Annotated in this window: 57 protein-coding genes and 1 pseudogene (2 of these 58 cut by a window edge); 28 read left to right on the top strand and 30 right to left on the bottom strand. The window is 39.7% G+C overall.

All coding sequences use genetic code 11. The annotated features are described in order from the left end of the window. The 3 genes from katG to HLV59_RS16430 form a co-directional block, all read right to left on the bottom strand. Positions 1-692, bottom strand: the beginning of a protein-coding gene (katG, locus tag HLV59_RS16440; RefSeq protein WP_171430390.1) for a catalase/peroxidase HPI. Its footprint begins 1,465 nt before the window's first position; the window shows 692 of its 2,157 coding nt (coding positions 1-692); its start codon is at positions 690-692; the stop codon falls past the left edge of the window. Between the two features lie 526 nt (positions 693-1,218). Continuing rightward, positions 1,219-3,513 carry a phosphoenolpyruvate--protein phosphotransferase gene (gene ptsP, locus HLV59_RS16435; protein WP_031947261.1) on the bottom strand — a complete coding sequence of 765 codons (2,295 nt, stop codon included), beginning with the start codon at positions 3,511-3,513 and terminating at the stop codon, positions 1,219-1,221. Between the two features lie 84 nt (positions 3,514-3,597). Beyond that, positions 3,598-4,083: an RNA pyrophosphohydrolase gene (locus HLV59_RS16430; RefSeq protein WP_000567255.1), complete on the bottom strand. Its 486-nt coding sequence runs from the start codon at positions 4,081-4,083 to the stop codon at positions 3,598-3,600. Between the two features lie 182 nt (positions 4,084-4,265). Between HLV59_RS16430 and HLV59_RS16425 the strand changes: the two genes are divergently transcribed. The 3 genes from HLV59_RS16425 to HLV59_RS16415 all read left to right on the top strand — a co-directional run bounded on the left by HLV59_RS16425 (position 4,266) and on the right by HLV59_RS16415 (position 7,352). Further along, on the top strand, positions 4,266-4,916 hold the full coding sequence (locus HLV59_RS16425) for an HAD family hydrolase (RefSeq protein ID WP_171430389.1): 651 nt from the start codon (positions 4,266-4,268) through the stop codon (positions 4,914-4,916). Positions 4,917-5,111: 195 nt separating this feature from the next. Beyond that, complete coding sequence (locus HLV59_RS16420; protein WP_171430388.1) at positions 5,112-6,551, top strand: DUF2252 domain-containing protein; 1,440 nt, start codon at positions 5,112-5,114, stop codon at positions 6,549-6,551. 54 nt (positions 6,552-6,605) lie between these two features. Then, entirely contained in the window at positions 6,606-7,352 is a 747-nt protein-coding gene (locus HLV59_RS16415) for a sporulation protein (RefSeq protein ID WP_171430387.1), read from the top strand. A 16-nt stretch (positions 7,353-7,368) separates the two neighbouring features. On the opposite strand, the gene HLV59_RS16410 is transcribed toward HLV59_RS16415, so the two are convergent. Continuing rightward, complete coding sequence (locus HLV59_RS16410; protein ID WP_005066023.1) at positions 7,369-8,232, bottom strand: LysR family transcriptional regulator; 864 nt, start codon at positions 8,230-8,232, stop codon at positions 7,369-7,371. Positions 8,233-8,347: 115 nt separating this feature from the next. Then, a complete protein-coding gene (locus HLV59_RS16405; protein WP_025470541.1) occupies positions 8,348-8,602 on the bottom strand; it encodes a DUF2061 domain-containing protein in 255 nt (84 codons plus the stop codon). Positions 8,603-8,839: 237 nt separating this feature from the next. Here HLV59_RS16405 and leuC point away from each other — a divergent pair, with 237 nt between their 5' ends. The 4 genes from leuC (at position 8,840) to leuB (ending at position 12,738) form a co-directional block, all read left to right on the top strand. Next, positions 8,840-10,258, top strand: coding sequence for a 3-isopropylmalate dehydratase large subunit (gene leuC / locus HLV59_RS16400; protein WP_214286583.1), 1,419 nt, complete (start codon positions 8,840-8,842; stop codon positions 10,256-10,258). An 18-nt stretch (positions 10,259-10,276) separates the two neighbouring features. After that, positions 10,277-10,924, top strand: a complete 648-nt coding sequence (leuD, locus tag HLV59_RS16395; protein ID WP_016144239.1) for a 3-isopropylmalate dehydratase small subunit — start codon at positions 10,277-10,279, stop codon at positions 10,922-10,924. Positions 10,925-11,036: 112 nt separating this feature from the next. After that, entirely contained in the window at positions 11,037-11,627 is a 591-nt protein-coding gene (locus HLV59_RS16390) for a hypothetical protein (protein WP_016144240.1), read from the top strand. Positions 11,628-11,658: 31 nt separating this feature from the next. Next, positions 11,659-12,738, top strand: coding sequence for a 3-isopropylmalate dehydrogenase (leuB, locus tag HLV59_RS16385; RefSeq protein WP_002114882.1), 1,080 nt, complete (start codon positions 11,659-11,661; stop codon positions 12,736-12,738). Between the two features lie 52 nt (positions 12,739-12,790). On the opposite strand, the gene HLV59_RS16380 is transcribed toward leuB, so the two are convergent. Then, a complete protein-coding gene (locus HLV59_RS16380; RefSeq protein WP_016144241.1) occupies positions 12,791-13,198 on the bottom strand; it encodes a hypothetical protein in 408 nt (135 codons plus the stop codon). A gap of 174 nt (positions 13,199-13,372) precedes the next feature. Between HLV59_RS16380 and HLV59_RS16375 the strand changes: the two genes are divergently transcribed. After that, complete coding sequence (locus tag HLV59_RS16375; RefSeq protein ID WP_016144242.1) at positions 13,373-13,744, top strand: lysozyme inhibitor LprI family protein; 372 nt, start codon at positions 13,373-13,375, stop codon at positions 13,742-13,744. A gap of 51 nt (positions 13,745-13,795) precedes the next feature. On the opposite strand, the gene infA is transcribed toward HLV59_RS16375, so the two are convergent. Then, complete coding sequence (gene infA, locus HLV59_RS16370) at positions 13,796-14,017, bottom strand: translation initiation factor IF-1 (RefSeq protein WP_001284370.1); 222 nt, start codon at positions 14,015-14,017, stop codon at positions 13,796-13,798. A gap of 263 nt (positions 14,018-14,280) precedes the next feature. Here infA and HLV59_RS16365 point away from each other — a divergent pair, with 263 nt between their 5' ends. Continuing rightward, positions 14,281-15,291, top strand: a complete 1,011-nt coding sequence (locus HLV59_RS16365; RefSeq protein WP_016142299.1) for an AraC family transcriptional regulator — start codon at positions 14,281-14,283, stop codon at positions 15,289-15,291. Between the two features lie 293 nt (positions 15,292-15,584). On the opposite strand, the gene truA is transcribed toward HLV59_RS16365, so the two are convergent. The 5 genes from truA to asd all read right to left on the bottom strand — a co-directional run bounded on the left by truA (position 15,585) and on the right by asd (position 21,380). Next, on the bottom strand, positions 15,585-16,382 hold the full coding sequence (gene truA / locus HLV59_RS16360; protein ID WP_031947269.1) for a tRNA pseudouridine(38-40) synthase TruA: 798 nt from the start codon (positions 16,380-16,382) through the stop codon (positions 15,585-15,587). 14 nt (positions 16,383-16,396) lie between these two features. Continuing rightward, positions 16,397-17,368 (bottom strand): asparaginase, encoded by a 972-nt coding sequence (locus tag HLV59_RS16355; RefSeq protein WP_171430386.1) that lies wholly within the window; start codon positions 17,366-17,368, stop codon positions 16,397-16,399. 58 nt (positions 17,369-17,426) lie between these two features. Then, positions 17,427-18,692 (bottom strand): hypothetical protein, encoded by a 1,266-nt coding sequence (locus HLV59_RS16350; RefSeq protein ID WP_216606737.1) that lies wholly within the window; start codon positions 18,690-18,692, stop codon positions 17,427-17,429. A 59-nt stretch (positions 18,693-18,751) separates the two neighbouring features. After that, positions 18,752-20,113: a type IV pilus assembly protein FimV gene (locus HLV59_RS16345; protein ID WP_171430385.1), complete on the bottom strand. Its 1,362-nt coding sequence runs from the start codon at positions 20,111-20,113 to the stop codon at positions 18,752-18,754. Positions 20,114-20,261: 148 nt separating this feature from the next. After that, a complete protein-coding gene (gene asd, locus HLV59_RS16340) occupies positions 20,262-21,380 on the bottom strand; it encodes an aspartate-semialdehyde dehydrogenase (protein WP_016142294.1) in 1,119 nt (372 codons plus the stop codon). Positions 21,381-21,567: 187 nt separating this feature from the next. Here asd and HLV59_RS16335 point away from each other — a divergent pair, with 187 nt between their 5' ends. Both HLV59_RS16335 and gltP read left to right on the top strand, forming a co-directional pair. After that, a complete protein-coding gene (locus tag HLV59_RS16335) occupies positions 21,568-22,677 on the top strand; it encodes an endonuclease/exonuclease/phosphatase family protein (protein ID WP_031947274.1) in 1,110 nt (369 codons plus the stop codon). Positions 22,678-23,376: 699 nt separating this feature from the next. Further along, entirely contained in the window at positions 23,377-24,663 is a 1,287-nt protein-coding gene (gene gltP / locus HLV59_RS16330) for a glutamate/aspartate:proton symporter GltP (RefSeq protein WP_016144248.1), read from the top strand. Positions 24,664-24,718: 55 nt separating this feature from the next. On the opposite strand, the gene HLV59_RS16325 is transcribed toward gltP, so the two are convergent. From HLV59_RS16325 to HLV59_RS16310, 4 genes are all read right to left on the bottom strand, one after another. Then, the gene (locus HLV59_RS16325; RefSeq protein ID WP_171430384.1) at positions 24,719-25,819 is read right to left on the bottom strand and encodes a glycosyltransferase family 4 protein; all 1,101 of its coding nucleotides are present in this window, start codon (positions 25,817-25,819) and stop codon (positions 24,719-24,721) included. A gap of 234 nt (positions 25,820-26,053) precedes the next feature. Continuing rightward, positions 26,054-26,989: an LpxL/LpxP family Kdo(2)-lipid IV(A) lauroyl/palmitoleoyl acyltransferase gene (lpxL, locus tag HLV59_RS16320; RefSeq protein WP_057106855.1), complete on the bottom strand. Its 936-nt coding sequence runs from the start codon at positions 26,987-26,989 to the stop codon at positions 26,054-26,056. A 113-nt stretch (positions 26,990-27,102) separates the two neighbouring features. After that, positions 27,103-27,735, bottom strand: coding sequence for a LysE family translocator (locus HLV59_RS16315; protein ID WP_171430383.1), 633 nt, complete (start codon positions 27,733-27,735; stop codon positions 27,103-27,105). 227 nt (positions 27,736-27,962) lie between these two features. Next, positions 27,963-29,873 carry an ATP-binding cassette domain-containing protein gene (locus HLV59_RS16310; RefSeq protein ID WP_002114959.1) on the bottom strand — a complete coding sequence of 637 codons (1,911 nt, stop codon included), beginning with the start codon at positions 29,871-29,873 and terminating at the stop codon, positions 27,963-27,965. Positions 29,874-29,905: 32 nt separating this feature from the next. On the opposite strand from HLV59_RS16310, the gene HLV59_RS16305 reads away from it, so the two are divergent. Continuing rightward, on the top strand, positions 29,906-30,151 hold the full coding sequence (locus HLV59_RS16305) for a SlyX family protein (protein ID WP_002115104.1): 246 nt from the start codon (positions 29,906-29,908) through the stop codon (positions 30,149-30,151). Between the two features lie 54 nt (positions 30,152-30,205). Here HLV59_RS16305 and HLV59_RS16300 read toward each other — a convergent pair whose 3' ends face one another. Then, positions 30,206-31,216: a zinc-binding alcohol dehydrogenase family protein gene (locus HLV59_RS16300; protein ID WP_171430382.1), complete on the bottom strand. Its 1,011-nt coding sequence runs from the start codon at positions 31,214-31,216 to the stop codon at positions 30,206-30,208. A 99-nt stretch (positions 31,217-31,315) separates the two neighbouring features. Here HLV59_RS16300 and HLV59_RS16295 point away from each other — a divergent pair, with 99 nt between their 5' ends. From HLV59_RS16295 to HLV59_RS16250, 10 genes are all read left to right on the top strand, one after another. Next, positions 31,316-31,693, top strand: a complete 378-nt coding sequence (locus tag HLV59_RS16295; protein WP_016144254.1) for a winged helix-turn-helix transcriptional regulator — start codon at positions 31,316-31,318, stop codon at positions 31,691-31,693. A gap of 148 nt (positions 31,694-31,841) precedes the next feature. Then, on the top strand, positions 31,842-32,291 hold the full coding sequence (locus HLV59_RS16290; RefSeq protein WP_004842579.1) for a hypothetical protein: 450 nt from the start codon (positions 31,842-31,844) through the stop codon (positions 32,289-32,291). A gap of 35 nt (positions 32,292-32,326) precedes the next feature. Then, positions 32,327-34,963, top strand: coding sequence for a type I DNA topoisomerase (gene topA / locus HLV59_RS16285; RefSeq protein ID WP_171430381.1), 2,637 nt, complete (start codon positions 32,327-32,329; stop codon positions 34,961-34,963). Positions 34,964-35,051: 88 nt separating this feature from the next. Then, entirely contained in the window at positions 35,052-35,810 is a 759-nt protein-coding gene (locus HLV59_RS16280; RefSeq protein WP_125699073.1) for a hypothetical protein, read from the top strand. Positions 35,811-35,936: 126 nt separating this feature from the next. Continuing rightward, positions 35,937-36,518 carry an HdeD family acid-resistance protein gene (locus HLV59_RS16275; RefSeq protein ID WP_079748234.1) on the top strand — a complete coding sequence of 194 codons (582 nt, stop codon included), beginning with the start codon at positions 35,937-35,939 and terminating at the stop codon, positions 36,516-36,518. Between the two features lie 114 nt (positions 36,519-36,632). Beyond that, complete coding sequence (locus HLV59_RS16270; RefSeq protein WP_171430380.1) at positions 36,633-38,612, top strand: ATP-dependent helicase; 1,980 nt, start codon at positions 36,633-36,635, stop codon at positions 38,610-38,612. A 73-nt stretch (positions 38,613-38,685) separates the two neighbouring features. Further along, complete coding sequence (locus tag HLV59_RS16265; RefSeq protein ID WP_171430379.1) at positions 38,686-38,925, top strand: RNA recognition motif domain-containing protein; 240 nt, start codon at positions 38,686-38,688, stop codon at positions 38,923-38,925. Between the two features lie 9 nt (positions 38,926-38,934). Continuing rightward, positions 38,935-39,297 (top strand): ASCH domain-containing protein, encoded by a 363-nt coding sequence (locus HLV59_RS16260; RefSeq protein WP_062849569.1) that lies wholly within the window; start codon positions 38,935-38,937, stop codon positions 39,295-39,297. A gap of 80 nt (positions 39,298-39,377) precedes the next feature. Further along, on the top strand, positions 39,378-39,881 hold the full coding sequence (locus tag HLV59_RS16255) for a DUF6586 family protein (RefSeq protein WP_005066079.1): 504 nt from the start codon (positions 39,378-39,380) through the stop codon (positions 39,879-39,881). A gap of 112 nt (positions 39,882-39,993) precedes the next feature. Further along, complete coding sequence (locus HLV59_RS16250) at positions 39,994-40,272, top strand: hypothetical protein (RefSeq protein WP_002114792.1); 279 nt, start codon at positions 39,994-39,996, stop codon at positions 40,270-40,272. Positions 40,273-40,307: 35 nt separating this feature from the next. On the opposite strand, the gene HLV59_RS16245 is transcribed toward HLV59_RS16250, so the two are convergent. The 4 genes from HLV59_RS16245 to HLV59_RS16230 all read right to left on the bottom strand — a co-directional run bounded on the left by HLV59_RS16245 (position 40,308) and on the right by HLV59_RS16230 (position 44,186). Then, the gene (locus HLV59_RS16245; protein WP_016144261.1) at positions 40,308-42,017 is read right to left on the bottom strand and encodes a cation:proton antiporter; all 1,710 of its coding nucleotides are present in this window, start codon (positions 42,015-42,017) and stop codon (positions 40,308-40,310) included. Positions 42,018-42,165: 148 nt separating this feature from the next. Beyond that, complete coding sequence (gene rpmG / locus HLV59_RS16240; RefSeq protein WP_001205031.1) at positions 42,166-42,321, bottom strand: 50S ribosomal protein L33; 156 nt, start codon at positions 42,319-42,321, stop codon at positions 42,166-42,168. 12 nt (positions 42,322-42,333) lie between these two features. Then, positions 42,334-42,570, bottom strand: coding sequence for a 50S ribosomal protein L28 (gene rpmB, locus HLV59_RS16235; protein ID WP_000048256.1), 237 nt, complete (start codon positions 42,568-42,570; stop codon positions 42,334-42,336). A 167-nt stretch (positions 42,571-42,737) separates the two neighbouring features. Next, complete coding sequence (locus HLV59_RS16230; RefSeq protein WP_002115149.1) at positions 42,738-44,186, bottom strand: coniferyl aldehyde dehydrogenase; 1,449 nt, start codon at positions 44,184-44,186, stop codon at positions 42,738-42,740. A 112-nt stretch (positions 44,187-44,298) separates the two neighbouring features. On the opposite strand from HLV59_RS16230, the gene HLV59_RS16225 reads away from it, so the two are divergent. From HLV59_RS16225 to HLV59_RS16205, 5 genes are all read left to right on the top strand, one after another. Continuing rightward, on the top strand, positions 44,299-44,991 hold the full coding sequence (locus HLV59_RS16225; protein ID WP_016144262.1) for a TetR/AcrR family transcriptional regulator: 693 nt from the start codon (positions 44,299-44,301) through the stop codon (positions 44,989-44,991). 74 nt (positions 44,992-45,065) lie between these two features. Beyond that, positions 45,066-45,929 (top strand): formyltetrahydrofolate deformylase, encoded by an 864-nt coding sequence (purU, locus tag HLV59_RS16220; protein ID WP_016144263.1) that lies wholly within the window; start codon positions 45,066-45,068, stop codon positions 45,927-45,929. A gap of 380 nt (positions 45,930-46,309) precedes the next feature. After that, positions 46,310-47,065: an energy transducer TonB gene (locus tag HLV59_RS16215; RefSeq protein ID WP_016144264.1), complete on the top strand. Its 756-nt coding sequence runs from the start codon at positions 46,310-46,312 to the stop codon at positions 47,063-47,065. Between the two features lie 43 nt (positions 47,066-47,108). Next, complete coding sequence (locus HLV59_RS16210) at positions 47,109-47,729, top strand: MotA/TolQ/ExbB proton channel family protein (protein ID WP_001011664.1); 621 nt, start codon at positions 47,109-47,111, stop codon at positions 47,727-47,729. After that, complete coding sequence (locus tag HLV59_RS16205; protein WP_000885432.1) at positions 47,729-48,133, top strand: ExbD/TolR family protein; 405 nt, start codon at positions 47,729-47,731, stop codon at positions 48,131-48,133. Before HLV59_RS16210 ends, HLV59_RS16205 begins: the two co-directional genes overlap by 1 nt. 57 nt (positions 48,134-48,190) lie before the next feature. On the opposite strand, the gene msrA is transcribed toward HLV59_RS16205, so the two are convergent. The 7 genes and pseudogenes from msrA to lgt form a co-directional block, all read right to left on the bottom strand. Then, positions 48,191-48,715 (bottom strand): peptide-methionine (S)-S-oxide reductase MsrA, encoded by a 525-nt coding sequence (gene msrA / locus HLV59_RS16200; protein ID WP_031947289.1) that lies wholly within the window; start codon positions 48,713-48,715, stop codon positions 48,191-48,193. 100 nt (positions 48,716-48,815) lie between these two features. Continuing rightward, the gene (locus HLV59_RS16195; RefSeq protein ID WP_171430378.1) at positions 48,816-49,871 is read right to left on the bottom strand and encodes a DUF4105 domain-containing protein; all 1,056 of its coding nucleotides are present in this window, start codon (positions 49,869-49,871) and stop codon (positions 48,816-48,818) included. 14 nt (positions 49,872-49,885) lie between these two features. Then, on the bottom strand, positions 49,886-50,395 hold the full coding sequence (locus HLV59_RS16190; protein ID WP_003654807.1) for a dihydrofolate reductase: 510 nt from the start codon (positions 50,393-50,395) through the stop codon (positions 49,886-49,888). Between the two features lie 44 nt (positions 50,396-50,439). Continuing rightward, positions 50,440-51,282 (bottom strand): thymidylate synthase, encoded by an 843-nt coding sequence (thyA, locus tag HLV59_RS16185; protein WP_031947292.1) that lies wholly within the window; start codon positions 51,280-51,282, stop codon positions 50,440-50,442. A 176-nt stretch (positions 51,283-51,458) separates the two neighbouring features. After that, positions 51,459-51,813 (bottom strand): annotated as a pseudogene (locus HLV59_RS16180) (hypothetical protein); the annotation flags it as partial. Between the two features lie 9 nt (positions 51,814-51,822). After that, entirely contained in the window at positions 51,823-52,182 is a 360-nt protein-coding gene (locus HLV59_RS16175; RefSeq protein ID WP_031947294.1) for a hypothetical protein, read from the bottom strand. A 79-nt stretch (positions 52,183-52,261) separates the two neighbouring features. Next, positions 52,262-53,080 (bottom strand): prolipoprotein diacylglyceryl transferase, encoded by an 819-nt coding sequence (gene lgt / locus HLV59_RS16170; protein WP_031947295.1) that lies wholly within the window; start codon positions 53,078-53,080, stop codon positions 52,262-52,264. 93 nt (positions 53,081-53,173) lie between these two features. Between lgt and HLV59_RS16165 the strand changes: the two genes are divergently transcribed. Next, a complete protein-coding gene (locus HLV59_RS16165; RefSeq protein WP_031947296.1) occupies positions 53,174-53,953 on the top strand; it encodes an NRDE family protein in 780 nt (259 codons plus the stop codon). 45 nt (positions 53,954-53,998) lie between these two features. Here the strand turns inward: HLV59_RS16165 and HLV59_RS16160 are convergent, their stop codons facing one another. Beyond that, complete coding sequence (locus HLV59_RS16160; protein ID WP_171430377.1) at positions 53,999-56,332, bottom strand: PhoX family protein; 2,334 nt, start codon at positions 56,330-56,332, stop codon at positions 53,999-54,001. Between the two features lie 203 nt (positions 56,333-56,535). Continuing rightward, positions 56,536-57,671, bottom strand: partial view of a PhoX family protein gene (locus HLV59_RS16155; protein ID WP_171430376.1) — the 3' portion only. 817 nt of this gene lie beyond the right edge of the window; only the last 1,136 of its 1,953 coding nucleotides appear in the window; its start codon lies off the right edge, out of view; the stop codon is at positions 56,536-56,538.

Genomic DNA, 57,671 nt, shown 5'->3' with positions numbered 1-57,671 from the left:
GGATCACCGCTGGCTTGTGGACCTTCAGGGTTTACATAAATTAGACCCATTTCAGTTGCAGCGAGATTACTGCCTTCCAAAGCTTCTGAGTTACGATGAGCTAACCATTCTTTCTCGTCGCCCCAGTTTACGTCATTGTCTGGTTCCCAAACATCTTCACGCCCTGCACCAAAACCAAAAGTACGGAAGCCTGAAGATTCAAGTGCGATGTTTCCAGCAAGAATAAATAAATCTGCCCATGATATTTTTTGACCGTATTTTTGTTTAACTGGCCAGAGTAGGCGGCGTGCTTTATCTAAACTCGCATTGTCTGGCCAACTATTTAATGGTGCAAAACGTTGTTGACCACGACCAGCGCCACCACGGCCGTCACCCATACGATATGTACCAGCAGCATGCCAAGCTAAACGAATAAATAGGCCTGTATAACTTCCCCAATCGGCTGGCCACCAATCTTGAGAATCGGTTAACACATTTTTGATATCAGCTTTGAGTGCATAATAGTCGAGTTTTTTAAATTCTTTACGGTAATCAAAATCTTTGCTGAGTGGATTAGAACGTTCTGAATGTTGATTGAGTAGGTCGACGCGTAGTTGTTTTGGCCACCAATGTAAACTAGGCGTGCCACCACCGACCGTTACTTCTGGTTTTGATTTATGGCCTGAAAAAGGACATTTTGATTCGTCTGACATGGTTAATTCTCTCTGGGTAATAATTATTGAGCTCTTAGTAAAAATGTTAGGGCTCATTTTCCTGGACTTCTGGTTTAAAAACTCATGTTTATTAAATAAAGAAATGAGTGAACAAATGGTGATAGAAACCGTTTAAAAGTCTTTTCACTGAAATGCCAGCCCATTATTTTTTATTTAATAATGCATCAGATTCCTTTAGTTGTTATTCCTCCAATTTACTGTATGAAGGTTAAAAAACAAGAGGAAAAATAAGATGAAACTTGTAAATAACGATGCATAGAATTACCTCTTCAATTGTTGGAACAACGTAAGATCTTTTAATAACGCTCTTTAAATATACTAGAAGTAGGTGTCTTATTTTTCAAATGGATTAAATTGTCAATATTGATTTAAAAAACCGATTGAAGGTTTGTTTGAAAGATTGAGATGGAAGCAATAGTGAAAAGAAATTTTTTATATTTAGTTGTAGTAGAAAATATTTCAAAATAAATAAAGGAGAGCATTGCTCTCCTTTATTTTTCATATATTAAACATTTACGATTCGATTTGATTTAACCATATCGGCTAGACCATGAGTTTTAAAATAGTACTCAAGCCAGCTTTTCACAATGAGTGGATTATTCATTTTCATGACATCATCCAGTAATTTTTGTGCATCTGTCATAGGGACATGACAAATTGCTTTTCGTACTCGCAAAATGTTACTCGAACTCATTGAAAGGGTATTAAAGCCCATCGCCATGAGCAAAATTGCCGATAATGGGTCACCCGCCATTTCACCACAAATACTGATTGGTTTTTTGTATTCATGACATTCTTTAACTAAGCGAGCTAGCGCACGTAGAATGGATGGATGGAAGTGTGAGTAAACGTTGGCCACATGCGGATTATTACGGTCAACCGCAAGTAAATACTGTGTTAAGTCATTTGAACCGACCGAGAAGAAATCGACGAGTTCAGCAAACTCATCAATTTGTAGCAGTACGCTCGGCACCTCAACCATAATGCCAATTTTCGGCTTGGTAATTTTAACTTGCTCTTCTTCTTGCACCGCAATCCAGTCACGTTCAAGCAAATAAAGTACTTCTTCGACTTCACTGACTGTAGTGACCATTGGCAATAAAATATGCAGATTATTTAAACCAATACTGGCTTTGAGCATGGCGCGAATTTGTGAAGAAAAAATCTCAGGATGATCAAGCGTGAAACGAATACCACGCCAGCCTAATGCTGAGTTTTCTTCTTCGATACTGAAATACGGTAAGTCTTTATCGGCACCAATATCGAGAGTTCGCATTACCACAGGTTTGTTGGCGAAGTGGCTCAACTGTTGACGGTAGATTGCACGTTGTTCTTCTTCACCCGGGAAACGTTCCCGTAGCATGAATGGAATTTCACTTCGGTATAGACCCACACCTTGCGCGCCGCGTTGTACACCACGGACAACATCAATCATGAGGCCTGTATTTACATAAAGTTGAACGGATACACCATCTGGAGTAATCGCTTCTTTGGTCTCGTATTGTTTGAGATCTTTTGCGATTTGCTCATCTTCTTTTTGAATTTCTTTATAACGTTGGCGTAAACGACGTGGTGGATTGACAAAAACACGGCCCTGATAGGCATCCACAATCATTTCTGCATCATCAAGTGTGTTCACTGGCAGTTCGGTTACACCAACTACCGTTGGAATACCTAATGCACGAGCCACAATCACCATATGTGAGTTGGCTGCACCTTCTGATGTCACAATTGCAGCAATGTTGTCTACAGGCAGCTCTACGAGTGCCGCGGTACTAATTTCTTCACCAATTAAAATACTGTCTGGGCTTAGATCACGATGGCTAGAGTCTTCTTCTTGCAAAGAGGCTAAAATACGTCGCCCTAAATCTTTAAGATCAGACACTCGCTCACGTAGATAGTCATCTTCCATTTGTGCAAATAAGGCAGTGTGCTTTTCAATGACTCGGCGTACTGCACCTTGCGCCCAATGCCCATCACGGATGAGTTCTTTAATTTCCGCTGGTAACGCATTTTCATCTAGCATTCTTAAGAAAACACTAAACAAAGCGCGTTCTTCGGCCATTAATGAATCATGCATTTTTTCATCTAAAGAACGAATCTCTGAACGAACTGATGAAATGGCTTGATCTAAAATTCGGAGTTCATCGCTAATATCTTCTGCTTCACGATCAGGTACAGAACCCAAATCAGCAGGTGGATATAAAATAATAGCGCGGCCTAAAGCTACACCACCTGCACCTGAAGCGCCTTGAAAGGTTTTGTAGGCGGGGCCATTACTTGGTTTGCGAAATACGTCAATATTTCCAACTGCGTGAGCATGAGCAATAACGCCAGAAAGCTGAGCACACAGTGTAACTAAAAAGGACTCGGCAGCTTCGCTAAAATCTTGAGGCAGTTTGTTTTGGACAACCAAAACGCCCATAACCTTACGACGATACATGACGGGTACGCCAAGGAACGAGTTATAAATTTCTTCGCCCGTTTCGGGTAAATATAAGAAACGCTCATGTTTTGGCGCATTGTCTAGGTTAACAATTTCTTCACGCTGCCCGACTAGACCGACCAAGCCTTCACCGAATTGCAAAGAAACATGGCCTACAGATTCTGGATTTAAGCCTTTAGAGGCCATCAATACATAGCGCTGATTACGTTCATCGAGTAAATAAATAGAGCAAACATCCACTTTCATGGCCTCAGCAACCTGATTGACCATGATGTCTAATGATTCATGCAAACTGACGGACGCATTAACCTCTTGGACAATGCGCCGTAGAGTGTCGAGTTGCATGTTTGACATGGATGTATACTCCAGTATTTTTTAGACTATGAATGTATTTATAACAGCACTTTTAATAAAAATCATTTGCTAGATAAATGATTTTTAGGGTAATTGTTGCATCGGCAACTGTGTACACAACTCCACCATAGCTTTACGATAAACATCACGCTTGAAGTTCACCACTTGGCCAAGAGGATACCAATAGCTAACCCACTGCCATTCATCGAATTCGGGCGGGTCGGAGAGGTTTAACTGAATATTTTTTGCAGGCGCAGTTAACTTCAGTAAAAACCATTTTTGTTTCTGTCCGATACATACGGGGTCAGAGTCTGACCGAATGTACCGATGTGGCAAACGATAACGCAGCCATCCCTTGGTTTGCGCAATAATCTGGACATGTTCGGGCAATAAGCCGATTTCTTCTCTCAGTTCTCGAAAAAGTGCCTGTTCAGGGGTTTCTCCAAACTGGATGCCTCCTTGTGGAAATTGCCAAGCATTGTGACCAATGCGCTTTGCCCATAAAACCTGTCCATCATCGTTTGCCAAAATGATCCCGACATTCGGTCGGAAACCTTCTGAATCGATCATTTGGCTACCTAAATATTGTCTATATCGTTGACTTTAATCGCGGGGACAAACACTTTTTTATGTCCAGCTCGAAAAGATCAAAGTAAAATGTTTAAATTGCTACGATCTTAACGAATTTCTATCGACTAGCGGAGATAGATTTACATTTTTTTTCTTAAATTTCAGTTTAAACGAGAATTTTCATGAAACTGGCGTTGTTTGATTTAGACCATACCTTGTTAAATACCGATTCAGACCATTCTTGGGGTGAATTTTTAGTCAATGAAGGTTTGGTTGATCCGGTTCATCATCGTCAGATGAATGATAAATTTTATGAAGATTACAAAGCAGGGCAACTTGATCCATATGCTTATAATGAATTTGTTTTCGGATTTTTAACGCAGCATGACAATAACTACTTAACTGAGCTCCACCAATTGTTTATGCAAAAAGTGATTCGTCCGCAAATGCGCCCAAAAGGTTTTGATGCAATCAAAAAGCACCAAGATTTAGGACATATGATTGTCGGAATTACTGCAACAAGTGATTTTATTACTGCGCCGATTTTCCGTGAATTTGGGATTACCGAAATTTTGGCAACCAATGCTGAAGTTACTGATGGAAAATATACGGGTAAAGTTGCTGGTTTAGCGTGTTACCAAAAGGGCAAACTTGCACGTCTAGATGCATGGTTGGAAGGCCGTAACGTGTCTGAGTCTTGGGCTTACTCTGACTCAATTAATGACCGCTTCTTACTGGAATACGCAACGCATGCGATTGCGGTAAATCCTGATGACCGTCTTGAAAAACTGGCTCAAGAACATAAGTGGGATATTCAGGACTGGTCGATTTAAGATTTTGGAGTTGGAAGAGTGGCCCTGAAAAGCGTTAATGTCTTCCAACTCTTAATAAATTATATTTAAAGTCATTTTTTAATATTTCTTATAAATCTTGGTTCAAAACAGATAGTGATATGTCTAACAAAGAATAAATTTTATCTTGGTAAAGATTTAAGAATATAAAAAATTTAATTTAAAAATGAGGGAATAATGTCAAAAACAGCACAAATTAAATTACCAAAACAACTTTGGAATGATGAAAGTATTGATTTAACACGTCATAGCTATCAGGGGAAATTACTTAATAAAAGCGAAGGCTTTAAGCTGGGTAAGGCTCAACGCAAAAAAGTACCACGTGAACAGCTATCAAAGCTTTCTGAACGACCAAAAGGTACAACTGCCTTAACGATCTATGATTGGAGTAACCAAGGATGTTTAGAAAAACTTAAGCCGATTCGCGCAAAACGGATGAGTGTTTCTCCATTTACATTTTATCGTGGTATGCCTTCTTTGATGCTATTTGATCAAGCGTGGGAGCAGGTAAATTCTGGTTTATTTCAACAGATTTGTGGTGATTGTCATTTAAGTAATTTTGGCGGTTTTGCAAGTCCTGAACGTAACCTGTTATTTGGAATTAATGATTTTGATGAAACCTTAGTTGCCCCGTTTGAATGGGATTTAAAGCGTTTGGCGACCAGTTTTGTAATAGCGGCGCGTGATATTGATCTTGCTAATAAAGTAGGTTTAAAAGCAATTAAAACCATGCTGAATAGTTATCGTCAGCATTTATTAGAAAATACGGAACTTTCACCACTCCAAGTTTGGTATGAAAAAGTTGATGCCAGTACTTTATTGGAAAATACCGAATGCCGAAAACTAAGAAAGAAACGCGAGAAGCATCTTGATTCAGCGCAGAAAAGAACTGCGTATTCTGTTTTGCCGAAGCTAACACAAAAAGATCAAAATACAGGATTTCGTCATTTTGTGGATGATGCGCCGTTATTATGGCATCCGAGTGCAGATGAGCCGTTTAGTCAAGATATTGATGTATTCTTTCAACAATACCGTGATTCTTTGAAATATGATCGCCAAGTGCTTTTTGATCGTTATCAACGTACAGATGTGGCTTTGAAAGTGGTGGGTGTTGGAAGTGTGGGTACGCGTTCAGCGATTGCATTATTTCAAGATGCAGATCGTGAACCTTTAATTTTACAAATGAAGGAAGCGAATCCGTCGATTCTTAGTCCGTTATTTGTAGAAAAAGTAAAACATGAAGGTGAACGTGTAGTACATGGTCAGCAGCTCATGCAGGCTGCAAGTGATATATTTCTTGGATTCTCTTCAATATCCAATCAACATTTTCATGTACGTCAGTTACGTGATATGAAAATCTCGGTTGAACTGAGTGATATGGATGATGACTATTTCTATGAGTATGCTGAAAGTTGTGGTTTAGCCTTGGCTCATGCACATGCTAAATCTGGAAATGCGGATGTACTTATGGGATATCTTGGCGAGGGGAGTACGATTGTGGAAGTATTACAAACATATGCAGAGGAATATGCACAGCGCAATCTAAATGACTATCAGCAATTTATGAATGAGGTTGCAGATGGTAAAATCCAGCTCGCTGGAGATGAGGCGCTTTAATAATAAGTATGCTGCTACAGATGACATGAAATAATTCGAAAGGTTAGAGAAAAAATGTTTAATAAAATTATGTCTGGTTTGGGCCTACAAGGTGTGACTGTAGAAACTGTTTTGCAGAATCCAAGCTTGCAGGCAGGCACCACATTGCATGGTGAAATTAGCTTTAAAGGGGGATCATCTGATAAAGAGATTAATGGTCTTTATTTGCAATTGGTGACGATGGCAGAAGTTGAATCTGGTGATCATGAGTTTAATCAGCCTTTAGTTTTGCAAGAGTGGTTAGTAAACTCTCGATTCCTATTGCCAGCACATCAAGCGCATTCTTTCCCTTTTAGTATTCAATTACCATTTGAAACACCGATTACAGAAGTTGCTTGTCGACGAAATGGTGCACGTGTTTGGATTCAAACCCATATGGATGTTGATTGGGGATTAGATGCAACTGATCGTGATTATCTAAAGGTTCTGCCAACTCCAGCTATGGAAATGTTTCTACAGGCTATGCAGCGATGTGGCTTTAGTTTATCAACTGTCGATGTAGAAAAAGGTCAACTTACCGCGCGAAATTTTAGATCAACCATTGGTTGCTACCAAGAGCTTGAATTTGTCTCTTCGCACATGTTTAGTGGATTTAATGAGGTGGAAGTTTCTTTCGTTGCCGAGCCTAATCAAACTCACGTGATGCTTGAAGTAGATCGTCACTTTCGATCAGATCAACTATTAACGATGACCATTTCTCATTATATGCTTGATGTAAATCAAATGGTGCAACAAATCAGAAGCCTCTTAAAGCTTGGATAAATTAAATTAGAGACTTTTATGCATCCTGCATCATTTTAATCAACTCCTGCATGGCTCTGGATTGAGTACGTGCAGGGTGCCACACCATGCCTAATTGACGATTCATCTCAACATTTAAATCAAGCTGCTGCATATCCTGATTCAGCAGAGTTTTGGGTAAAACTGACCAACCTAGACCAATCGACACTAACATACGAATAGACTCAAGAGGGTTATTGCTCATGGTGATTTTCGGTTTGAGTCCTTGTTTTTCAAATTCCGCTAAAGTGATTTGAGCAGTATAAGTTTGTGCAGCGGGTAATAAGCTTGGATATTCAATTAAATCTTGTAGGGTGAGATTCTTCTTTTGAGCCAGTGGATGAAAAGGAGCGGCAACAAAAACTAAAGGATCATTCCAAATTGTAATGTAGTTAAGACGCTCATCTCCTGAAGGAGGAAGTGTTAAGAACGCTAGCTCTAGATCTCCAGCCAATACCTGTTCATGGGCTTGCTCTGAATCAACAAAATGTACATCTAAAGTGACTTGAGGAAATTGCTGAACAAAATGCTTAAGCGGTGCAGGTAAATGATGCAAACCAATATGGTGACTTGTACCGACTTTTAAGCGGCCTTGTACCTGAGTTTGTTCATGGCTAAGTGTATGGTGGATATCACCCAACTCATTTAACCAGTTTTTAACTTTAGGTAGTAACGAATGTGCAGCATGAGTTGCCTGAACACCTCGGCCTGCGGATTCAAATAGCTTTACGCCAAAATATTCTTCTAAGCTGTGGATTCGTTTGGTTACAGCAGGCTGAGTAATAAATAACTGATCTGCTGCCACAGAGATAGACCCTGTTTCCATAACTTTTACAAAAGCTTCAAAGGCTGCAAGATTCATAATACAACTCAACTTGGAATAGAAAAATCAAGAGGCTAAAGTTGCCAAGCCAAAATCGTATCATGCTTGCAGCGAAACGAGTGAGAAAGTTATGAATTACCGCACTAATCTTAATCTAAGCCGTTGTTTCTTTTTCGGCTAAGGCTGCTACGCGGCGATCTTTAGCGGCCCATACTTTTTCATGGAAGAAAAAAGCGAAAGCTTGTACGGTTGGTTCAAGCATACTTAATGTTAAAGCCATCCAGATGTTACCTGTTACAAAGTATGCGACTAGCATCGCTACACTAATATGCATAATGTAATAACTTAAGGTTTTCTTTAAAGTACGTTGATTATTTACAACGAATTTTTGAATATTAGCCATGATCATTCTCTTTAGCCACTTTAGATATTTTTAGTATAGGCATTAGAGTATAAGATTAAAAATTGATTATGCAAATGATAATCATTAACAAAAACGATTTGTTAAATTTGGTATTGTTTTTAGAAATTAAAATTGATTCCAAAAAGTTTTCTAATTTATAAAAATGATAAATTAGATTTATGTGAAACTCTGGCTATAATCGAAGAAAGATTAGAATTACCCAGTCCAATGGAGCAAGACGACATGGCAGGCAAAACTTTATATGACAAATTGTGGGATGACCACGTTGTTTCACAGCGTGATGATGGCTCATGTTTACTTTATATTGACCGTCATTTATTGCATGAAGTGACTAGCCCACAAGCATTTGAAGGTTTGCAACTTGCGGGTCGTCAACCATGGCGTTTAAGCGCAAACGTAGCGACACCGGACCACAACGTTCCAACATCTAAAAAAGAACGTGACCAAGGCATTGCTGGTATTGAAGATGATACATCTCGTATTCAAGTTCAAACCTTAGATGACAACTGTAAAGCTTTCAATATTGTTGAATTTAGCATTAATGATATCCGTCAGGGGATTGTGCATGTAGTTGGACCTGAACAGGGCTTAACTTTGCCGGGTATGACGGTGGTGTGTGGTGATTCACATACAGCGACTCACGGTGCTTTCGGTTGCTTGGCGCATGGTATTGGAACATCTGAAGTTGAACATGTGTTAGCAACACAATGTTTGATCCAGAAAAAATCTAAAAACATGTTAGTGCGTGTGGATGGCGTATTAGGTAAAGGTGTAACACCAAAAGATGTGGTATTGGCAATTATCGGTAAAATCGGTACTGCTGGTGGTACAGGCTATGCAATCGAATTTGGTGGTCAAGTTTTCCGTGATATGTCGATTGAAGGGCGTATGACGGTATGTAACATGGCGATTGAAGCAGGTGCTCGTGTCGGTATGGTTGCAGTTGATGACAAAACCATTGAGTACGTGAAAGGCCGTAGCTACGCACCAAAAGGCGAGCAATGGGATCAAGCAGTTGCTTACTGGGACACTTTGCATTCAGATGAAGATGCTGTGTTTGATGCTGTAGTTGAGTTAAATGGCGCAGAAATCGAACCACAAGTATCTTGGGGAACTTCACCTGAGATGGTGATTCCGGTCACTGAAGCTGTACCAACTTTAGAACAAGCGAAAGATGATGTTCAACGTAATGACTGGACACGTGCTTATCAATATATGGGTTTAAATGCAGGACAGGCATTAGCGGATATTCAGCTTGATCGTGTCTTTATTGGTTCTTGTACGAATTCTCGTATTGAAGACATCCGTGCTGCGGCTGAGGTGGTTAAGGGCCGTAAAGTGGCATCTACCATTAAACAAGCCATGATTGTTCCGGGTTCTGGCTTAGTTAAACAACAGGCTGAAAAAGAAGGCTTGGATAAAATCTTCTTGGAAGCTGGCTTTGAATGGCGTGAACCAGGTTGTTCAATGTGTTTAGCAATGAATGCAGATAAGTTACAACCAGGTGAACACTGTGCATCGACGTCTAATCGTAACTTTGAAGGCCGTCAAGGCAATGGTGGTCGTACTCACTTGGTGAGCCCGGCAATGGCGGCAGCGGCTGCAATTGCAGGTCACTTTGTTGATGTTCGTTCATTTTAATTCGGTCTGGAGCAAACCATGAAAGCTTATACAGTTGAACAAGGTATCGTTGCACCATTAGATCGTGCCAATGTTGATACAGATTTAATTATTCCAAAACAGTTTTTGAAATCAATCAAACGTACAGGTTTTGGCGACAACTTATTTGATGAGCTTCGTTATTTAGATGAAGGTTATCCGGGACAAGACAATTCAGTGCGTCCCAAAAATCCGGATTTCGTTTTAAACCAGCCTCGTTATCAAGGAGCAACTGTTTTGATTGCTCGAACTAACTTTGGTTGTGGTTCAAGCCGTGAGCATGCGCCTTGGGCATTAAACGAATATGGTTTCCGTACTGTTATTGCCCCAAGTTTTGCTGATATTTTCTTTAATAACTGTTTCAAAAATGGCATGTTACCTGTCATTTTGCCAGAAGAAGTTGTTGATCAGTTATTTAAAGAATGTGCTGCCAATGAAGGGTATCAATTAACAATTGATTTAGCGGCTCAAGAAGTACGTACGCCAACAGGTGAAGCTTTTAAATTTGAAGTTGATCCATTTCGTAAGCATTGCTTGTTAAATGGTTTGGATGATATTGGTTTAACGCTTCAAAATGCGGATGCAATTCGCGCTTACGAAGAAAAAACTAAACAAGTTCGTCCTTGGGTATTCCAAGAGTTAAATTAACCTTTTGGTACATTTTAAACATAGCCATGGCGTAGCGTTCAAACTCTTGCTAACATGCTAAAGCATAAAAACACCTTAAAATTATGCACTAGATGAGGATTGGGCTTGAACAATGAAGAGGAACGTTACTCATAGCTTTTTGTTGAGCCTGTGCGCAATAACACTCAGTGCTTGTCAGAGCACTTACAATGTAGTGGATACTGTCCGTATTAAGCAGGCTGAACAAGATAGTTTGGGGCAGAATGCAGCGATATATTGTTCGGGTGCGAAAAGTTGTGAATTTGAACGACTAAATGATATTACTGTAGTGGATGCGCAAACACGTCGAATTAGTAATCAGGCAATTCATCAAGGAATTGTACGATTACAAGGTTCAGTGCTTAGCCAAAGCAACAGCTTGTATTTATCTGTACCTGCCAAACAATATGAAGTGGTAATCCGTTTCTATCCGATCTCTCCAGATCGGGCTGAAACAATCCATGTTATTCACCAGTTTAATGCCAACCATCGCTATACATTTAAAATGTACCGAGACAAAACTAACCGTTCGGGTAGTTTGCTGAATGTTTCTGTACCAGATCCATTATGCGTTGACTTAGAACAAGATGAGCGAGTTATTCGCCGCTTTTGTCGACCATTTGATGTGACAACAGGGCTAGGTGAATTTGTCGAACAGAAAAAACTAACGCCACGGCAGTTATAACGCTGCTTGTCTTTGGAAAATGGAAAAATTTATGTCTAAACAGATTTTAATTTTGGCTGGTGATGGTATTGGTCCTGAAATTGTTGGGGCGGCAGAAAAAGTATTAAATACAGTAAATGAAAAATTTAATTTATCGTTAACTTGGGAACATGGCTTATTAGGCGGTGCGGCAATTGATGCACATGGTGAACCGTATCCTGCTGTAACAAGTGAACAAGCAAAAAAAGCTGATGCAATTTTGTTGGGTGCGGTAGGCGGACCGAAATGGGACACCATTGAGCGCTCTATTCGTCCTGAACGTGGTCTTTTAAAAATTCGTAGTGAGCTAAACTTGTTCGCTAATTTGCGTCCAGCGATTTTATATCCTCAATTAGCAGATGCTTCTAGCTTAAAGCCTGAAATTGTTGCTGGCTTAGATATTCTTATTGTTCGTGAACTTACCGGCGGTATTTATTTTGGTCAGCCACGTGGTATTCGTGAACTCGAAAACGGTGAGAAACAGGGTTATAACACTGACGTTTATTCTGAAAGCGAAATTAAGCGCATTGCAAAAGTAGCTTTTGAACTTGCCGGCTTGCGTGGTGGTAAAGTTTGTTCAGTTGATAAAGCGAACGTTTTGGAAGTAACAGAACTTTGGAAGCAAACAGTCACTGATTTACAGCAAGCGAATTATTCAAATATTCAGCTTTCACATATGTATGTCGATAATGCTGCAATGCAACTTGTGCGTGCGCCTAAACAGTTTGATGTGATTGTAACCGGTAACTTATTTGGCGATATCTTATCTGATGAAGCAGCAATGCTTACAGGCTCAATCGGCATGTTGCCATCTGCATCGTTAGATGAAAATGGCAAAGGTATGTATGAGCCTTGCCATGGTTCTGCACCGGATATCGCGGGTCAGAATGTGGCGAACCCATTGGCAACAATTCTTTCAGTTGCAATGATGCTTCGCTATACATTCCGTGAAGAAGCTGCTGCAAAAGCAATTGAAGATGCAGTAGGTCAAGTACTTGATCAAGGCTTACGTACAGCGGATATTATGTCTGAAGGCATGACAAAAGTTGGTACAGCTGAGATGGGTGAGGCAGTTGTCGCTGCTCTTGCTTAAAAGCTTCTTATAAAAAACGCAGCTCAACGCTGCGTTTTTTTGTGCCTATGTTTTAGCAGGCTTTACCTTCATATTGAATAGACTCGGCAATATCATTCTTAAGCTGGAAAATCACTTTGCAGTTGAAATTTAGATCATAAGAGTTACTGCTTAAATTCCCCGATTGTATGGGAACAGAACCACCTCTCATATCAACATTACTCACCATCGGAATTGGAATGCTTAACGGACGTAAAATCGTATAGATGAGTTGATTGGATGTTTTTTGTGGAGTGTTGGCGACTTGAAAGCCAAGACTCCGTAGATTGATATCTTGTTGAATGGTCGCCGATGATTTACCTAGAAAACCTTTTAAATATTCTTGTAAATCTATAGATTGGTGTGGATGGCTAGCACAACCGTTAAGATAAATAATCATAAAAGACAATAAGCCAATTTGGCATCGGGTATATATGTTCATTTTTCTCTCTATATAAAATTATATTTATTATTAAAGAACAATAGGTTGTATTTACAAGCTTGTAAAGTAAAAAAGGAAGATTATGATAAATGAAGGTAAATTTGTTTTTAGATTTATCAATTACATTCGAACCGCTTTAATAATAATTTTATAAAAAACTTAAGGAAGAAAAGGATGAGAAAAATAGTTTTTGCTTTTTTATGCAGCGTTGGAATGACTTCGGTCTATGCAGATAACTGTGATAGTGCCCGCAATACTTACGATGATATCTACTGTACAAATAAAATTTATGCGAGCGCTGATGCAGATCTGAATAGGAACTATCAAGCACTACGCGTAAAGTTAAACACCGCGCAGAAAAGTATTCTTAAGAAGTCTCAGCTTGCCTGGATACGTCAACGTGACGCCGAGTGTACAGATTCAAATAGGAATAGCGTAGACGTGCAATGTCGTTTACAGACAACGCAGGAAAGAAACCATTGGCTGCAAGAAAGATTGCGTGAATGCCAAACGGTAGGATGTAAAACCAGTCGCTTAAATGAATAAATGACGCAATAAAAAAGCCACATCATAAAGTGGCTTTTTTGCATTCACTAATTAGCGAGCACGGTACGTAATACGACCCTTAGTTAAGTCATATGGGGTCATTTCGACTTTTACACTGTCGCCAGTAAGAATACGAATATAGTGTTTACGCATTTTACCAGAAATGTGTGCAATAACTTCGTGACCGTTTTCAAGACGTACACGGAACATCGTATTAGGAAGCGTTTCGGTGACAACGCCTTCGAACTCAATGAGTTCCTCTTTATTGGCCATAGCCTACCTGATGATCAAATTGGAAAGGCGCAAATTATAGTCAATTTTTTTAAAAAAAACAAGATAGACACACTTCTGCTAAAGCATCTGGTTAAAGTATGACTAATAAAAAAAGATGTAATTTTTTTCACAAAAGAAGAGTAATTCTGTTGTCAGTTTGGTCAATCAACGCTAATCTAAAATCATAGTTATTAGGGACTGTTAATTGCATAAAGGTCAACAGCCCTAAATATCAATGAAGTATCTACATGGAAGGGCACTGCGTGGGTCAGCTAACAGATGCATCAGTTGTATTACGCTTTGGCTACCAAGCGATTCGTCGTGCGGGTTTGCCAACAGAAGAAATATTAACCAAAGCGGGAGTTGCTTTAAATCAGGTCGATACCAATGCACGTACACCGTTAAGTGCACAGTACGCCTTTTGGACTGCCGCTCAGGAAGTCAGTAAAGATCCAGACATCGGTCTGCATTTAGGTGAGCATTTGCCTTTGTATCGAGGGCAGGTGATTGAACATCTATTTATTAGTAGTGAAACCTTTGGTGAAGGCTTAAAACGAGCTTTAGCTTATCAACGACTCATTAGTGATGCATTTGATGCAAAACTGGTAGTTGAAGAAGGACGTTGTTATTTAACCAATGGCGAACAGATTGGCGCTGACAATCTAGTCAACCGTCATTTTTCCGAATGTGCAATTTCAGGCATACTTAGATTCTTTAAATTCATTACCGAAGGGCAATTTCATCCTATCTTCATCGATTTTAATTTTAGTGAAGGTGCTTCTGAGGATGAATATTTCCGTGTATTCGGCTGCCCAGTTAGCTTAGGTCAGAAAGAGACACGTTTATATTTTGACCCTGCTATTTTAGATTTCCAGCTTTGGCAAGCAGAGCCTGAGTTATTGCAATTGCATGAGCAGCTCGCAATTGAAAAATTGCAGGAACTGGCCCGTTATGATTTAGTGGGTGAAGTTCGTCGCGCAATTGGTTCAACACTGGAAAGCGGAGAAACCACCTTGGAAACGGTGGCTGCTCAGTTGAATATTACTCCGCGTCGCTTACGTACTCAGCTCAGTGAAGCAAATACCAGTTTTCAACAAATACTTTCTGACTATCGTTGCCGTTTGGCTAAAAAGCTTTTGGCAAATACCAACGAGAGTGTTGAGCGTATTGTGTATTTAACTGGTTTCTCTGAACCAAGTACGTTCTATCGTGCTTTTAAGCGTTGGACGAATGAAACGCCGGTTGAATACCGTAAGCGTAAACAACACCGTTAATTTATCCTATGTCATGACGGAGTCGTGCCATTGAGGCTTTAATAATTGGATTAGCTTTCAGCTAGAGTTACTTTTCTTTCGGGATGAAGAGCGTAAGCTCTGCAAGAGCAAAAGCTTGTGACACGGTAAAGAGTAATAATTCTTACCGTGTCACAAGATTAAAAAATTATCGAACTACGCACTGCGTTTGTCTTGCACTGCGGTTAAAGTACACTTTAACCTTGTTCAGGTTGCGTATGACTTTGTCGCGTATCTTATTTAATGCTTAATTTGGATACTGAGTTTTAAATGTTTTAATCTGGTAAGTTTAGCCAATGTGGTCCAAGTGGTGGCTGTGGCAAATCAAACTGCTCAGGATAATTACACTGAATAAAATAAAGGCCATCGGGTGGGGCAGTTACACCAGCTGCTTTACGATCCTGTGCCGCAAACATCGCATCGATATGATCAATTTCATACATACCTTGACCAATTTCGAGTAAGCAACCGACAATATTGCGTACCATATGATGTAAAAAACCATCTGCTTGAATATCTAAAACTAAATAGCGCCCATGTTCAAATAAACGGCAATGTTTTACATGTCGAACAGGCTGGTTTGACTGGCATGCTGCTGCGCGGAAAGTTTCAAAGTTATGCGTTCCTTCAAATTTACTGGCAGCTTCAATCATCTTTTGCACATCTAACTTTTGATAAATGTGAGTAACTTGCTTGTGTAATAGGGCTGGGCGATGGGGCGCGTTATAGATGATATAGCGGTAACGTCGTGCAGTCGCTTTAAAACGCGCATGAAAACTTTCATCCATCAGTTTAATCCACTGAATGGAAATATCTTTAGGCAGTTGGCTGTTTGCCCCTCTTAACCATCCTGTTTCTGGACGAATGGCATTCGTATCGAAGTGCGCCACCATATTTGTTGCATGTACTCCTGCATCAGTACGGCCCGCACCATGAAGTGCAATAGGCTCATCTGCAATTTTACTCAGTACACGCTCAATCGTTTCCTGAACGCTGGCAACGCCTGGCTGTTGTGTTTGCCAACCTCGGTATTGAACTCCGCTAAATTCAATACCGACTGCATAACGTTGCATAGCTTCACCTCTATTTAATGCAAATTTTCATTCCAATGGCTTAGCCATTGTTCTGGGGTTGGGTATTTTAAATAGATTTGAAGTGCTTTTGCATAAAGATCTGCATGACTATGTGCATCACTGATGACAATTTTTGCAGTTTTGGCCCATGCACTAATCGCATAACGTTGATCAATACCACCAAAAGTCACTTGTGTTGCCAAAATTGGAACACAACCATGAGCATACAGTTCATCTAATGTTGCGAGTAATTCTTGGTTTACCGCAATATTACCCGTACCAAAACCTTGTAACACTAAAAAGTGCGGAGGAGCTGGAAGTAAGTGACGTAATTGCTGAACTAAGTACTCTGTTGCAATCGGTTGCATCATCCAGTTTAAAATCTGGAATGAAGCTGCTCGTTCAATTTGGGCATCTTGTACAATCAATTCATTTTGCTGAGGTGTAAACTCAATTTCACTACTTAACCCTGAGAATGCATCGAGTTCAGTTGTATGCGTTTTTAATGCAGTTTGCGCATGGAATACTTGATGGTGGAATGCGAGATAAGCACCCACAGGTAAAGCAATCACTTGTTCTAATGCAAGATATAAGTTCTCAATTGCATCAGTAAATTCACGGGTATTGTCACCTTGAATATTAAGTAATGGGTATTGGCTACCGGTAATTACAATATGACAGCTTTGGCCTAAAAAGCGGGCTAGCGTTGCAGCCGCATAACTGAGCGTGTCTGTACCATGAATAACAACGAAATGCTGATAACCTTCAAGTTGTAGTTGTTGTATACGTTGAATTAGGCGTAACCAATCAGGCGCCGTACATGCACTGCTATCAACAATATTGGGTGCAGCGAAGCAATCAACTGTTAAATGTGGTGGAATCACTTTTTCAAGTTGAGGTAGGAATTGGTCATAAGGCATAGGAGCTAAAGGTTCACCAATACAACCAAAAGTACCACCCATATAAAATAAGGCTATTTTTTTCATATTATTGCAAGCATAAAAAAGCAGTCATCTCTGACTGCTTATGGTAAAACGATCAGCTTTAAGAAGCTATGCGATTAAGTAAGTTTTTCGCGCGTTGTTGTTGTTCTATGTTGAATTTTTGCTCATTGCTTGCCAATAAAGCTTGAGCTGCAGGGTAAGCACCTAACTTGATGTATTGCTCAGCCAATTTTAGATCAAGTTCACTTTCATCTAACTGTTTTAATTCTGGAAAAGCTTCTAAAAGAGGATCTTGGATTTGATGTTGAGTCGTTTCTTCGCGTATTAAATTTATATGATTTTGAGTTTCAATCTCTGTTGGTGTAACAAAAGTAGGCTCATCTAGTGAAAACTCAAGAGGTGTTATTGAATTCGCTTCTAATGGAGCTTGTTCTACCAATTTAAGCTCACCTAATGATGAGATCTGCTCATGAGATTTTGTCTCAGGATCTGGAGAGTTTAATTCAAGATTAAAATCCAAAGTATGGCTATTGTTCTCTTGCTCTGCTGATGTTTCTACTACTTGGGCTTTTTCCTCAGATTCATGTAAAGGTGCCAAGTCAAAAGAAAACTCTAAGTCAGCCAAATCATCTGTTTGTTGAGATGAAGATAACTCTGATTTCTGTATCGGTTGGCTGGTACTTTCTGTAGACGTGGTTTGCTCAAATGAAAAGTTAAACTCTAAAGGTTCAACTTCAACAGCAGGTTCTTGCTTTACAGGGGTATAGTCTTGCTGCAAGTTATCGAAAGAAGTTTCAGAAGTACTTGTTGTTAACTGGTCAAACTGAGCTGTTGCATCAGATGTGTTTTTTGGTTCTGGGTATGTTTGAGCTTGAGGAAAATCGATCGCATCTGGTTGTCTTGATGACTCATATTCTTTTTGTCTGGCTTCTGCTTGAATGGCTATTTCATTGAGCGCCAAGCTACGAATATGGCCAATCAGTTGAGTTATGGCAAACTCATCTTTTTGTGCAATATGAATCTCTAGTAGCAATAAATAAAGTTCATGTTGTGTATTATCTTTTTTGAGCGCCTGATTGACTTGAGCTTCAGCGGCTGAGAATTGTCTTTCTTGAATAAGTAGCTGAATTTTCTGACGAACAGCGTCTGGAACAGGACTGCTTTGTGGAGTAGAAGGGATAGATTCTTCAAACACATTGACTTTAGTTTTTTCACGCGAGTTTTTACTTGATTTAGAGTTCGTTTTTTTATTGGTTTTTCTACTTGCCGTTTTAGGGGAATTCGACTCTTGCTTCTGGCTATTTTCGCGTTTTTTTAAAATGACAGCGACCACGAGCAATATGATGAATGGAATCACATATAACATTACTTTCCCCTTAAAAAATAAATATTTGCAATGTAAAGCGAGCTGACTCTGATTTTAACTTAATGCTTTTGCTTATGAGTCTGTTGCTGTGCTTGTAACTGCTGTTGTAACTCTGCCAAACGTGCATTCAAAAGTTGAATACGTTGGTCTTTTAAACGTAAAGTTTGATTTAGTTTGGTTACATTCCTTTGTAATGTAACGGTTTTTTCTCGTGTTGTCATAACTTTTACTGCTAACTCAGTATTGTTTTGACTTTGTTGTGTGCTCTTCTTAGCACTTCCATGCGTAGAATTTTGACTGCTTTCAGCCACAATACTCATTTCAGCTTGCTGTAAACGGTATTTTGCCTTGCTAGAAGTTGATTTTTCAGAATGTGCTGTGTCTACTTTTGACTTGTTTTGCTGAGGTTTAGTAGCAGGAGAGTGGGCTAGGTTAAGCGCAATTCCTTGACGTAAACGATTTACATCACCCTGAATAAAAGCATGTCTGTTCTGAGCTTGAATATCATGCATGACTTTCGCAACAGGTTGTTTAGTTTTTGCTGCGATACGATTAGCAATGCTCCATAAAGACTCGTTGCGCTGTACTACATATTTACCTGATGTTGCTGGGCCTTTATAGGGACTTAGGGTCTGTTTCTTGGCAGGATTTTGGTTAAACGTCTTTTGAGGCTTAGATTTCTTTTGCGCTGTTAGTTTGTTGACTGGAGTTTTTGGTGAATTGTTTGTGGCTGTTTTGGCACTGGTTGGTTTAATTTGATTTTCTGCTGTTATCTGATCAGAAGTAGTACTTGCTGCAGCTTGTTGAGCAACCTGACTAGAAGAGCTTTCGCTAGATGTATTGGATGAGTTTGTGTTTATCGTTGGAGCAGTTCCAGAGCTAATATTAAGGCTATGTTCACCATTTGAGTCAGTTGTCGCTGGAGTCGAAGTTGCTGATGCATAACGGGTACTTTCTGGCAGATTTAGAGCAATATCTTTTTCATTGATAATAAACTGAGGGGATAAAGTACTTTCGTTATTTTCAATCTTTTTTATAGAAGAAGGTTTAATTACGGTTTTAATATGCTGTAAACGGGTGGCAGAACCTTCACTAATTTTTACTACAATATTCAGTTCAGGATCAATCAGAGGCCGAGATGAGGTAATAACAATAACCCCTGAGCCTTGGCCGTTTTGGCGTGTATAAAAATTAAGATTTCCGGGCGGCTGATGAGTCACTCCTAACGCGTTTAAATCTTCAGGAGTTGCCAAACTGACTTGTAGGGTAGCGTTGGGATCAGCTTGTTGGAAATTCATTTCGGCATATAACAAATCGCCGGGTGTGGACTGAATTTGTATAGGGTCTAATGTAATCGCATAAAGAGAAGGCGAAGACATAATGGTGAAAATGGCAATTTTTAATTTGTTATAAACAGTCATCTCAATCCATGACCTAATAAGTCGTAAAGTCGCTCAAAATTATACAATAATGAAATGTAAATAAATTGTAAAATTTTCACAAACCAGTTACGAAAAAGCCGATCTAATGTGATCGGCTTTTTATTTTGACTGAATAATTCAAATCAAATTATGAGCTTTTGTATTCAACTAAAATGCGTAACATACGACGTAAAGGCTCAGCAGCACCCCAGAGTAACTGATCACCCACTGTAAATGCACCTAGATATTCTTTACCCATGTTGAGTTTACGTAGACGACCTACAGGCACAGTTAAAGTACCAGTTACAGCAACAGGTGTAAGGTCAGTCATAGACGCTTCACGAGTGTTTGGTACAACTTTCGCCCATTGGTTTGAAGTACGAATCATGTCTTCAATTTCATCAAGCGGTACATCTTTTTTCAACTTGATTGTAAGTGCTTGAGAGTGGCAACGCATTGCACCAATACGGACACAGTGACCGTCAATAGGAACAATTTGTGAGTTACCTAAGATCTTGTTGGTTTCAACTTGACCTTTCCACTCTTCTTTTGATTGACCATTTTCAAGTTGCTTATCAATGTAAGGAATCAATGAACCCGCTAATGGCACACCAAAGTTAGCAGATGGAAAACCTTCACCACGTTGTAACTCAGCAACTTGACGATCAATATCCAAAATTGCAGATTTAGGATCATCTAACAATGTTTTGGTATTGTTATATAAGTAGCCCATACCAGTAATGAGCTCACGCATGTTTTGTGCGCCAGCGCCTGATGCTGCTTGATAAGTCATAGCAGTCATCCACTCCACCAAATTATTTTGGAAAAGTGAACCTACGCCCATCAACATAAGCGATACTGTACAGTTACCACCTACGAAAGTTTTGGTGCCGTTAACCAAGCCGTCTTTAATCACGTTAAGGTTTACTGGGTCAAGAACGATGATCGCATCATCTGACATACGTAAAGTAGAGGCTGCATCAATCCAGTAGCCATCCCAACCAGTCGCTTTTAACTGTGGGAAAACTTCAGACGTATAGTCACCACCTTGACAGGTAATAATGACATCCATTTGCTTCAGACTATTAATGTCTGTAGCTTCCATAAGTGCTGGGGCAGTCTTACCACCAAATGAAGGAGCTTCACCACCTGCATTACTGGTAGAGAAATAAAATGGCTCAATATGAGCAAAATCATTCTCTTCAACCATACGTTGCATAAGGACGGAACCGACCATCCCGCGCCAACCGACCAGACCTACTTTCATGTCATTTTGCCTCGGTGCGTTAAAATTGTTAGGGGGAGTTGAGTGTATCAAAAGTGTCCACAACTGCAAGCGTTACAGAAACAAAACACCATCTTTATTGAGTAGAATATCTTGTTTATGTTACATACAAAATTGATAAAGATGACAAAAACTTTAAAAAACAAATCATCTTAAAAGAGAAAATTCAATGATTTATATCGAAGTTCTAGCTGGTCTGGTGATTTGGTTGAGTTTCTGGTCACTTATTCCTCGTGATGAGTGGTGGTTTCGTGGTGCCGATTTTCCTCGTTTGCAGATTCTATTCATTGGTCTATTAGCCTTTATAGGAATGCTGTTTTGGCCTACCGAATGGGATCTCTGGCGTGAAATAGTGTTGGCTTTGCTCATTGCCGCGATTGCTTATCAGCTTAAAATGATTTTGCCCTATACCTTGTTTTGGAAAAAACAGGTTAAACAGGTGAGAAGTTCTCAATTAGATCCACAAAAGCAGATTTCATTAATCGTATCGAATGTTCTTACTCCTAATGATAAGTATCATTTATTGCTGGAGCATATTCAGACGTTAAAACCTGATTTATTACTTACACTAGAAAGTGATAAGACTTGGGAAAATGCTTTAAAAGAGATTGAAGGCGACTATCCTTATCGTGTTCCTGTGCCTTTAGATAATCTCTACGGCATGCATTTATATAGCCGTCTACCTTTATCAAATACCGAAGTTAAATTTATTCTCAGTGATGAAATTCCCTCTATTCATACCACTGTGACTTTACGGTCTGGTATGCCTGTTCAACTCTATTGTTTGCATCCTAAGCCCCCTAGTCCAACTGAGGCGAAGGATTCGACTTTACGTGATGCAGAACTTTTAATTGTTGGCGATCAAATTAAAGATCTAGATGAAAGCTGTATTGTGATGGGGGATTTAAACGATGTAGCATGGTCCCGTACTACGCGCTTATTCCAGAGGATTAGTGGATTACTTGACCCGCGAGTTGGGCGGCATTTCATTAATACTTTTCATGCGGATTATCCTTTGCTGCGTTGGTCTTTAGATCATATTTTTCATAGTACCGATTTTGGTTTAGTTAAAATGCAGCGTTTGTCGCATATCGGATCTGATCATTTCCCTGTCTATGTTGTTTTACAGACTGGTCGAATATTTGAAAACCTGCATGAGGAGCTAGAACAAACTCAAAATGATGAAGAAGAGGCACAAAATGCTATCCAAGAAGGAATTGCCAAAGCTGAAGCCGAAGAGAAAATAGTGACTGATAGAATTGCTCAGCCTTATAAATAAAAAGAATATAAAAATTGATGTAAGCAATATCGTACAAAGATTTGAGTCTAGGGCGAATAGGCAGATGGTTATAAAAACCTTATTCTACATTCATCGGCACACGGAACCGGGAATGGATAATCCCAAGTAAGGATACACTAAGCTGATATGGAATAGCATCACGGATCAGATGTTGGAACGGAATCGATAAAAATAATTATTAACCTGAAAGCACAACCTCATTTACCCGAGTTTTGCAGGACGCAGAACTCGGGTTGATATTTTTTATATACCTAATTTAATTCTGTGTAAATAAAACAAATATTTTTAAAATAATCTTAATTTTTAAAACTATCTAATAATGGGTAAGTACCCATACTTTTTTATATAAATCGACATAATTTTCCATGAAAGAAGATACAAAAATTTTTTTCATTAAGTTTTTGTTTTTATAGATCATAGATGAATAAATCTAGGCTTTGATCTATTTAAAGATAAATTGGACTTGTTTAATTAATAAATCTCAATAGAATGTGCCGATCGTTGACATGTTGGATCGTCAACAGGCATTGTTTTTTACTTCGCCGGATCGGCGGGTTGTGATTTGTTTGTGCATTTAAATTTCTGTTTGGGAATTAGTGCACATATTGAGGTTTCACTCTTAGTTAGTGGTCTTCTCCCTCTCATATTTGATACTTTGCGGTGCATAAGGATTGTCTTATGAAGAATTTTAAATTTAGCCTTGCTTGGCAAATTTTAATTGCTTTAATCCTAGGGATAGTTGTCGGGGCTGTTTTACATAATCAGCCTGAAATCAGAGACAGTATTGTGAATAACGTTCTTAACCCCTTGGGTAAGATCTTTATTAGCCTGATTAAAATGATTGTTATTCCAATCGTTTTCTCTACCTTGATTTTAGGTATTGCAGGTGTAGGCAGTACCAAAAGTTTAGGGCGACTTGGTTTTAAAACCATTCTCTATTTTGAAATTATTACGACGATTGCTATTTTGGTTGGTTTGTTTGCAGCAAATATCTTCCATCCAGGTTCAGGCATTGATATGTCTCAGCTGGTTCAAACAGATATTTCTCAATATAAACATACAACTGAAGAAGTTCAGTCTCAGTCACATGGTTTAATTCAAACAATATTATCGCTCATTCCAACGAACATTATTAGTTCAATGGCGCATGGCGAAATGTTACCTGTGATTTTCTTTGCTGTGCTGTTTGGTATTGGACTGTCGTCATTACCAGCAACCACTAAAGACCCGTTGTTGAATGTGTTTCATGCTGTTTCTGAAACAATGTTCCGTGTAACGCATATCATCATGAAGTATGCACCAGTGGGTGTATTTGGTCTGATTGCAGTAACTGTTGCAAACTTCGGTTTCGCTTCACTTATTCCATTAGGCAAGTTGGTTGTCCTTGTTTATGCTGCCATCTTCTTCTTTGCGTTCGTTGTACTTGGTCTGACTGCAAAAATGTTTGGAATCAACATTTTTATCTTGTTCAAGATTTTGAAAGATGAATTGATTTTGGCATTTTCAACTGCAAGTTCGGAAACAGTTTTACCGCGTATTATGCAAAAAATGGAAGCTTACGGTGCGCCAAAAGCAATTTCCAGCTTTGTAATTCCAACTGGTTATTCATTTAACCTCGATGGTTCTACGCTTTACCAAAGTATTGCAGCAATCTTTATTGCACAGCTTTACGGTATTGAAATGTCAATCAGCCAACAAGTTATTTTGGTTGTAACATTAATGATTACTTCTAAAGGTATTGCGGGTGTTCCTGGCGTATCATTTGTTGTGTTATTAGCGACATTAGGTAGCGTGGGTATTCCTGTAGAAGGCTTGGCATTTATTGCTGGTGTTGACCGTATTATGGATATGGCTCGTACTGCGTTGAACGTTGTAGGTAACGCGCTTGCTGTACTTGTAATCAGTAAATGGGAAAAACAATACGACTCTGAAAAAGCTGCTGCTTATGAAGCATCTCTTAAATAAGAGAGAAGTTTTTAGTCGAAAAAGAACCCGCGAAAATCGCGGGTTTTTTATTGGGCTATTTCAAAACGCGTTGGTAGAGTTCTAGTGTTTGATCACACATATCTTTTAAGCTAAACATCGTGACAGGAGCAACGACTTGAGGCTGTTCAATATGCTGTCTAACTGTTTCCAGTAAAGCCTTTTCATTTCCTACTTCAACAAGACCTTGTGGATAGACATTCGATAAAATCTCGGCCACGCCTCCACGATTCCAGCCAATCACTGGCGTACCAACTGAGAGCGCTTCTAATGCTGTTCTACCGAATGTTTCTGCCTGATTGGATAGAGAGAGCACAATATCGCTAAAAGCGAGCCATTCCCGAATATCTGAGCGATGGCCTACGAAGGTAATTTTATCTGCGAGTCCTTTGCTTTGGATAGTACTTTGCAATTCACTTAAGTAGGCTTGCTTTTTAGCATCAGCACCACCGACAACAACCGCATGTAGCTGAGGATATTGTTCACCTAGTTTTTGCATCAGTTCAATTAAACTTTCATGTCCTTTTAAACGTGTAATACGGCCGGGTAAGCAAAGTAAAAACTTATTTTCGAGTTCAGGAAAGTCATTAAAAACTTGATTAAACCATTGTGCTGATGGCTGATAATTATGTGGAAACGCGGTTGGGTCAATTCCTCGATAAACCCGAACAATATCTTGGGGAGGGCAGTTTTTATAATGGTCAGTGATGTATTTAACCACGCTGTCAGAAACAGCAATGACTTTCTCAGCTTGAGTCATAATTGCGCTATAACGATTGACTGAATAAAAGCCATGTACCGTGCTAATGAGGTGAGGGCGTTTGTTCGCTGGTATTTTTCTTAAGGCAAAATGAGTAAGCCAAGCTGGTACACGAGAGCGTACATGAACAATATCTGGTTGATGCTGTTCAATCAGCTGACGTAATGGACGGATTTGCCACAAGCTTGAAAGTGATTTCTTATGAATTGGTAGTGTTAAATGAATGGAGCCTTCAGCTTCGAGCTGGGACACTAGTCGTCCGCCATTTGAAACAACTAACGATTGATGGCCTTGTGCAACCAGTGCACGTGCAATTTCTAGTGTGCCGCGTTCTACGCCACCGCTATTGAGTTCTGGGAGAAGTTGCATCACTTTCATTGTTTTTTGCCTTTGGGTTGTAGCAAAGCAGAATCTTGCAGTTCATTTATTTAATATCTGGAGTTTACTCCTTACTTTTGTTTTGGCAAAAGTAACAAAACCATTTGTTGGACTAACGACACATCCATGATGTCGTAGTCCAACGGGCGACATCCTTGTCGCCTTCGCACGATAGTACATACTGGTGTTTATTTAGATATTTATAACTACAGTGCCCTCATTACAGAAGATTATTTAATAGATCTCTTCATATCCCTCAGGACGTGTCTTAAATCGGCGGTGGAACCACATATATTGAGTTGGTGCGATTCGAAGTTGATTTTCGATAATTTTATTGACGCGTGTTGCATCATCGACTTCGTCTTCACTTGGCATATTGTCGACTGCGGGTTCAATCAGAACATGATATTTGGGGTTCTTAATATCCCCATGACGGTAAAAATATAAAGGCACAGCAACTGCTTTTGAAATTTTTAATAAGCGACGGTGAGCAGTTACTGTAGCGGCAGGCACGCCAAAGAATGGTGCCATCACGCCTTGTTTAAGTCCGAAGTCTTGATCGGGGCTATACCAAATTGCATCACCATCTTTAAGGTGGCGAATTAAACCACGCATATCATCATGGTCGATTTGTGCTTTATAAATGGTACCACGGCAACGATAAATCAGCATATCGAGCAATGGGTTATTTTGAGGTCGATAAACGACATCTGGCTCGAAATATTGAGCGCACACATAACCTCCTGCATCAAGAAGCGTACTATGAGTCCCTAATAATAAAACGCCTTTTCCCTGAGCTTGAGCATTGGTAATGTGTTCTAAGCCTTCAATGGTGACACGGTTTTTAAACCAGTAAGGTTTGTACCATGCGTTTAATGTCTCAAAAATACCAAGCATCATATCCACAAAAACTTGCTTAGCTTGTTGCTGTACTTTTTCGGCTGACCATTCGGGAAAGCAGACTTCTAAATTACGAATAGTCGTTTTTCGGCGAGATTTTAAATATTTCCAAGCAAGATTTGCTAAGCCATGAGCCAGACGCCATTGAATTGCCCACGGCAAAATAGCCAAAAGCATTAAAAAAACAATGGCAATCCAAATACCCCAATATTTAGGCAATAAAAAGGACCATTGAAATTCACCGGGCGTATAAGTCTGCTTTTGGCTCATAACGATATAAAGAATTCAAAATTAAAACAGGCAAAAGTGTATCACGAACTGAAATTATCGTCGTAATACACTGTTCAATTGAGTGTTAAGAGAGGATGAATAATAAGGCTGAATTATCGGCGATTTTCTAAAAGAATTTTAACAGCGAGTCCTGCCAGTACAGTTCCCATGAGCCAACGTTGTACATTTGCCCAAAGAGGTTTTTGTTGTAGAAAAAGAGCAATGCTACCTGCAGAAAGTACAATAAGCGCATTTACTGAAACGCTGACAAAAATTTGAATCGTACCGAGTTGAATAGATTGCCACAAAATACTGCCTTGTTGTGGGTGAATAAACTGTGGCAATAACGATAGATACATAATCGCAATTTTAGGATTAAGTAGATTTGTAGCAAAACCCATTAAAAATAGTTTAGCTGGAGAGTCTACTGATAATTGCTTTACATCAAAAATAGGGGATGCATTAGGGCGTAGAGCTTTCCATGCTAACCAGAGTAAATAAATGGCTCCGGCAATGCGTATAGTGTCATAAGCATAAGGGACGGCGATAATAAGCGCTGTGATCCCGAAAGAAGCGCATAGCATATAAAATACAAAGCCAACGCCGACACCAGCAAGTGAAATAAATCCTGCTGTTTTTCCTTGGCAAATTGAACGAGAAATAAGGTAAATCATGTTTGGGCCAGGGGTAAGCACCATCGCCAAGCAGATTAATCCGAATGCTAAAATTTGAGAAAGATCTAGCATGAAAAATTACTCGAATATTATTATATGGGTAGATATAACATAATTATTTTTATAAGTCTTATATTCAAACAGAGCGATATCTTAAGCGATTAAGCCTAACCAAATTTAATCACTCATCACGTGTTTTTTATAGATTTTTAGCTTTCAAATTTATAGATATTCTTAAAAAAGCCCCCTTAATTTCAGGAGGCTTTTTTGTTATTTAAATTGTAGGGAAGAAAGGCAAATTAATTTCCTTTGCTCATTTGTTCAAGTTCATCCCAACGTTCTAATTTCTCAAGTAAGACCTCTTCAATTTCTGCGAGGCGTTGACTTGCTTTAGTTGCTTCATCGGCATTACTGACAAACCATGAACCATCTGCAAGTTTGTCAGAAAGCTCTGCTTGTTCAACTTCTAGTTTCTCGATTTCTGCAGGAAGTTGCTCTAGCTCACGTTGGTCTTTATAGCTCAGTTTGACCTTTTTAACGTTACTTTGGGCTGCAGCTTTTTCAGCTTCCGCTTTTGCCTGAGCTTTTTTAACGTCAGACTTTTGGTCTACGACTTTGTCATCTGGACGTTGCTGTAAATAGTCCTGGTAGCCACCGATGTACTCTGCAATATTGCCTTTGCCATCAAAGACCCAAGTCGATGTTACGACGTTGTCCATAAATGCACGGTCATGCGAAATGAGCAACAAAGTGCCTTTATATTCAGAAAGCATCTCTTCAAGTAGTTCAAGAGTCACCATGTCCAAGTCATTGGTTGGTTCGTCCATCACAATCAGGTTCGATGGTTTAAGTAATAATTTAGCAAGCAAGATACGATTACGCTCACCACCAGAAAGAGCTTTTACAGGTGTGCGTGCACGTTCAGGTGAGAACAAGAAATCTTGTAAATAGCTGTAGATATGACGACGGTTACCATTTACATCAACAAAGTCAGAACCTTCTGAAACGTTTGCCATCACTGTTTTTTCAAGGTCTAAGGCATTACGTAATTGGTCAAAATAGGCAACTTCTAACTGTGTACCTGTCTTAACAGAACCACCGTGCTCGATTTCACCTAAAATGGCTTTAATTAAGGTCGTTTTACCAACACCGTTATCACCTACTAGGCCAATACGGTCACCACGCATGACAAGTGTAGAGAAATCTTTAATAAGCGGTTTATCATCATAAGATACGCTTAAGTGCTCAATATCAAATACTAATTTACCAGAGCGATTTGCTTCTTGAGTCGCCATGCTCACTTTGCCTTGTTGTGAACGGCGGGCTTTCGATTCTTCACGTAAAGCTTTTAAGGCACGCACACGACCTTCATTACGGGTACGGCGAGCTTTAATCCCTTGGCGAATCCAAGCTTCTTCTTCAGCTAATTTTTTATCAAATAAAGCATTTTGTTTCTCTTCTGCTTCCATTTGCTGAGCTTTAAGCTCTAAGTAACGTGAATAGTTACCTTCATAGCCACGTAAAATGCCACGATCAAGTTCAACAATACGAGTTGCAATACTGTCTACAAAAGAGCGGTCATGCGAAATAAATAGAAGCGTTAAATTATTTTGATCGAGTAGGAATTTTTCTAACCATTCAATACTTTCAACATCTAGATGGTTCGTCGGTTCGTCTAGAAGTAATACGTCCGGTTGTGTCAAAAGAGCGCGGGCGAGTAAAACACGGCGTTTACGTCCACCTGAAAGATCTGCCAAATCTGCATTTGGGTCGAGTCCCATTTTACTTAACAGGGCATTGACCTTGTTTTCGAGTGCCCAGCCGTCTAGTTGGTCGAGCTTGTGCTGTAGGTTCCCCATACGGTCACACGCTTCCATGTCGCCAAGCATACAAGCATCAGTTGCTTCATGATAAGCTCTGAGTACTTCGGCAGCTTCTCCTGCACCATCAGCCACAATATCAGCAACCTTGCCAGAGTCCATTGGAACGTCTTGGGCTAACATGGAAACAGTTAAACCATTTTGAATGGAAACTTCACCAGAATCTGGTAATAGGCTTCCCTCGATCAGTTTAAGTAAAGTAGACTTACCTTCACCATTACGACCAATTAAACAGACTCGTTCGCCACGTTCTAGATTAAAGTTCGCGCCATCGAGCAGGGCAGGTCCGCCAAAAGCAAGTTGGACATCCCTTAGGGTAATATAGGCCATAATGTTTTCCAGAATCTCAAATGAGGATTTAAATGACTAAACCACCATATCATGATGATCAAGCGTCATTTTCCGCACCCATTGAAGATTTGCAAGTGCGAATTACATTTTTGGATGATTTAGTTGAACAATTAAATCAACAACTCGCTATTCAGACTCAGGAAATAGCTGATTTGAAAAAACAAATGCAATTTCTTTATCAACGTGTGGAATCGTCGGATTTGTCAGAAGGTATTGCACCTTTTGATCCATTAACCAATAAACCTCCTCACTATTAATAAAATGGCAAGTTCAACACTTGCCATTTTATTAGGGAATATCTTCAATTTTACTTAAAAACCATGTAATACGATTTTCCCTTTTGTTGTGCCACTTTCAATTTGCTGATGAACTCGTTTTAAATTTTCAGCATTAATAGGGCTTAAAACCTCCGTCACGGTCGTCTTAATTTTCCCTTCATCCACCAGCTTGCTGACCTCATTTAATAGTTCACTTTGTTTTGCCATATCTTCGGTTTGGTACATTGAACGCGTGAACATAAATTCCCAATGTACCGATACGGATTTAGATTTAAACGGCTTAATATCTAATTGTTCTGGATCATCAATAAGTCCAAAATGGCCTTGTGGTGCAATCAACTCTACGATATCGGTTAAATGCTGATCTGTTTGAGTGGTCGAGAACACATATAAAGGTGCCGTTAAATCTAATTGCTTGATTTGGGCTGCTAAAGGCTGACTATGATCTAATACATAATCTGCTCCAAGTTGCTTAACCCATTCTTGAGTTTCTGCTCGTGAAGCTGTTGCAATAATCGTTAAGTTAGTTAATTGTTTAAGAAGCTGAATAGTGATTGAACCTACACCGCCAGCTCCACCAATCACTAATATTGTTGTGTTTTCTGGCGCATTCTTTGGAACTTGCAGGCGATCAAAAAGCATTTCCCACGCGGTGATTGCAGTTAAAGGGAGAGCAGCTGCCTCGGTTGCTTCTAAAGTTTTTGGTTTATGACCCACAATACGTTCATCAACAAGCTGTAATTCGCTATTACTGCCTTGGCGATTAAGAGCACCTGCATACCAAACAACATCGCCAATCTTAAATTGAGTAACTTTGTCTCCAATCGCTTCAACGATACCTACTGCGTCCCAGCCAAGCGTTTTCCACTGATTATTCTCAGGGCTTACATTCTTGCGGATTTTAGTATCTACCGGATTTACTGAAACAGCTTGAACACGAACAAGTAAATCATGGCCTTCTGCAACGGGAGTGTCGAGTTTAATATCCATGAGTGCTTCTGATGATGTAATAGGCCCCGCTTTTTGATATGCCACAGCTTTCATAATGATGATTCCTCTTGTTGAGAGTTTGATCATATCGTAAGCTTAAAATGAGTGACTACAGACAAATAACGCTCATAGTGTCAAAAAGGATACTGTAAAATGGCAAAAGCAAGACATTCAAGTTTTGATTGTTCTCCGGGATGTTCCGTTGAGGCGGCGATTAGTTTGATTGATGGAAAATGGAAATGCGTCATTCTTTGGCATTTATTTAATGAAGGCACCTTAAGGTTTAACGAAATTCGAAAGCGTGTTCCGAGCATTACCCAAAGAATGCTGACAAATCAGCTACGCGAATTGGAACAAGATGGAATTATTCATAGAGAAGTTTATCCTCAGGTACCGCCTAAAGTGGAATATTGCCTGACTGATTTGGGACAAAGTCTTGAGAAAATTCTGTTTGCTTTAAAACAGTGGGGAGATGCTCACATTGATCAATTTGGAAAGCTGACACTTGTTGATAGCCATCCGAATCCTTAATGATATTTGAGTCAGCTCATCGCAATTTGCACTGTGAAATCTCAATATTTTGGGCCTTGCGATCTTATCGGGCATTATTTTTATGATGAAACTTGCGTTTTCTGGTCAGCTTATGCAACTCTAATAAAAGAGATTAATAGGTTTTGCTATGGACAATATGGGAATTTGGGTTACCGTTATCATTGTTCTTTTCGTACTAGGCTCCATTTTTGGTTTAAGAGTGAGCCCACGTGAAAAGGCACTTGGTATTATGCGTGATAAAGCTCGTAAAATGGGTTTACACCCACGTGTAATCGTTGCACCTGAATGGACACATGTCCCAATGGCGACTGAAAAGCGTGCCAGCATGGTTGCTTATTATAGTGTATTGATTCCCGATGCTCGTTTATCTTTAATGCGTGCTCGCGTTATAGACGGCAAATTAAAAGTGGTTCAGGGCGATGAGAAATTTAATGATTCTCCCATTGCATTAAAAGGGATTTATGCTATTGATATGCAGGCAAACTGTGTAGGGCTTTATTGGGATGAGGAATCAGACCTGAGAGCAACACAATTAGATGAGATGAAGGCTTATCTGTTGAACTTGGCTAAAGCCTGATTTTTAAATTTATTGGTATAGGAATAACATTTTATATGGCGAATACCTCGCGCTCTGCATCTCAAAGCACAGCACCTACTGCACCTGCTGCACATAAACGTGCCTTAGTGATTGTGGAGTCGCCTGCCAAAGCGAAAACCATCAATAAATATCTGGGTTCGCAATACATTGTAAAGTCTTCTGTAGGTCACGTGCGTGATTTGCCAACAGGTGGCAGTAAATCAACTGAGAAAAAGCCGGCTGCCCGGACGAAACTCACTGAAGCAGAAAAAGAACAAAAAGCCAGTCAGGCTTTAGTTAATCGTATGGGGGTTGATCCTGAACATGGTTGGGAAGCTCATTACGAAGTTCTGCCAGGTAAGGAAAATGTTGTTGCTGAACTAAAAAAACTCGCCAAAGATGCTGATGCAATCTATCTCGCAACGGACTTGGATAGAGAAGGGGAAGCCATTGCTTGGCACCTAAGAGAAGTTATTGGTGGTGATGACAGTCGTTATCATCGCGTGGTATTTAACGAAATTACTAAAAATGCCATTCAAGAAGCATTTAAACAACCTACGCGCCTAGATTTAAATCGAGTTAATGCTCAGCAAGCACGCCGTTTCTTAGACCGTGTTGTTGGTTTTATGGTTTCACCATTACTTTGGGAAAAAATTGCCCGTGGTTTATCAGCAGGTCGTGTACAGTCTGTAGCGGTGAAACTGGTTGTAGAGCGTGAAAGAGAAATTCGTGCTTTTATTCCGGAAGAATACTGGCAAGTTTTTGCAGACACGCAAGCTAAGAAAGATGACATTCGTCTTGAAGCAGTTAAGCAAGCTGGTAAAACCCTTAAACTGAAAAATAAAGCTGAAACTGATGCTTTATTGGATGTTTTAAAAGGTGCTGAATATAAAGTTGCACAGCGTGAAGATAAACCAACTAAGGTGAATCCAAGTGCTCCTTATATCACTTCAACGTTGCAACAGGCTGCAAGTACTCGTTTAGGTTTTTCTGTAAAGAAAACCATGATGCTGGCACAGCGTTTATATGAAGCAGGTTTTATTACCTATATGCGTACTGACTCAACGTTCTTGAGTGATGACGCAGTAAGCATGGTACGTGCTCATATTGAAAGTCAATTTGGTGAGAAGTATTTACCTGCAAAGCCAAATCGCTATGGTAACAAAGCGGGTGCTCAAGAAGCCCATGAAGCCATTCGTCCGTCAAATGTTGCGCTTACAGGTGACCAACTTGCGGGTGTAGAGCGTGATGCTCAACGTTTGTATGATTTGATTTGGCGTCAGTTTGTTGCATGTCAAATGACTCCAGCAGAATATTTATCTTCGACTTTAACGGTTGAAGCTGCAAATGTTGAATTAAAAGCAAAAGGCCGTACGCTTGTATTTGATGGCTTTACACGAGTTCGTGGTGCCAACAAGTCTGATGACGATATTATTTTGCCTGCTATTAAAGTAGGTGAAATCTTAAAATTAGAAAAGTTAGACCCAAGTCAGCACTTTACTAAACCACCTGCACGTTTTACTGAAGCTTCTTTGGTTAAAGAACTCGAAAAACGTAGTATTGGTCGTCCTTCGACTTATGCCGCGATTATTTCTACCATTCAAGAACGTGGCTACGTTAAGTTAGAAAACCGTCGTCTTTTCGCCGAAAAAATGGGTGAGATTGTCACGGATCGTCTTGATGAAAGTTTTAATAACTTGATGAACTATGCCTTTACAGCGGACCTCGAAGGACAGCTCGATAAAGTTGCAACAGGCGAGCGCAACTGGAAAGAGTTACTAGATACTTTTTATGGTGACTTCAAAAAGCGTCTTACCAATGCTCAAGGTGAGCATGGAATGCGCCGTAATCAACCGGTTGAAGTGCCAGCGGTACATTGTCCTGAATGTTCACGTCCAATGCAGATTCGTACAGGTACAACAGGCGTATTCTTAGGGTGTTCTGGCTACAACTTGCCACCTAAAGAGCGTTGCAAAGGTACTTTGAACTTAACGCCTGTTGAGTCCTTAGCGGCCCTTTCTGATGATGATGGCGCTGAAACTGCAGACTTGATGTCAAAACATCGTTGTGCGAAATGTGGCACAGCCATGGACAGCTATGTCATTGATGGTGGTCGTAAACTACACGTATGTGGTAACAACCCTGACTGCGACGGTTTTGAGCTTGAAGAAGGTGAGTTCAAGATTAAAGGCTATGATGGACCAACCATTCCGTGTGATAAATGCGACGGTGAGATGCAGCTTAAGACTGGTCGTTTTGGCCCGTATTTCGCTTGTACAAGCTGTGACAACACTCGTAAAGTCTTGAAAAGTGGTCAACCTGCGCCTCCACGTGTAGAACCAATTAAAATGGAACACTTACGTTCAACGAAGCATGATGACTATTTCGTATTGCGTGACGGTGCTGCTGGTCTGTTTTTGGCCGCAAGTAAATTCCCGAAAATTCGTGAAACACGTGCGCCAAAAGTTGCAGAATTACGTAGCGTTGCCGCTCAGCTTGATCCTAAATATCAATTTATTTTACAAGCACCAGATGTAGATCCTGAAGGTAATCCGACAGTTGTGAAATTCAGCCGTAAGAATCAATCACAATATGTAGGCTCGGAAACTCCAGAAGGCAAACAAACCAAATGGAGCTTAGTTTACCAAGATGGTAAATGGGTTGAAGGCTAATTAAGTCCACAATAAAAAATGCTAGCTCAGCTAGCATTTTTTATATCTAAAACAATAAAAGAAAATTTTAGTTTTATGGGGAAAAAGAATGTGGAAAAACATTCGGGTTTTATGTTTGTTAATTATTTTATTGATTGTTGCTGTTCAGGCATGGCGAGATCAAAACCAAGATTGGAATCAACCTATTGTTGTCGTTTTACACTCTATTAATGCCGATGGTTTACAGACAACACAGAGCTATATTCATCAGTTGCAATACTCTGATTTTGAGAAAATAAAAAACTATTTAGAGGAGTGGTCACAACATTATCGTGGTCAATCAGGAAAATTTGTAATTCGTTTAGGGCAACCGTTACAGCAACGACCTCCTGAGGTTCCTCAGAATGCCAATATCTTTCATGTAATGTGGTGGAGTTTAAAGTTTCGTTTTTATGCATGGCGACATCAACAACCTGAAGATAAAGGGGCATCACTCAAACTTTACTTAAACTACTATGATCCCCATTATCAAAAAGTTTTGATCCATTCGACTGCTTTGGAAAAAGGTCGTATCGGTAGTGTGAATTTATTTGCGACCAAAACACAAGCTTCACAAAATCAGGTCGTAATTGTTCATGAGCTATTACATGGCTTTGGGGCACAAGACAAATATGATTTACAAACCGGACAACCACTTTATCCTTTAGGTTATGCGCAACCTGAAAAAGTGCCTTTATATCCACAAACTGACGCTGAAATCATGGGTGGTCGAACACCGTTATCTGAGCAGAGCAGTAAAATGCCGAATGGTTTACATGAAACAATCATAGGTTTACCTACAGCCCAAGAAATTGGCTGGGTGAAATAAAACTGTGGATAAATACTGCTTTATCCACATCAATTGTTAAGAAACGATGCAGATTTTATACAGACAAAAAATGTGAAGTGCATCACTATTATTGGGTGGATGAAATTCTAATACCTGATAATAAGAGTGGCCATGATGAAAACTGTCGGTAATGATTTGGTACGTAATCAGTTACATGCTGATCGTAAGTGGTATTTGATATTAGGCTTTGTGCTTATTGGCTTCGGTCTGATTTTGTTTAGTTCATTACCATTTGCGACCTTTTCAGTGGTTTTTTTATTTGGAATACTGATGATGGTCGGAGGTGTTTTACATCTTGTCGCGGCCATTAGTGTCTTTAAAGGTGCAAGCCGTTGGTTATGGGCACTTTTTGGTGTGCTTTATTTAATGGCGGGCTATTATGCTTTTTCTACTCCCGTAACGACAGCGGTAGTTTTGACGAGCTTATTATCAATAGCACTGATTATTGCCGGAGCTATACGTACAGTAAACGCGATTTTACTTAAGCCAATTACGGGATGGGGCTGGACTCTATTTTCAGGGTTATTAACCCTCATTACAGGTATTTTAATTTTAGTTTCCAAAGATTCACCTTTTTGGGTATTAGGTATGTTCTTAGCAATTGATATCTTATTTCAAGGAATTAATTTTCTAGGTCTAGCTTCTGCGATTAAGCATCTACCATCTAGTTCAAAAACAGTATCTTAAATAAGAATATTGAATCGAAGAGCACTTTAGGTGCTCTTTTTGTTTTTAGGATGGGCAGACGCATCTGTGGTTGGGTCTGTTAAACTATGTCTTGGTGTTTTAGCGATATGTGTTATGAGTCTTGCAAAATTAATTAATGAACTAAATGCTCAGCAAAAAAAAGCAGCCACGACGTCTGCTCAGAACTGTTTAGTTTTGGCGGGCGCTGGTTGTGGCAAGACTAAGACAATTGTTGCTCGTGCCGCCTATTTAATTGACCAAGGCTTACCAGCAAACCAAATCCAGATTTTAACGTTTACTCGACGTGCTGCGAGTGAAATTGTTGCAAGAGTAGAGCAGCATGTAGGAGTACAGGCAAAGGGTCTAAGAGCTTCAACTTTTCATACTTTTTGTATGTATTTACTGCGCCGTAATCCACAAGCTTTTGGCTTAAATCAATTTAGTATTATTGATCGTGATGATCAATTACTAATGTTTCGTTTATTAAGAGGTAAAGACAAAGATAATGTTTTACCTAAAGCGGCAGAGCTGTGCGATTTATATTCCTATGCAAGAAATACTCAAACCAAACTTTCTGAAGCATTAATCAAACAGCTTCCAGATGCATATGAGCATAAAACTCAAATTGCTGAGTTGATGAAAACTTATGAGCAACGTAAAAGAGATCGTAACTTTTTAGATTACGACGATATCTTGTCAATTGTGGCTGTTCATTTACAAAACTCAGAAGCGTTGACCAACTGGGTGGCAGGCTTCTGTCAGGCATTGCTAGTTGATGAAATGCAAGATACAAACCCTTTGCAATGGGCCTTGTTACAGCCCTTAATTGGTAAAGTGAAGTTGTTTTGCGTGGGTGATGACGCTCAGTCCATTTATGGCTTTCGCGGCGCCGACTTTGAAAATATCCATTCTTTTAAAGAACGAATACCTGATGCAGAAGTACTTACACTCGCTTTAAATTATCGCTCGACCCAAGAAATCTTAGATTTATCGAACTGGCTGTTGGCACATAGTCCAATTGATTATCAAAAACAGCTACAAGCACATCGTGGCCAAGGACAAAAGCCACAGCTACATTTGTTTGGTAATGAATTTGAAGAAGCAAACTGGATTGCACAAGATTTAATAACGCGCCATCAACAAGGAGCAAACTGGCATGATCATATGGTTTTGGTGCGCTCTGGCTATAGTGCCCGATATCTAGAAGGGGCTTTTATTGCGGCTGAAATACCTTATCGTTTTATTGGTGGGGTAAAGCTTCTTGAGTCAGCCCATGTAAAAGATGTACTGAGCCTGCTACGTATTGTGAGTAACCCTCACGATGATTTGGCTTGGATGCGCTTTTTAACGTTGTGGGACGGTATTGGCGATGTTGGAGCGAGTAAGTTAGCCCAAGAGCTAATGGGAATCGCTGATGTTGAAGAACGCTGTCAACGACTTGAACGCCATGGTAAGGTCCCTTTACAAGCGATTTTAATTTTAAAACAGCTAGATGTATTACAGCAGCATGTTGAAGCAAGTATTGACTTGGCTCTCGATGCTTTAGGTGAACAGCTAGAGCAAAATTATAAAACTAAAGATTGGTCGCGCCGTTTAAAAGACTTTGATTTGGTTAAGCAACTTGCACGCAAACATGCGTCATTAGGTGAATTCCTTGAAGAATATGTGCTTGAACCGATTTCTGTTTCTGAAATTGAAAAAGCTGCTGATCAAGATTTGGTAACTTTAATTACGATTCATTCAGCTAAGGGTGCTGAACAGAAAGTTTGTTATGTGCCTCATGTATCGCCAAATCAATATCCTTATGCAAGAGCACAGGGTGATTTTGATGATGTTGAGGAAGAACGCCGTGTGCTGTATGTGGCCTTAACACGTGCTGAAAATGAATTAATCTTGACGAAACAAAATCTTAATACGTGGTCGCAAGACACGTATGACGAGCAAGGTCGTAAAGTCGAGAGTTATTTCTTAAATGATTTACCTACACATTTAGTTCAAGCAAAGATACATAGACAAGTACCTCAGCAATTTACTAAAAAACAATGGAACAGATCTCCTGCAGTAAATTTAGGTTTTGGTATCGATCTGGACTAAACTACTGTATAAGACGCTGTGATTACTTAAATGTATATTGGCCCTCCCTTTTATTGCCAATTAAGGTTAGAAAATGAAGATATTAGTTCGTAATTTAGATCGTGCTGTAAGTGAAGCTGAAGTTTTAGAGTTGTTTAAGGCATATGGTAAAGTTGATACATGTGTTCTTGTGACTGATAAAGACACAGGTAAATCGAAAGGCTTTGGTTTTGTTGAAATGCCTAATCCACGTGAAGCGATTAAGGCAATTAAAGGCTTAAATACGCTTAAAGTTAAAGGCCACGGAATTCGGGTTAAATCAGCTGAAGAATAAATTGTTCTTATGAAAAGACAATTTTTAGCTCTCTCGATTGTAACGCCAAATGGTACTCGTATTGCTGAAGGTGTAAAAATACTTGAAGTGCGTTCATGGATGCCTACACAGTTACCAGTGAAAGATCTATTAATTGTCGAAAACCAGAACTTTCTGGTCAAAGATACTGATGAAGAAGAAGGAGTTGCTGTCGCTTTAGTTGATGTCGACTCTGTTCATGCTTGGCGAAATGATGAAGTCAAATTAGCCTGTGCATCTGCTTGGAGTGAAGGGTACTTCGCTTGGGTCTTAAGTAATGTGCGCCCTATAAAACAGCCAGTAAAAATTTTAGCTAAACGTAAAATTTATCAAGTTGAGCTGGATTTACCATAAATAACGTTGATTTTATCAATGGAGTCGTTAAGCTAAGAATAGCTGTTGCAATGGCGATTTTAAAACAGGAAAGTTTATTTATGTCACGTGTTGCTCGTTATCATGCCGATCGTACCAATCAGAAGCTCTATTTTGCACGTCTAGCGTGTCAACAGGCAGAGCAGACCGATCATGTGCAACAGGTACAAGCTTACCGTGAAGCAGCTGTATTTCATTTACATGGCGCAATGTTAGCCTTCTTACAAGAATTGGTACGTTATTACCGTTTAAATGATTTGCAACCCACTTTAAAATCTATTGAGGAACATATGGCGGCAAAAGGACAGGTTTCTCCTGAAGTGTCCGTTTTGCAGCAATTGGCAAAAGATGGTTTTGTTGCGGAGTTAAAACGAGCTTATCGTATGTGCCAATACGCCCCAGAACCAAAAGAACCGACTCCAGAAGAAGAAACTTCTTCTAATCTCATTATTAAAGTGACACAAGGGCCTCAGTCTTGGTTGCCAGATGTTAAAATCTTGCGTGAATGGCACCGAGAATTAAGTCATTTAATTGATGGTTTTCGTAACGAAATGGTCGAGTTCTAAAATTAAACTGCCTAGATGCTTGAAATTTAGACTAGGTGTGCCTATATAAATAAGACAAGAGATGCAAAGTGCAAGGGTGCTTTGCCACCATGTTGAAACATGGAGGAAGTATATGTCTATACAGCAATTGAAAGAGTTATTTGGAAATCAAGAAGCAGTGTTGGAATTAGTTCAACTCGAAGGTGGTGAACTCGCCTTGCGTAATGCAGGTTCTGAGAATGAACCCTTGGTTAAAATTCAATTTAGCGATGAAGTCAAAGCAATCTTGGGTGAGCAGACTCCAGTTGTTGCTCAGCATATGATTCAGGCTGCATTATTTGGACTGCTGGAAAAGCAGGTAAACGAGTGGCAGGCTGAGGTATTAGACGAACAGCCTAAATTCTTGAGTTAAAAAAAGCGTACTCTTGAGTACGCTTTTTATATGGGTCAATGAATTGTTGACTGATGAGCCAACTCGATCTGATTTAATATGTGGTGGCTCATATTCTTTGCCATTTCTTCTTTTGCATAGAACACTTCACCAATATTTTCGTCACGGATAACAGCAGCTTCTTCTTTGCTTTCCGCGCAAATTAATACCTGAATTTGAGGGTTTAATTGCTTGGCAATCGCCACAATACGGTGAATATCTAAAATGTCCATTGGTGAGATCACCAAGAGTCGTGCATGCATAATATGTGCTTGAATTAAAACACTTGGTTCGGTAGCAACACCGCTCACCGCAGCAATATTTGCCTGACGCAGTTTTTCTACGATTTCACGATTCTCTTCTGCAATAACGACCTTAATATTCTCATTAATTAAATTTTCAGTAATACGTCGTCCTACACCGCCATATCCCACAATCACAACCTGATCACGTAAGTAAGCTTGATCAACTTCATCGGGTAACATTGCTAATGGGTCACCACTACGTTCAAGAAGTCGGGCTAAGTGAGAACGCTCACGAATCCAGCGTTGTACAGGCTCAATGGCTGAGAAGATGAATGAGTTAAGCGTAATTGAAAATAAAGCACCTGCTAGAATCAGATTTTGAGCTTCTAAACTTAATAGGCCTAAAGAAACACCAAGGGTTGCCAAAATAAATGAGAACTCGCCAATTTGTGCAAGGCTGGCCCCAACTGTTAAAGCTGTATTGATTGGATAGCGGAAGAATAAAACCAATGCCATTGCAGCAAGTGTTTTACCCACCATAATAATCGCAATAACAGCTAAAATATGTAGTGGACTCTCCACAAGAATATGTGGATCAAACAGCATACCCACAGAAACGAAAAATAAAATCGAGAAAATTTCACGTAGTGGGAGAGTCTCTTCTTCTGCACGATGGCTAAAGTCTGATTCTTTAACGACCATGCCTGCAAAGAATGCTCCTAAAGCCATTGAAACCCCAAAGATGGCATATGAACCATAGGCAATCGAAACGGCAGCAGCGACGACAGTCAGCGTAAATAGCTCTCTTGACCCTAAACGAGCAACGAACTGCATGATAATCGGCACAACGCGCTTGCCTACAATGAGCATAAAGGCAATAAAGCCAATCACCTTTAATAAGGTTATCCCAAGTGTTAACCAGATATTACCATCTGCACCTGCTGGTGCTTTGCCACCGAGTAAAACAGCTGTAGCTGGAAGAAGTACTAAAACGAGTACCATCACCAAATCTTCGACTAACAGCCAACCCACAGCAATTTTGCCGTTAACTGAATCTAAAAGACCTCGGTCTCCTAAGGCTTTTAATAATACTACTGTACTCGCACACGACAGACTTAAGCCAAAAACGAGTGCAGAGCCAAAACTCCAGCCCCATAGCATTGAAACGCCAATACCCAGTAAGGTTGCAACAGCGATTTGTAAAATTGCACCTGGTAAGGCAATACGACGAACTAATAATAAGTCTTTTAATGAAAAGTGCATCCCTACACCAAACATCAAGAACATTACCCCGAGTTCTGCAAGCTGGTTGGCAAGGTGAATATCTGCTTCTATACCTGGTGTATTTGGGCTAATAATAATTCCGGCAATTAAGTAGCCGATAAGAGGGGGAAGTCGTAATCGGGCTGCAATATAGCCAAAAATGAGGGCAACGCCGAAACCAACAGCAAGTAAAATAATTAAATCTACGTCATGCGGCACTAAAAACTCCTTTTACGTGAGTTAGGCTAAAGACAAGCATAAAAAATGCCAAGGCGGAATGTAGAGAAAGTTTAACAAAAAGGTAGGTATAAAAAAAATGCAAAAAAAAAACGACTTCATAAAGAAGTCGTTTTTTTCGAGGCTAAAATTATTTGATTTTAGCTTCTTTGAAAATCACGTGTTGACGGATTTTTGGATCAAATTTTTTGATTTCCATTTTTTCCGGCATAGTACGTTTGTTTTTAGTCGTGGTATAGAAGTAACCTGTACCAGCTGAAGAAACGAGGCGAATCTTATCACGCATTGCTCAGACTCCTTAGATCTTTTGACCTTGAGCACGAAGGTCTGCAACAACCTTTTCGATACCCAATTTGTCAATAATACGCATACCTTTAGTGGTTAAACGAAGACGTACAAAACGTTTTTCGCTTTCTAACCAGAAACGGTGGTGGTGCAGGTTCGGCTCGAACCGGCGCTTGGTTTTGTTGTTGGCGTGTGAGACGTTGTTACCAACGACTGGACGCTTGCCGGTAACTTGGCAAACCTTAGACATGGTGTAACTCCATTGATTCAGCCAACAGCAAATCTGTGGCCAGTCATACTAAATGTAAACGGATGAATTCATTCAAGGGGCGTTTTATACCAAAAATACGATTAAAAGACAAGCGAAATTGGTAAAAACGAGGCATGATTTAGTATAACAGATCATGCCTTGATCAGTTAGCGCAACAAGGTTTTCGAAATGAAACGATGAATAGGCTTATTGAACGGTGGAAGAATGTATTTAAGGCTATAAAGTTTTGGATTTGACATCACCGAACGCTCATGAGAAAGGCTAAAAAAGCCCTCTGGTCCGTGATATTTACCCATACCTGATGCGCCAATTCCGCCAAATGGTAAATCGTCTTGTGCAACATGGGTAATCACCATGTTAATTCCGAAATGCCCTGAATGGGTGTGCTGTGCAATATAATCAGCTCGCGCTTGATCATAGTCAAAATAATACATCGCTAAAGGACGTGGGCGACTATTAATAAACTCGATGACTTCTTCTATTTGGTCATATTCTAAGATCGGTAGAATAGGCCCGAAGATTTCATTTTGCATAATATCCATTGCAGTTGTCACGCCAGTAACTAAAGTCGGCGCAATTTTACGGACATCATCTAAAATTTCATTTTGCGGGTTAATTTCAACAATACGTGCACCTTGATCACGAGCATTTTCGAGATAGCCCTGAATACGGTTGTACTGTTTATCATTAATAATAGAAGTATAGTCTTGGTTATTGCGGAAATGAGGGTACATTCCAGCCACAATCAATTTAAAGTTTTCAATGAACTCGGCAGTTTTGCCTCTTGGTAAGAAAATATGATCCGGTGCAACACAAGTTTGTCCAGCATTCCATAATTTTCCTACCGCAATACGTTGAGCTACATCTTTCATGTCCATTGACGCATGCACAAGGGCAGGAGATTTTCCACCTAACTCAAGAATCACGGGAACAAGGTTTTGAGCTGCGGCTGCCATTACTGTTTTACCAACAGAGGTTGAGCCTGTGAAAATCATTTTGTCAAAAGGCAAATGACTAAAAGCATCTGAAATAACGCCACCACCATTCACCACAGCCACTAATTCTTGTGGGAATGCTTCTGCTAGTGCACTTTCAAGGACTCGTCCAAAGTTTGGAGAAGCGCTAGAAATTTTGATCATGGCATGGTTGCCCGCAGCGAGTGCACAGATCAGAGGACCAACCGAAAGTAATAATGGGTAATTCCATGGTGTAATAATACCAATGACACCCATAGGCTGATATTGTACCCAACCTTTTGCAGGCTGATGTAATACACTAATATGGCGTTTTGATGGTTTCATCCACGCAGTTAGGTGTTTACTGTAGTACTTGATCTGCTCCAAACTGGTGAGTAACTCACCAATTTTTGTTTCCATAACTGCACGATTACCATAATCAAGGTTAATTGCTTCGGCAATCTGATCTTGATATTTTACCAAGACTCTTTTAAGACGAGCTAAACGATCAATACGCTCTTTAGCAGTGGGTACCGGATGGCGTAGGTAAGCCAGCTTTTGTTGTTCAAGCAAATCATGTAAATGCTTAACATCATAAGGAAGCTGAGTCTCTGGATTTGTTTTTGTTTGACTGTTCATCGGTACTTACCAAATATATTGATATACTTATTTTTTAGAGTAAATACTCTAAATAGTCAAGTCAGTTTATGTGTTCAAGTCTTAACCATGTGAATTATTAAAGGTTATTAAAATGTCTCAACCTAAAGCTCTGAAGACAAAAGACCGGATTTTACAAATCAGTTTGCAGCTTTTTAATGAGCGAGGTGAACGGTCAGTTACAACCAATCATATTGCTGCGGAGTTGGGGATTAGCCCTGGAAACTTGTACTACCACTTTCGAAACAAGCATGAAATCATTAAGGAATTAATGTACCAATATCAGGTTGAGACTCTAGATATGCTCTCTTTACCTGAAGACAGACCATTAACGACCAATGACAAAATCAACTATTTTCAGGTATTAAGTGGTCAACTTTGGAGTTACCGTTTTATTCATCGTGATGTCTATCATTTAGTTGAAAGTAACGAAGACTTTAAAAAGATTTATCCGCGTTTTGCGGGGCAGGTGATGCAGCAAGGGCAAAAGATTTATCAAGCCTTTGTCGATGCTGGTCTTATGAAAATGACGCCATCTGAAATTGAAGCGCTCATTATTAACTTGTGGATTGTATTAACCAACTGGACAAACTTTTTATATATGTCTGGCCATATCAGTGACAATAACCATTTAGAAGAAAAATGGGTTTGGCAGGCTTTACGTCAAATGGTTTTCCTTGAAGGTCCTTATCTTATGGGGGAAAGCCGAGCAACTTACGAGCAGTTGCTTGATTCACTGGGACCTTCTGATCTATTCGCCAGCTTGTCTTCGTTAAAAGATGAATAGTTGTGCTTGCCTATTTAGAGCGCTAGAATACTCGGCTTATTAAAAATTTGACTCAATTAAGTGATATTAACCAAATGAATATGACCACTGCCAATACAGCCCGTTTACTGATTACTTGTGAAGACAAGCCTGGGATCGTACAGGCTGTATCGAGCTTTTTGTACCATCAAGGTGCAAATATTACCGCGCTTGATCAGTATGCGACGGAAGCTCAGGGCGGACGTTATTTCATGCGCGTTGAATTTGAACTTGATCATTTACAATCGCGTAAAGATGCCTTAATTCAAACATTTGCTGCGAACGTTGCTGAGCGTTATGGTATGCAATGGCGTCTTGCTTTCGTAAATGATATTAAAAAGGTGGGTATTTTAGTTTCTAAAGTCGACCATGCCTTACTTGAATTATTATGGCGTCATGCACGTGGATCGTTACCTTGTGAAATTACACATGTCATTTCTAATCATGAAGATTTACGTGAATCTGTTGAGAACTTCGGTATTCCATTTACTGTAATTAAAGTCACTAAAGACAATAAAGCTGAAGCTTATGCACAAATTGATGAAATGATGCAGGGCAATGACTTATTGGTTCTTGCACGTTATATGCAAATTCTAAGCGAAGATTTTGTTGCGAAATGGGAAATGAAAATCATCAATATCCACCATTCTTTCTTGCCAGCTTTCGTGGGTGCTAACCCATATAAGCAAGCTTATGAAAAAGGTGTGAAGTTGATTGGTGCGACAGCTCACTATGTGACTGCTGATCTAGACCAAGGCCCAATTATTGAGCAAGACGTTGAGCGTGTAAGCCATGACTATAATGTTGAGCAATTACGTGAGCTAGGTGAAGATGTTGAGCGTAATGTATTGGCTCGAGCAGTAAAATGGCATTTAGAAGACCGTATTATTGTTGATGGCAATAAGACCGTTGTTTTTTAAATAACGCTTATCTTAAAAAGCACGCTTCTTGCGTGTTTTTTTATATTAAAAATATTATTGAAACGATATAACATAACAATATTGAATGAATTTATGTTAGGATCCGATCTATTCACAGTGAAATTAGCTTAACTATATAAGTTAAAGTAAATACATTGTGAACAAGAGATACCAATTCATGTAACTATCTGGAAAACAAAAGCAAAGACACTCAACTGATACAAAGGAGTGATTTAGAGCAAATGTTTTTCTCAAAAAATAGTTGCAAATGAAAACACTTCTCATTTATTATTGTGGCACTTTATTGTTCTATCCGATGTTTGAAATCGTTTCTATAAATCGAAATCTGAAATCATCATCCATTAGGTAATTAGATTCTTATGAGTCAATCTTCCGCAGCCTTAAACTCTCCCAATCCGATGAAAAAGAAAGTCATCACTGCACTAATTGCGGTTGCAATTGGTCATATCGGGGTCTTATGGGCGGTCAGCCATATTAAGCCTGCTGAATTAAAGCCAATCGAGAAGAAGCCTTTACAGGTACGTTTCGTAAAAATTCAAGAGCAACCAAAACCACTACCTCCTAAGCCAAAGGAACCGCCTAAAAAGCCGGAACCTAAAAAAGAGGTAAAAGAAGTTAAGGTTGTTGAAAAACCTGTGACGCCACCTAAAAAAGTGGAAAAAATTCAACAGGTGAAAAAAGCTGAAACACCAAAAGAAACAGTAAAGACAGAACCTAAAGTTGAAACTAAAGTGGTAACAACAACGACAACTGTTACTGAAAAAGTCGTTGAAAAACCGAAGCCAGTGGTACAAGAAGCGCCTAAAGCTCAACCTGCTCCAGATCCATCACCGAAAAGAGTTTCAATTGGTGGTTCGGGTGTACAGTGGAGCCGTTCACCACGTTTAACAGTTTCTTCAAAAGATTTACAAGGCGAAGCACGCTCTGTCATGGTACTCATTGAAGCCGATGAGAAAGGCAAGATTATTAATGTACGAGTGACGAGAAGTAGTGGTATTTCAAGTCTAGATGACAAAGTTGTCCGTGCTGTTCGCGGTGCGAAATTTAAACCTTATATGGAAAATGGTGTTGCTTATCCAATTAAAGCAGAGCAACCCTTTGATTTAACCCCTTAAATGAATTTGAGTCCCAACGGCTAACCTTAATCAGGAGTTCAATATGAACTTTTCAATCTATTGGCAACATGCAGATGCAGTGAGTAAAACCCTGTATTTCATCTTATTGGCAATGTCGATTGCTACCTGGACAGTTTTCATCTTACGTTTGATGGGGACTCGCCAACTAAAACAACAAGCTTATGCTCAACTTTCTCAGGCTATCACTTCGCTAAAAGCAAAGTTACAGCCTTTGAGTTTTGAACAGCGTAAAGCGGTTGCAGAGCAGGCATTACTTCGTCAGATTTCTGCTGAAAAAGCCAATGCTGATAAAGGTATTTCGGTTTTAGGAACGATTGCTTCAATTGCACCATTTGTTGGTTTGTTTGGTACTGTTTGGGGTATTTTCCATGCGCTTGTTGCCGTAGGTAAAAGCGGACAAGCAGGTTTGGCTCAAGTGGCTACACCAGTAGGTGAAGCACTTATTATGACGGGTCTTGGTCTTGCAGTTGCGATTCCTGCGGTATTGGCTTACAACATCTGTGTACGCGCTAACCGTGGTCTTGCTCACGACTTACAAGATCAAGCGCATAGCTTGTTAATTGACACGATGTTGCAGCAAGACTCAACTGTAAAGTCTGACGTTAAAACTGCACAGCAAAGTTACGTTGGAGGTCAAGCTTAATGGCTTTTCAATTGGGTGAAGACCACGATAGTGGCATGAATGAGATGAACCTCATTCCGCTAATCGACATTATGTTGGTGTTAATGATCATCTTTTTGGTCACAGCAACAGTTGCCAACCCATCGATTCCATTAACGCTTCCTAAAACAACTGCTGAAATTATTGATCCACCACCAAAAGCAATTACGATTAGTATCAATGCAAATGGTGAAGTGGCTTGGGATACTCAAGTAATTAGCCTAGATGAGCTTCAAAAACGTTTCCAAGAAGCAGGTCAAGGTGATGTAAAACCAACAGTCCAACTTCGTGCTGATAAAGAGTCGAAGTATGATACTGTTGCTCAGGTAATGTCTCGCGCCAGTGAAGCCGGACTGAGCGATATTGCCTTTGTCAGTGAAAACTAAAATTTAGTTTACTCAATAAAAAAGCAACCAAATTGGTTGCTTTTTTATTGCTCTGATTTATTGATCTTTCATCAGATGCTGGAATTTACTATATAGCTTGAGCAACTTAGGTGGAATCGCAAAGTTGCAATAACCTTGTGAAGGATTCTTTGCATAGTAATTCTGATGATATTCTTCTGCTGGATAGAATGTCGGAACAGGGGATAGTTCAGTCACAATATCAAGATCATCATCTTTTAGCGTTTGAATCGTATGTTCTGCTGCTTGCTTTTGCTCTTCATTATAATAATAAATAACAGAGCGATATTGCGTGCCGATATCATTACCTTGGCGATTTAAAGTCGTTGGATCATGAGTCGCGAAGAACACATCGAGTAATTGGGAGTAAGTTACTTGCTGTTCATCAAAGTCGATTAAGATCACCTCAGCGTGCTGGGTGTCTCCTTGACATACTTGCTCGTAGGTAGGATTAGTCGTGTGCCCACCTGCATAACCGCTCGTTACTTTTTCTACACCGCGTATTTGTAAAAATACAGCTTCGACGCACCAAAAACAGCCGCCGCCAAATAATGCCTGTTGCATTGTTTTTCCCTCTATTTCCTGCCTATTACAATAGGGTTTATGTATTTAAAATACAAAGTAAAGCATGTATAAAAAAGTAAAGAAAAGTGCATTACTTATTTCATTTAGCTTTAGGTAAACCTTGTCGAACGATTTGAGAGAAGTGTTCACTACTCTGATCTGATAGCTGTTCAAAATTTTCAGTTCTTGGGTTGATATGCGCAATTTGATACCACTGTTTTAAGCTGATATTTTGATTAAGTGCTTTAAGATCATATAAATAATTAGGTAAGTAACCTGAGGCGATTAGACGATAATCTTTAGGAAGTTCATATGGGTTAATCGCTTGAACCATATCAAAAATTAGAGTTGTACAGTTACTGGTAAGCGTGTTGTACCACTTGGGTTCTTCACGTAACTCATCCGCTTTCTTAAGATATTCTAAAAAAAGCGCTTTTTGCTCAGAACGAGGCATATTGACTGGAAAATTATAAACTTGCTCTTTACGGATGTTGCTACGCGTGTAGACAATATCTTTTTCATCAGAAGCAATGAGGCTAAGTTCATATTTCCTAAAAAAGCCCCCAATTGCTGAAAACTCTTCGCTTTTTTCTTTGCGAATTTCGATCGAGAAAACTAAAGGTTGCTGATTCTTAAATTCGAAGCTGACCAGCGTATGAGCAATTTGTGGTCCCATCCAGTAAGAGGCAATGATGTTTATGCCATTTAACTGGTTAAGATCAAAAGTTCGGGTTTCCCACCGCACATCATAAGTACCATCGGGATACCAGTTGAAGTTACGAACATTATGCAAAGTGATTACATCGCCGTGCTTTTCATAGCTCAGTATATTGGCAACTTCAGGGTTCCATTCGCGATCTTGACGTGCAGTAATGGAAAAATACCAGACGAGAGAGCATGCAAATGCCAGAATATAAATTACGATATCGGTACGGCGGCTAATAATATGACCTTCGACATATAAACCTACCATACTCAGTGCAAAAGCAATCCAGATACCGATAAGTATGCGGCTACCTAACCATCCGAAAGGTTGTTGGACCCAGAGCGCTACGCATACCCAAATACTAGAGAACACAATAAACAACGTGAATAGACTATGTAACAGCCAAAAAACTAGACCGATAATAAATTCACGTGTTCCGATATTGTGCATAAGTATCCATAGAATTATTTTTTATAAGTGGCAAACTCGAATGAAGTTCCTGATTTTTCATCAACTTGCTGTTCACTCGCAGTTTTATGAAATTCACTCGGTATAGTTGGATAATGTGCATCACCTTGCACATCTAAGTCAACATGAGTAAGTTCAAGACGGTCTGCAATCGACAAAGTTTGCTTGAATATCTCACCGCCACCAATGATGAACAATGCTTGTTTTTCGGTATTTTTTACATCTTCTAAAGCTGCATTTAAAGCATCTTCAATTGAATACGCAACTTTAACACCGTCAAATTGCCAGTTAATGTCACGGGTAATTACCCAGTTTACACGGTTTGGTAGAGCACGCCCCATCGACTCAAGGGTTTTACGGCCCATCACAACCACACCGCCTTGGGTGATTTCTTTAAAATGTTTTAAGTCGGCAGAAATATGCCATGGCAACGCATTGCCTTTACCAATACAGTGATTCTTGTCCATTGCCACAACGTGGACAACTTCTACATTTTGCCATGCCATATCTTTATTCTCTAAACCGTAATCTAATGAAATTTAAGCCGTCGTTATACTGCAACTGGTGCTTTAATTGCAGGATGTGATTCATAACCTACAATTTCAATATCTTCAAATTTAAAATCAAACAAGTCAGTTATTTCTGGATTTAGTTTCAATTGGCATAGTGGTAATGGTTCACGTGTCAATTGAAGTTTAGCTTGTTCAAAATGGTTAGCATAAAGATGTGTATCGCCACCAGTCCAGACAAAATCACCTACACCTAAACCACATACTTGAGCAATCATATGGGTGAGTAGAGCGTAACTCGCAATATTAAAAGGTACGCCTAAGAACACGTCGGCACTACGTTGATAAAGCTGGCATGACAACTTATTGTCTTGTACAAAAAATTGGAAGAGCGTATGGCAAGGTGGCAATGCAACTTGTCCAGCTTCATTTGGGTTCCAGCCAGAAATAATTAAACGGCGTGAATTTGGATTAGTTTTAATTTCATTAATTAACCATTTAATCTGGTCAAAGCCATCTTGATTATAAGTACCATCTGCCTTTTTGGTTGCGCCGAAATTACGCCATTGATGACCATAGACTGGTCCAAGTTCATGTTCTGGGCGACCAAAACGAGCAGTTTGTTCAGCTGTTGCCCATTCATCCCAAATTGAAACTTTATTGTCTTTTAGATATTGGACGTTGGTGTCGCCTTTTAAAAACCAAAGTAACTCAATCACGATAGAACGAAAATGAACTTTTTTTGTGGTGAGTAAAGGAAAACCTTTAGAGAGATCAAAACGCATTTGATGACCAAATACAGAACGGGTTCCTGTGCCTGTACGGTCGCCTTTGTCACCGCCATTATCAAGGATATGTTGTAGTAGGTCTAAATATGCACGCATAACACTCTCGAGTTCGGATTAATTCCATCAAATAGAAGGGGGAGATAGCTCAATGATAAATAATTACGCAATAGTGCTGCTTCATCATGAACCACTGAAGATGATACCTGTTGTAGCTCAAGATGAAAATCTAAAAATGGTTCTATAACATTTCGATGGACGCAATTACTCAAAACGTTTAGCGCGATTTTGATAAATTGAAACAAGAAAAAATCCAACCAGTACAAAGCCTAGAGCTTGTATCGTTGCGATCCAATTGTGTTGAGGTGGCAGCACCCACATCACAATAGCAACAATAATGAGAGGATAAATTTTAACTAGAAACTGAAAGTTAGATTTATGTGAGCTACGATCTGAAATCTTTGTTTTTAAATATTGTCCGAAGTGAAGCCCAAAACCTAACACAAGACTAAGAATAGTGTAGATCGGCGATAAGGGCTGAACTTGATTGGCTGCATAAATTGCAACACAAACCACAATAATAAAGATAAGTTTGATGTGGCGCGGAGCGTTGTACCAATAAGCCAACATATATCAAGCCTATTTATTAAAAAGTGATTGAGGTGAAAAGATAAAAGCTGCAAGTGCCATAAAAGCAATTCCTTGAACACCCCAGACCAGCAAGTTCGGCATTGTTTTAACAAAGATAAGTGCAAATAACAGTGCGATAGGGATCCAAGTCAGCAGGCGGTAAAGTAAGCCAGTCGGATTTTTTTGAGCAAAATGTAATTTAAAATAACGGCAGATTAAAAAGATAACACCCGTTCCAGTAAACATGAGAATCGTATCTAAAGGCAAAGGCTGGTATTGATATAGTCCAATACAAATAGCCAAAGTAATAATTAAAATCACTAATTTTTTAAATGTCGGGACTTGTGTGTCAAACCAGAATTCCAGCATGGCATATCTTCATTTTTGGGAGAGTAAAACTGTAGCATAAAAAAGAAAAGAGGAGCCGAAACTCCTCTGATTTATCATATTAACTGTTCTTTTGTGGACCCCAGTCATAAATTTTCTTTTGATAGGCATACCACATCATCCAAAGGCCAATCAGTAACATTGGAACGGTGAGGATCTGTCCTTTAGTCATCCAACCAAACAAAATAAAACCTTGGTCTGCATCTGGTTGACGGAAGAATTCCATCACAAAGCGTGCAACGCCATAACCCATTAAGAATAGAGCAGAAACGGCCATGCGTGGACGTGGTTTTGAACTAAACCACCACAAGATAATAAATAGAATTAAGCCTTCACAAATCGCTTGATAAATTTGTGATGGATGGCGTACCAGTTGTAATGGATCAGTTGGGAAGATCATACCGAATGGATAATTTGGGTCAGTTACCGCACGACCATATAACTCTCCACCAATGAAGTTACCAAAACGTCCAAACATTAGGCCAGTTGGTACACATGGCGCAATAAAGTCGAGGGTTTGGAACCATGTTTTTTGGTATTTTTTACACCAAAATAACATCGCAATCATGACGCCTAAAAAGCCGCCGTGGAAACTCATACCACCTGTCCAGACTTGAAAGAGCCAAATCGGGTTTTCAAGGAATTTATCAAACTCATAGAAAAGGACATAGCCGACACGACCGCCCAGAACGACACCTAAGGCACCGTAAAACACCAGATCGGAAACCATTTCTGATGTCCAGCCATCACGCTGTTTGGCACGGTAGGAAGCAAGCCCCCAAGCACATAAAAATGCCAATAAATACATGAGTCCATACCAATGGACTTGAAGAGGTCCTAGATGTATTGCGACCGGATCGATATTAGGATAGGTCAGCATTGCTGCTCCTTGATCTTACGTTTTGACAGATTGTAGCGGAATGATGTGAAAAATGTTGTACATTCAATGTGTAAAGATAGGGAATAAGAAAAGATGTGTATTGTTGCTTTAGCATGGCATGTTCTGGATGAGATGCCCTTGTGTCTTATGTCAAATCGGGATGAGTTCTATCATCGACCAACTGCATTATTGCATCAATGGGATCATACGCCGATTATTGCAGGGCAAGACTTACAGTCGGGCGGTACTTGGATGGGAATAACACCTCAAGGTCGATGGGCTGTATTGACCAATTTTCGAGATGGACGGGATCAAAAGTCATATGAAACTTCTCGCGGCCATTTAGTTCAGGCTTTTTTAGAATCTGATTTATTGCCGATTCGATTTGCTCAACAATTAGAACAGCAGCAACAGAACTTTGCTGGCTTTAACCTGTTTATGGGAAATGCTGATCAAGCGGTTTATATGAGTAACCGTGGTGAAGCCCCACAAGTATTAGCCAATGGTGTTTATGTGGTTTCGAATGGCTTAATGTCTGAACATTGGGAAAAAACCAGACATTTGCGAACACGTTTTACGCAAGAGTTTTTGCCTATGCTTCAGCACCAGACGGAAGAGTTAACTTTGCAACACGCTGCATGGGATATTCTTGAAGATGAACGTAAGGTCACAACTGCATTATTACCTAATACGGGCATTCAGCCAGAAATGGAAGAGTTATTGTCATCGACTTTTATTCAAAGTCCTGTGTATGGCACACGTTGTTCAAATTTTTTAAGGATGACCAATAACGAATGGCTTTGGTTGGAAAAGACTCAGCAAGGTGAGCACAGTGGTCAAATTGTACAGCAGCAGGTTCTCTTAAATCGATGATCATAAAAATGCCGGTCTTAACCGGCATTTTTAATCATCTAAGAATTAACCCGCGATCACACCGCCATCTTTACGGGTAATCACAACAGTTGCTGAACGTGGACGTGCAGTTTTGTTACTTGGATCTTTCTGGGTTGCTGGCCAGCTACTTTCTGGGGTTGCGTAACTTTTCGAGTCTTCGCCAGGGTGTTGAACATTAATGAAAATTGCTTTGTAGTCAGGTGTCATCGCGATACCTGTAATCTCACATTGCTTAGGCCCCACCAAGAAACGGCGCAAAGTTGAGTCTGTAACTTTAGCACCGACTAAAGTTTGTTGACCATTTGACGTAGTTGCAGGAGCACCATCACCAATCTGGCCCGGTAGCGCTGCAAGCATCATACAGTTAGTAACATCAGTGTATGCACCATCATCCGTTTGAATCCAAAGTACACCACGTGGGTCAAACCACATCCCGTCTGGAGATGACAAATCATTGTTGTCGGTTAGGCCAGATAAGTTGATGTTTGAAGCCATTGATGCTTCTGCACCAAACAGATAAATATCCCACTTGAAGGTTTCGGCAGAGGTTTTGTCATCAGTTTCTTTAAAACGAATGATATGGCCGTTAACGTTACCCTTTTGCTCTTTAGTGCCGTTGTAGAGGTCTGTGTAATTACGCGGGTTTGCAGCATCGGTCGCGTAATCTTTACCACGGTTCGAGTTGTTAGTAAGGGTCACATAGACTTCGCCGTTCACTGGGTTAACCGTACACCATTCTGGGCGGTCCATTTTTGTAGCACCGACTGCATCACCCGCTAAACGTGCAAATGTGACAACGTCCGCTTGAGATTTAAATGGGTAAGTTGTGTTGGTTTCATTTAAGCCATTTTTGCCATAAGCAAGTTCAATCCATTGGCCTGTACCATCATTATTAAACTTGGCAACATACAACTTACCTGCATTCATGTATTTATCACCAGCCGCATAGCCGCCTTTTACATCTTTGGCATCCCACACTGCGGTAGAGACAAATTTATAGATGTACTCACCGCGAGAATCATCGCCCATATAAAATGCTAATGGTTGACCTACTACGGCACGACAAGCACTGTCTTCATGTGCAAAACGTCCTAATGAGGTACGTTTAACTGGATTTTGGCGAACATCAAACGGATCAATTTCAACCATCCAGCCAAATGTATTTGGCCCATTGCGATAGTCTTGGATAGCTTGTGCAGCTTTTACATCTGCATTCCAGCGGTCATATAAGTCTTGTGATTCTATTTGACCAATTGCTGTTTCCCAGCCGTAGCGTGAACTTACGCCTAAATAAATTTGTCGCCCTTGTTCATCAACGTTAGGGATTAACTCACCATTATTATCCTTTAAATAAATGATGTTGCCTTCGTTATCTTTTTTAGGAGCACCTTTTTCATCTTTCTCATAAAGATAAAGTTCATCTTTTTTAACGCCTAAACCGTAACGTTTTAATGCAATTTTTTCTGCATCTGTACGTGCATATTCATCGCTACCTGAACGTTGGAAATAACCAATAAAGTTTTCTTCGGTAGTTAAGTATGTACCCCAAGGCGTATGACCGTTACCGCAGTTATTATGGGTACCACGAGTTTGACTACCAGCAGGAGAGAAGCGAGTTGCCAGCAGGCTAGAGCCAGCGGCAGCACCTGCAAATTTCATTACGGTAGAAGCTGTAACACGACGGTTAAAAATTGAGTTTTTATCAATTGCTACTTTTTGAGTTGTTGCATCTTTTTTGATGTGAATTACAGAAACGCCATGCGCATTGGTTTCACGAATGACCTCATCTTCAGGACGGCGTCCATTAACTTTTGTTGGACCTTTTGGATGAAGGAAAGTCTGATTAATATATTCGTGATTCATCACCAATAAACCTTCAGCTGAAACACTTTCATCAAAGTTTTTTGTTGACGCATTTAAACCAAAGAAATGCATACCGTCATGGCAGTCACCAGAACGGAACTGGAAGCTTGGACCAGATGGAATATTATTGTCATCCCATTCGCCAAAATTAGGATTGATTGAATCACCTAAAGCAAAAATGACATTTGCTTCATAGCCTTCAGGTACAGTCACAATATCGTTATGGTTTTTCGCAACTGCGGTAAAAGTTAATTTTTCTGGTTTTTTATTTGGATCTACAGGCGTGGTTCCACCGTTGTTTGGACCTGAGTCATCATCACTATCATTACAGCCTGTTAAGGTAGAGGCTAAAGTTAGCGCTACAGCACCACTTGCTGCTTTAGCAATTAAACTACGGCGACTTACATGTTGTTCTAAAATGTCGCGGAAGTGGATATTGTCAGAAGTATTATTGTCCAGTTCTTGGTCTTCATGATATGGCGTCAGCTCTGTCATGGGGAATTCCTAAGTAAATAAAGAGATTGTTCTAAAATTCTTCATGAGCTTAGTTTGTGAATGTGACGAGGCGTTGACGTTTTGATGATAAGTTAATGAAAAGTTCTGTAATTTTTCATTTAATTTTCATAAAAAGTGAAAGTTGAATGTAAAAACATTAAAGCTGACCTTAGCCAGCTTTAATGTTTAGAGTATATAAAAAATTATTTGGTTGTGACCGATGGAGCAATTGGATCGGCAGTGATATAGCCCACGTTTGCGCTATAACCATTATTATAATTTTGGTTAATTAATGCTTTTACATCATCAGGTACACTGCTGCTATCGCCTGGGTGCTGGAAGTTGCTCATGATGTAAGTCCAGCCATTAATTGAATCTACAGCATGTAAGCCTGTTGACTCTGCACCTGCTGGTGTAGAAAGCAGTCGTGTTAACTCTTTAGTATCTACATTGTATGCCCACAAGAAGTTATTCACGTGGTTACCTGAGTCTTCACCAATGAATAATGTGCGTAAAGTTTCAGAGAACTTCAGATTGTCTGGGCTAGCAATTTTGTCTGGGTTCGCTGTATTACCTAAACTATCTTTCGTAGCAAGATCTTCACCCATTAGCAGCATATATGAGTAAAGAGGAACCCACTCACTATTGATTGCGCTGCCTTCATTATCTGTAAAGCTTTTACCTAATTTGTGTGCAAGCACACCACCAGCAGTAATCTTTTTAGAGAATCCTACATTATGTTCCGCAACATAACCTTTACCGCCAACAACCATTGAATCTTGAATATTAGCTAAAGCAGAGTACGCAATTTTATCTTTAATATTTACGTTAGTACCTTCCATCTTGGTGAACGCCATACTTGCACCTTTTAACGCTGCATAACGATGTGTTTCCAAGAAAGCGGCCGCTTTTTCCATGCCTGGTTTAAGTTTTACCCAAAGCTGTTTCTTTGCCAAAGTGATTTCAGTGTAACTAGCATCATTTGGATTGGTTGTTAAACTTTCCATGATGTCAGTTGATTTAATTCCACCAGCAACTAAATCTTCAATTTCTTTACTTGTCGCGTGACCAAGTTTGATCCATTGAATGCTGGCTTGTGATGTTTCAGTTAACGTATTGATGTATTTAGCAACATATAGCGTACCTGCCGATAAATCTTTTTCCTTATCAGCAACGAACATGAAGAAACCACCATTTGTGTAGTCATCACCCATGAGTGCTGTACGGTTGTCTGGCATAACATGAATAAGTTCATGAGAAATACGGCCTAAACAATAATGCTTTTTAATGCTACCAGTACCATTTAGGTTAACCGTTACTTCTGGCAAATGACCATAGT

This window comes from Acinetobacter lactucae, assembly GCF_013122135.1.
Taxonomy (GTDB): domain Bacteria; phylum Pseudomonadota; class Gammaproteobacteria; order Pseudomonadales; family Moraxellaceae; genus Acinetobacter; species Acinetobacter lactucae.
Note: the sequence above shows the minus strand (reverse complement) of the source record. Positions and strands in the feature narration are given on the sequence as shown.

What these genes read in the sequence shown, in the direction of transcription:
- ptsP (WP_031947261.1), bottom strand. Translation starts at nt 3,513, where the DNA reads ATGTCAAACATGCAACTCGACACTCTACGGCGCATTGTCCAAGAGGTT.
- HLV59_RS16430 (WP_000567255.1), bottom strand. Translation starts at nt 4,083, where the DNA reads ATGATCGATTCAGAAGGTTTCCGACCGAATGTCGGGATCATTTTGGCA.
- HLV59_RS16425 (WP_171430389.1), top strand. Translation starts at nt 4,266, where the DNA reads ATGAAACTGGCGTTGTTTGATTTAGACCATACCTTGTTAAATACCGAT.
- HLV59_RS16420 (WP_171430388.1), top strand. Translation starts at nt 5,112, where the DNA reads ATGTCAAAAACAGCACAAATTAAATTACCAAAACAACTTTGGAATGAT.
- HLV59_RS16415 (WP_171430387.1), top strand. Translation starts at nt 6,606, where the DNA reads ATGTTTAATAAAATTATGTCTGGTTTGGGCCTACAAGGTGTGACTGTA.
- HLV59_RS16410 (WP_005066023.1), bottom strand. Translation starts at nt 8,232, where the DNA reads ATGAATCTTGCAGCCTTTGAAGCTTTTGTAAAAGTTATGGAAACAGGG.
- HLV59_RS16405 (WP_025470541.1), bottom strand. Translation starts at nt 8,602, where the DNA reads ATGATCATGGCTAATATTCAAAAATTCGTTGTAAATAATCAACGTACT.
- leuC (WP_214286583.1), top strand. Translation starts at nt 8,840, where the DNA reads ATGGCAGGCAAAACTTTATATGACAAATTGTGGGATGACCACGTTGTT.
- leuD (WP_016144239.1), top strand. Translation starts at nt 10,277, where the DNA reads ATGAAAGCTTATACAGTTGAACAAGGTATCGTTGCACCATTAGATCGT.
- HLV59_RS16390 (WP_016144240.1), top strand. Translation starts at nt 11,037, where the DNA reads ATGAAGAGGAACGTTACTCATAGCTTTTTGTTGAGCCTGTGCGCAATA.
- leuB (WP_002114882.1), top strand. Translation starts at nt 11,659, where the DNA reads ATGTCTAAACAGATTTTAATTTTGGCTGGTGATGGTATTGGTCCTGAA.
- HLV59_RS16380 (WP_016144241.1), bottom strand. Translation starts at nt 13,198, where the DNA reads ATGAACATATATACCCGATGCCAAATTGGCTTATTGTCTTTTATGATT.
- HLV59_RS16375 (WP_016144242.1), top strand. Translation starts at nt 13,373, where the DNA reads ATGAGAAAAATAGTTTTTGCTTTTTTATGCAGCGTTGGAATGACTTCG.
- infA (WP_001284370.1), bottom strand. Translation starts at nt 14,017, where the DNA reads ATGGCCAATAAAGAGGAACTCATTGAGTTCGAAGGCGTTGTCACCGAA.
- truA (WP_031947269.1), bottom strand. Translation starts at nt 16,382, where the DNA reads ATGCAACGTTATGCAGTCGGTATTGAATTTAGCGGAGTTCAATACCGA.
- HLV59_RS16355 (WP_171430386.1), bottom strand. Translation starts at nt 17,368, where the DNA reads ATGAAAAAAATAGCCTTATTTTATATGGGTGGTACTTTTGGTTGTATT.
- HLV59_RS16350 (WP_216606737.1), bottom strand. Translation starts at nt 18,692, where the DNA reads ATGTTATATGTGATTCCATTCATCATATTGCTCGTGGTCGCTGTCATT.
- HLV59_RS16345 (WP_171430385.1), bottom strand. Translation starts at nt 20,113, where the DNA reads ATGACTGTTTATAACAAATTAAAAATTGCCATTTTCACCATTATGTCT.
- asd (WP_016142294.1), bottom strand. Translation starts at nt 21,380, where the DNA reads ATGAAAGTAGGTCTGGTCGGTTGGCGCGGGATGGTCGGTTCCGTCCTT.
- HLV59_RS16335 (WP_031947274.1), top strand. Translation starts at nt 21,568, where the DNA reads ATGATTTATATCGAAGTTCTAGCTGGTCTGGTGATTTGGTTGAGTTTC.
- gltP (WP_016144248.1), top strand. Translation starts at nt 23,377, where the DNA reads ATGAAGAATTTTAAATTTAGCCTTGCTTGGCAAATTTTAATTGCTTTA.
- HLV59_RS16325 (WP_171430384.1), bottom strand. Translation starts at nt 25,819, where the DNA reads ATGAAAGTGATGCAACTTCTCCCAGAACTCAATAGCGGTGGCGTAGAA.
- lpxL (WP_057106855.1), bottom strand. Translation starts at nt 26,989, where the DNA reads ATGAGCCAAAAGCAGACTTATACGCCCGGTGAATTTCAATGGTCCTTT.
- HLV59_RS16315 (WP_171430383.1), bottom strand. Translation starts at nt 27,735, where the DNA reads ATGCTAGATCTTTCTCAAATTTTAGCATTCGGATTAATCTGCTTGGCG.
- HLV59_RS16310 (WP_002114959.1), bottom strand. Translation starts at nt 29,873, where the DNA reads ATGGCCTATATTACCCTAAGGGATGTCCAACTTGCTTTTGGCGGACCT.
- HLV59_RS16305 (WP_002115104.1), top strand. Translation starts at nt 29,906, where the DNA reads ATGACTAAACCACCATATCATGATGATCAAGCGTCATTTTCCGCACCC.
- HLV59_RS16300 (WP_171430382.1), bottom strand. Translation starts at nt 31,216, where the DNA reads ATGAAAGCTGTGGCATATCAAAAAGCGGGGCCTATTACATCATCAGAA.
- HLV59_RS16295 (WP_016144254.1), top strand. Translation starts at nt 31,316, where the DNA reads ATGGCAAAAGCAAGACATTCAAGTTTTGATTGTTCTCCGGGATGTTCC.
- HLV59_RS16290 (WP_004842579.1), top strand. Translation starts at nt 31,842, where the DNA reads ATGGACAATATGGGAATTTGGGTTACCGTTATCATTGTTCTTTTCGTA.
- topA (WP_171430381.1), top strand. Translation starts at nt 32,327, where the DNA reads ATGGCGAATACCTCGCGCTCTGCATCTCAAAGCACAGCACCTACTGCA.
- HLV59_RS16280 (WP_125699073.1), top strand. Translation starts at nt 35,052, where the DNA reads ATGTGGAAAAACATTCGGGTTTTATGTTTGTTAATTATTTTATTGATT.
- HLV59_RS16270 (WP_171430380.1), top strand. Translation starts at nt 36,633, where the DNA reads ATGAGTCTTGCAAAATTAATTAATGAACTAAATGCTCAGCAAAAAAAA.
- HLV59_RS16265 (WP_171430379.1), top strand. Translation starts at nt 38,686, where the DNA reads ATGAAGATATTAGTTCGTAATTTAGATCGTGCTGTAAGTGAAGCTGAA.
- HLV59_RS16260 (WP_062849569.1), top strand. Translation starts at nt 38,935, where the DNA reads ATGAAAAGACAATTTTTAGCTCTCTCGATTGTAACGCCAAATGGTACT.
- HLV59_RS16255 (WP_005066079.1), top strand. Translation starts at nt 39,378, where the DNA reads ATGTCACGTGTTGCTCGTTATCATGCCGATCGTACCAATCAGAAGCTC.
- HLV59_RS16250 (WP_002114792.1), top strand. Translation starts at nt 39,994, where the DNA reads ATGTCTATACAGCAATTGAAAGAGTTATTTGGAAATCAAGAAGCAGTG.
- rpmG (WP_001205031.1), bottom strand. Translation starts at nt 42,321, where the DNA reads ATGCGTGATAAGATTCGCCTCGTTTCTTCAGCTGGTACAGGTTACTTC.
- rpmB (WP_000048256.1), bottom strand. Translation starts at nt 42,570, where the DNA reads ATGTCTAAGGTTTGCCAAGTTACCGGCAAGCGTCCAGTCGTTGGTAAC.
- HLV59_RS16230 (WP_002115149.1), bottom strand. Translation starts at nt 44,186, where the DNA reads ATGAACAGTCAAACAAAAACAAATCCAGAGACTCAGCTTCCTTATGAT.
- HLV59_RS16225 (WP_016144262.1), top strand. Translation starts at nt 44,299, where the DNA reads ATGTCTCAACCTAAAGCTCTGAAGACAAAAGACCGGATTTTACAAATC.
- purU (WP_016144263.1), top strand. Translation starts at nt 45,066, where the DNA reads ATGAATATGACCACTGCCAATACAGCCCGTTTACTGATTACTTGTGAA.
- HLV59_RS16215 (WP_016144264.1), top strand. Translation starts at nt 46,310, where the DNA reads ATGAGTCAATCTTCCGCAGCCTTAAACTCTCCCAATCCGATGAAAAAG.
- HLV59_RS16210 (WP_001011664.1), top strand. Translation starts at nt 47,109, where the DNA reads ATGAACTTTTCAATCTATTGGCAACATGCAGATGCAGTGAGTAAAACC.
- HLV59_RS16205 (WP_000885432.1), top strand. Translation starts at nt 47,729, where the DNA reads ATGGCTTTTCAATTGGGTGAAGACCACGATAGTGGCATGAATGAGATG.
- msrA (WP_031947289.1), bottom strand. Translation starts at nt 48,715, where the DNA reads ATGCAACAGGCATTATTTGGCGGCGGCTGTTTTTGGTGCGTCGAAGCT.
- HLV59_RS16195 (WP_171430378.1), bottom strand. Translation starts at nt 49,871, where the DNA reads ATGCACAATATCGGAACACGTGAATTTATTATCGGTCTAGTTTTTTGG.
- HLV59_RS16190 (WP_003654807.1), bottom strand. Translation starts at nt 50,395, where the DNA reads ATGGCATGGCAAAATGTAGAAGTTGTCCACGTTGTGGCAATGGACAAG.
- thyA (WP_031947292.1), bottom strand. Translation starts at nt 51,282, where the DNA reads ATGCGTGCATATTTAGACCTACTACAACATATCCTTGATAATGGCGGT.
- HLV59_RS16175 (WP_031947294.1), bottom strand. Translation starts at nt 52,182, where the DNA reads ATGCTGGAATTCTGGTTTGACACACAAGTCCCGACATTTAAAAAATTA.
- lgt (WP_031947295.1), bottom strand. Translation starts at nt 53,080, where the DNA reads ATGCTGACCTATCCTAATATCGATCCGGTCGCAATACATCTAGGACCT.
- HLV59_RS16165 (WP_031947296.1), top strand. Translation starts at nt 53,174, where the DNA reads ATGTGTATTGTTGCTTTAGCATGGCATGTTCTGGATGAGATGCCCTTG.
- HLV59_RS16160 (WP_171430377.1), bottom strand. Translation starts at nt 56,332, where the DNA reads ATGACAGAGCTGACGCCATATCATGAAGACCAAGAACTGGACAATAAT.